This window comes from Arthrobacter senegalensis, assembly GCF_059091765.1.
In genome coordinates this window covers 228,479-285,481 of sequence record NZ_JBNHGZ010000001.1, presented here as the reverse complement: position 1 = coordinate 285,481, position 57,003 = coordinate 228,479, and the positions used below count along the sequence as shown (strand labels likewise).

The window sequence follows — 57,003 nt, the reverse complement described above, 5'->3', positions numbered from 1 at the left end:
AACGAGAAGTCCCAGCTGCAGAACCGCGAGGCCGGCATGCGCGTGCTCCGGGCGCGGCTGCTGGCCCACCAGCAGGAGCAGATCGACGCCGCGAACTCCGAGACGCGCAAGTCGCAGATCCGCACCATGGACCGGTCCGAGCGCATCCGTACGTACAACTTCCCGGAAAACCGGATTGCCGACCACCGCACCGGCTACAAGGCCTATAACCTGGACGCGGTGATGAACGGTGAACTGGAACCGGTGATCCAGTCCGCCATCCAGGCGGACGAGGAACACCGGCTGGCCGCCCTGGGCGAGGAAAACTAGCCGGCAGTGCCCGCCACGAACCTGGCCGACGCCCTGTCCGCCGCCGCCGCGCGGCTGGCCGAGGCCGGCGTCCCCTCGCCGCGGGTGGACGCCGAACTGCTCGCCGCCCACCTGCTGGGCGTTTCCCCGGGGCGAGTCCGCGCGCTGGCGCTGCTGGGAGCGGAAGCTCCGCCCGGGCTCGAGGACCTGGTGGCCGAGCGGGCCACCCGCATCCCGCTGCAGCACATCACCGGCCGCGCCTATTTCCGGCATCTCGAACTGCAGGTGGGACCGGGCGTGTTCGTCCCGCGGCCGGAAACCGAAACCGTTGCCCAGCACGCGATCGACCGCGCCCGCGCCCTGCCCGCGGCCAAAGTGGTGGACCTGGGCACCGGCTCCGGCGCGATCGCCGCCGCCGTGGCCAGCGAAGTTCCCACGGCCACCGTCTACGCGGTGGAACTGAGCGCCCTCGCCCACGCCTGGGCCGAACGGAACCTGGCGCCGCTGGGCGTCACCCTCCTGCGGGAGGACCTGCGCACCGCGCTGTCCGCGCACGACGGAACGTTCGACGTCGTCGTCTCCAATCCGCCGTACATCCCCGCCGAAGCGGTCCCGCGCGAGCCCGAAGTGGCCGAGCACGACCCGCAGATGGCGCTCTACGGCGGGGGAGCGGACGGCATGGAACTGCCGGCGGCGACGGCGGCGACGGCCGCGCGGCTGCTGAAGCCGGGCGGCCATTTCATCATGGAGCACGCCGAAGTCCAGGCCGCCGCCGTGCACTCCCTCCTGCGCTCGGCCGGATGCTGGGACCAGGTGGCCACCCGCTACGATCTGACCGGGCGCGAGCGGGCCACGTCGGCCCAACGGTTATGAGAATGGAACAATGAGTCTGTGAGCACTACGTATAACTGCGACGACGCCGCCGCCCGCAGCGAGGGACTGGCGGCAGCCCAGGCCGCCATCGCCGACCGGCAGTGCGTTGTCCTGCCGACCGATACCGTCTACGGGATCGCCGCCGACGCGTTCTCGCCGCAGGCCGTGGCCACCCTGCTGGCCGCCAAGGGACGCGGGCGCAAAATGCCCCCGCCGGTGCTGGTGCCGCGGCCGCAGACCATGGACGGGCTGGCCACCGACGTGAGCGACGAGGCCCGGGCCCTCGCCGACACCTTCTGGCCCGGCGGGCTGACCCTGATTTTCCGCGCGCAGCCGTCGCTGACCTGGGACCTGGGCGAGACCAAGGGCACCGTCGCCCTGCGCATGCCCGACGACGAACTGGCGCTGGAACTGCTGGCGGCCACCGGGCCGCTGGCCGTGTCCTCCGCGAACCGCACCGGGCAGCCGTCGGCGCAGACGGCCGCGCAGGCCAAGGAACAGTTGGCCGAGTCGGTGGAGGTCTACCTGGAAGACGGCTTCCGGCCCGTGGACGGCTCGACGGCGGTTCCCTCCACCATCGTCGACTGCACCTCCGCCACACTGCGGGTGGTCCGCGAGGGCACGATCAGCCTGGAGGCCCTGCGCACCGTCGTGCCGGGCATCCTGGGCCTGGGGGAGACCGTAGAGGCATGAGCCACGATTCCGCTCTTCCCCGCGGCAAGACCGCCAGCAGCGACCGGGCCCTGTGGCTCTGGTCGCAGATCCTGCTGGACTCCCTGGCCTGGGTCCTGGCCATCGTGCTGGCCGTCTTCCTGCGCTACGAGATGACGCTGAGCCTGACCAAGATTCCCGGCATCATCCTGCTCTGCGCGGTGGCCATCGCGGCCCAGATGGCCGTCGGGTCTGCGTTCGCCCTCTATAAGGGCCGCTACAGTTTCGGCAGCTTCCACGAGGCCAAGCTGCTGGTCATGGTGACCATCTCGGTGTCGTTGATCCTCAGCGTCGGACTGCTGTTGTTCGGCATCTCGCTGGGCATCGCGCGCGGCACCGGCCTGATCGCCTTCCCGTTCGCCTGCCTGTTCATGGCCGCCGTCCGCTACCTGAAGCGGATGTACGTGGAAAGCAAGGCCAAACCGGGCGACGAGGCGGAGCGGACGCTGATCTACGGCGCCGGTTTCGTCGGCAACAACATCGTGACCCGGATGAGCAACGACCCGGCCTCGCCCTGGCTGCCGGTGGGGCTGATCGACGACGATCCGGCCAAAAAGCACCTGCGCATCGCCTCAGTCCCCGTGCTGGGCCGGATGGAGGACCTGCCGGAGATAGCGCAGCGCACCGGGGCGACCGTGCTGCTGGTGGCGATCGCGGACATCGACTCCGCGCGGATGCGGCAGATCTCCGACAGCATCGCGGGCCGGAACATGCGGGTGCTGGTGGTGCCGCCGCTGAAGGAAATGCTCACCGGCCGCCAGGACTTTTCCTTCCGCGAGGTGGACATCGAGGACCTCATCGGGCGGCAGCCGGTGGATATCCACGTCGAAGAGATTGCCCACTACGTCACCGGCAAGCGCGTGCTGGTCACGGGCGCCGGCGGGTCCATCGGTTCCGAACTGTGCCGCCAGATCCACGCCTTCCAGCCGGCCGAGCTGATCATGCTGGACCGCGACGAGACCGGGCTGCAGGGCACGCAGATCTCGATCACCGGCAAGGGCCTGCTCACGGGCAGGGACACCGTGCTGGCCGACATCCGCGACCCCGCCGCCCTCGAGGCCATCTTCCTCGACCGGAAGCCGGAAGTGGTGTTCCACGCCGCGGCGCTCAAGCACGTGTCGCTGCTGGAGCAGTACCCGGAGGAGGCCTGGAAGACCAACGTGCTCGGTTCGCTGAACGTGCTGCGCGCGGCCCGCGCCGCGCACGTGGCGACCTTCGTCAACATCTCCACCGACAAGGCCGCCAACCCCACCACCGTGCTGGGCCATTCCAAGCGCGTGGCGGAGAAGCTGACGGCCTGGGTGGCGCAGCAGACCGGGCAGAAGTACGTCTCCGTCCGGTTCGGCAACGTGCTGGGCAGCCGCGGCTCGGTGCTGCCGCTGTTCAGCGAGCAGATCCGCAAGGGCGGTCCGGTCACGGTCACCGACGCCGCGGCCACCCGGTTCTTCATGACAATTCCGGAAGCCTGCCAGCTGGTGATCCAGGCCGGCGCGATCGGCAGCGGCGGGGAAGTGCTGATCCTCGACATGGGCGAACCGGTGAAGATCCTGGACGTCGCCGAGCGGATGATCGCGATGTCGGGCAAGGACGTGGAAATTGTCTTCACCGGCCTGCGCCCCGGCGAAAAGCTGCACGAGGACCTGATCGGGGAGGGCGAAAGCGATTCCCGTCCCCTGCACCCCAAAATCTCGCACGCCTCCATCGAGGGCCTGGACCCGAACCTGATGAGCCTGGCCGAGTGGAAGAGCCGGCAGGACCTGATCTCGGCCTCGACCGGGGCGATAAACGTGGTCCCGGCGGCAGCGGCCGCTGACGACGAACTCGACGACGTGGTCCCGGGGGCAGTGGCCGCCGACGACGTGGTCCCGCCGGCAGCATCCGCCGACGACGAACTCGAGGCCGGGCTCAAGGACGACGGGCGGGAGCGGGCGTCGTGACCGCAGCCGTGGTGGCCGTTGCCGCGGCCCTCCTGCTCAGCCTGTTGCTGCCGTTCGCGCTGATCCCGGTGCTGAAGCGGCTGGGCGTGCTCGACGTGCCGAACGAGCGGTCCTCGCACACCCGCGTCGTCGTCCGCGGCGTGGGCATCACGGTGGCGGCCGGGCTGCTGGCGGGGCTGCTGATCGCCGCGCTCGGAGGCGCCGTCGAGGCGCCGCAACTGCTGCTCGCGGTCGCCGGGGTGGCCGCCGCCGCCGCGCTGTTGGGCTGGATCGAAGACTTTCGGGGACTGTCCATCCGCGGCCGGGCCGCGCTGCAGCTGGGCATCGGACTCGGCGGCACCGCACTGGCCATCGGACTCACCGGCCAGACGTGGTGGTGGCTGCCGCTGGGCGCCCTCGCCCTGGCGGCCTACATCAATATCGCCAACTTCATGGACGGCATCAACGGGATTTCCGGGTTGCACGGCACGGCCGTCGGACTGATGTTCGCCGCTACCGGCGCCATCACCGGCCACGGCTGGCTGGTGGTCGGCGGGACCGTGGTGGCGGCCGCCTTTGTGGCGTTCCTGCCCTGGAACCTGGGCCGCGGGAACGTCTTCCTGGGCGACGTCGGCAGCTACCTGCTGGGGGCGGGCCTGGCCATGCTGGGCATCACCGCCTTTCTGGACGGCGTGCAGGCGGAGTACCTGCTGGGTCCGGTGGCCATCTACCTGGCCGACACGCTCGCCACGCTGCTGCGCCGGATCAGCGCGGGGGAGCGGTGGTACACGCCGCACCGGCAGCACGCCTACCAGCGGCTGACGGACGTGGGCTTCAGCCACGTGCAGTCGGCGCTGCTGGTCACCGGCTGTTCGCTGCTGACCGGTTTCTGCGGCTACCTGGCGGCCGAATCGGGCCTCGCGGGCAAGGCGGCAGCCATCGCCGCGTGCGCCGCCGCCGTTGTTTTTTACCTGCGGGCGCCGGTGCTCTTCAGCCGCCGCTCATCCAACGCCGCCAACCGGGCGGCGTAACGGCGGGGCCCGACTCGTCGGCAAGTTCTATCTCATGTAGAATAAACCCGGCCGTTCCGGCCCGCCCCGCACCGCGATCGAAAACGGACTACCAATGCGCGCTTCACGCCACGACGGCCACCCCGCCGCTGGCGCAGCTGTCGCTGCATCCGGTCCCACCCGGTCGCCGTGGCTGAAGATCCTGCGGTCCGCCCTGGTCGCCGGCGGTGCAACCGCCGGGCTGGTCATCGTGATGTCAACGGTGGCGGCGGGTGCGGCCGGTGCCCTGAGTGCCCTGCTCGGCGCGACGCTGGTGGTGCTGTTCTTCGCGATCAGCCTGCTGGTGGGCCACTACGTGGGGCGGTCCAATCCTTCCGGCGCCATCGGTGCCTTCATCGCCACCTACATCATCAAAGTAGTGGGCTTTGGGGCGGCTCTCTTCCTCATCGGCACCCCGATGTGGCTCGAGCGGACCTGGTTCTTTGTTGCGGCGGTGGCCACCGTGGTGGTCTGGCAGGCGGCCGAAGTGTTCGCCTTCTCGCGCACCCGGCACCAGTTGTACGCCGACCCCGAACCGGAGCCGGCGGACCGTCGGCAGCATTCGGAAGGGGAAATCGGACATGGCCTCTAAAGGCACATCCGGCCCCGCGCGGAGCGGTTCCGGGGACGATTCCACCTACCAGGGCGGCAACACCGTCCTCACCTATATCCTTGGCGGGATCATCGCCTGGGGTTTGGTAGGCTGGGGTTTGGACTATCTGTTGGATACCCGCTGGCTGATTTTCGTCGGCGCCGTTCTGGGCGCTGGAGGCGGATATTATCTGGCCCGCAAACACAACCTCACGCGCGGCGCCCGGCGCCGCCATGAGGATGGCGCGGGGGACCACACCTAAATGTCAGAAAACTTTATATGGTGGCCTGCCTCGATGGCGACCCACCCTGAAACGCCCAAAGATGGACACTGCAGAGAGGAAACGCGTTGATCGCGCTTGCGCTTCCGGCGGCCGCTGATGAAGGTGGCTTCGTCCCACCGAGCCTCGAAGATATGCATCTACCGGAGGTTCTCCCGTGGATGGCCCCGTACGGTGAGGGCTTCGGCAAGCAGATGCTGCTGGTCCTGCTGTCCGTCGCACTGATTTCCTGGTTCTTCGTGGCGGCCTCCCGCCGCCGCCAGCTTGTTCCCGGCAAGCTGCAGCACCTGGGCGAAATGAGCTACAACTTCGTCCGCAACTCGGTGGGCAAGGACATCATCGGTGAGCGCGACTTCAGGCCGTTCGTCCCGCTGCTGATGGCACTGTTCTTCTTCATCCTGGTGAACAACCTCTTCGGCTCCATTCCGCTGCTGCAGCTGCCGACCCCGTCGCACGTGGGCACGGCCTACGCCCTGGCCGGCGTCGTCTACATTACGTGGATCGTCCTGGGCATCAAGAAGCACGGCATCGCCTACTTCAAGCTCGCCGTCGTTCCGTCCGGCGTGCCGAAGGCGATCCTCCCGCTGGTCGTCCTCATCGAAATCATCTCCACCTTCCTGGTCCGCCCGGTCACGCACAGCCTGCGTCTCTTCGCCACCATGCTGGCCGGCCACCTGATCATCATGCTGGCTGCCGCCGGATCCGAATTCCTGATCATGGATGCCGACTTCTGGTTGAAGCCGCTGGGCATCCTGACGCTGGCCGGCGGCGTGGGCATGTACTTCTTCGAAATCCTGATCCAGGTCCTGCAGGCGTACGTGTTCGTCCTGCTGACCGCGATCTACATCCAAGGCTCCTTGGCCGAGGAACACTAAATTTCCCCGCTGGGGAAGAACCTGAACCAACAACCTGCCCATTGGGGCATCTTGAAAGGAAAATAATGGAAGGCAATATCAACCTCGTCGGTTACGGTCTCTCCGCTATCGGCGGTGCCATCGGTGTGGGCCTCGTGTTCGCTGCTTACATCAACGGCGTTGCCCGCCAGCCGGAGGCACAGCGCGTGCTGCAGCCGATCGCATTCCTGGGTCTCGCGCTGACTGAAGCTTTGGCCATTCTTGGTCTGGTGTTCGCGTTCGTCCTCTAACAGGGCAACGCGGACCATCCACACCGAGTAGATAGGACGGGTGAGATATGAATCAGGCTATGATCCTCGCCGCCGCGGAGGGTGCAAACCCTCTGATCCCTAACGTCTGGGAAATCGTCGTCACGCTGATCGGCTTCGCGATTCTCATGTACATCGTCGCCAAGTTCGTCGTTCCGGCGTTCGAGAAGACGTATGCGGAGCGCACCGAAGCCATCGAGGGCGGGATTGCCAAGGCGGAGGCCGCCCAGGCCGAAGCCAGCGCTGCGTTGGACGAGTACAAGCAGCAGTTGATGGACGCCCGCGCGGAAGCCAACCGCATCCGCGAGGACGCCCGCGCCGAAGGCGCCCAGATCCTGGCGGAGCTGAAGGAAAAGGCCCAGGCAGAGGCTGCACGCATCAGCGAGCAGGCCCAGGTCCAGATTGATGCAGAGCGTCAGGCAGCCGTGACATCGCTGCGCAGCGAAGTCGGCACCCTGGCCACCGAACTGGCCGGCAGGATTGTCGGCGAGTCGCTGAACGACGACGCACGCGCTGCCCGCGTCGTGGACCGCTTCCTCGCCGACCTTGAGTCTCAGAGTGCAGGTGCTGCTAAATAATGGCCGGTGTATCGAGCGAGTCACTGAAAGCGGCACAGCAGGAACTGGAGGCTAAGCTTCCCACCGCTTCGCTGTCCCTGGCAGAGGAACTCTTTGGGATCCTGGGCCTGCTGGACAGCAATGCCGGTCTGCGCCGTGCCCTGACCGATCCGGCGCGCGACAGCAGCGAGAAGGCCGACATGTTCGGCCGCCTCCTCGAGGGGAAGGTCTCGGCGGATGCCCGGGCCATCGCCACCTCGTTGGCTGCCGCGCGTTGGGCCTCTGCGCGCGACATCGGGGACGCCTTGGAGACCTTGGCGGCCACGACGGCTGTCGCAGTCGCAGAGGGCCAGGGTGTTGACGGACTCGAAGGTCTGGAGAGGGACCTGTTCGCGTTCAACCGCATTGTCGGGTCGGACCACGGCCTGCAGCGTGCCCTGCTGGAACCCCAGGCTTCGGACGAAGCCAAATCGGCGCTGGCGCTGAAGCTGGTGCCGGCCGCGGGCCCCGTGGCACAGCTGCTGATCCGGCAGGCGGTAACCGCCCCGCGCGGCATCAAGCCCACGGCCCTGGTAGAGCGGTTCATCCAGTTGGTGGCCAAGCGCCAGCAGCGTTGGATCGCGGAGGTCAGCGTTACCCGTCCGCTGACCAGCGAACAGATGAGCCGCCTGCAGGCCGGGCTCAACCGGTTGTACGGCCGGGAGCTGCGGATCCACTTCAACGTGGATCCACGGCTGGTTGGCGGCGTGCGGGTCATGGTCGGGGATGAGGTCGTGGATGCGTCAGTGATCTCCCGCCTGGCCGAGCTCCGCCGGAGTCTCGCGGTTTAGCCTCCTCGCGGAGACTGGGCCGGAAGCCTCACACAGACTGAAAAACACACCGGTCGTCGCGCACCACGCGATGATCATAAACACAGGAGAGCAGGGACTGCAGATGGCCGAATTGACCATCAACGCCGACGACGTCCGCAATGCGCTGAACGAGTTCGCGGCGTCCTATGAACCCGGAAGCGCCGAGCGGGTCGAAGTCGGCCACGTGACCACCGCCAGCGATGGCATCGCCCGTGTCGAGGGTCTTCCCTCGGCCATGGCGAACGAACTGCTGCGTTTCGAGAACGGCGTCCTGGGCCTGGCCCAGAACCTCGACACCCGCGAAATCGGCGTCGTAATCCTCGGTGAATTCACCGGCATCGAAGAAGGCATGGAAGTTCACCGCACCGGTGAGATCCTGTCCGTACCGGTCGGCGACGCCTTCCTCGGCCGTGTCGTGGACCCGCTGGGCCTGCCCATCGACGACAAGGGCCCGATCGAATCGCACGAGCGCCGCGCACTGGAGCTGCAGGCTCCCGGCGTTACCCAGCGCAAGTCCGTTCACGAGCCGCTGCAGACCGGCATGAAGGCCATCGACGCGATGATCCCAATCGGCCGCGGACAGCGCCAGCTGATCATCGGCGACCGCCAGACCGGCAAGACGGCCATCGCCGTCGACGCCATCTTGAACCAGAAGGCCAACTGGGAGTCCGGTGACGTCAACCGGCAGGTCCGCTGCATCTACGTGGCGATCGGCCAGAAGGCATCGACCATCGCCGCCGTCCGCCAGACCCTGGAGGACAAGGGTGCGCTGGAGTACACCACCATCGTGGCGTCCCCGGCCTCCGATCCCGCCGGCTTCAAGTACCTGGCGCCGTACGCCGGTTCGGCCATCGGCCAGCACTGGATGTACTCCGGCAAGCACGTTCTGATCATCTTTGATGATCTCTCCAAGCAGGCCGAAGCCTACCGCGCCGTGTCGCTGCTGCTGCGCCGCCCGCCGGGACGCGAAGCCTACCCGGGCGACGTGTTCTACCTGCACTCCCGCCTGCTGGAGCGTTGCGCCAAGCTCTCCGACGAGCTGGGCGCGGGTTCGATGACCGGCCTGCCGATCATCGAGACCAAGGCGAACGACGTCTCGGCCTACATTCCGACCAACGTCATCTCCATCACGGACGGCCAGATCTTCCTGCAGTCCGACCTGTTCAACGCCAACCAGCGTCCCGCCGTGGACGTCGGCGTGTCCGTCTCCCGCGTGGGCGGTGCGGCACAGGTCAAGGCCATGAAGAAGGTCTCCGGCACGCTGAAGCTGGACCTGGCCCAGTACCGGGACATGCAGGCGTTCGCCATGTTCGCCTCGGACCTCGATGCGGCGTCGCGCCAGCAGCTGACCCGCGGTGCGCGCCTCATGGAACTGCTGAAGCAGGGCCAGTACACGCCGTACCCGGTGGAAAACCAGGTCGTGTCCATCTGGGCCGGCACCAACGGCTACCTGGACGATGTTCCGGTCGAGGACGTCACCCGGTTCGAGACCGAGTTCCTCTCGCACCTGCGGCACCGCAGCTCGGTGCTGACGACGATCGCCCAGACGAATCTGCTCGAGGATTCGACCGTGGACGAGTTGAAGTCGCAGATCGTGGACTTCAAGCAGGGCTTCTTCGGGGAGGGCGACAGCCGTCTGGTCGGCGCCGGCCACGAAGAGTACGACCCCCTGGCCGAAGACGAAGTCGCCCAGGAACAGATCGTCAAGCAGAAGCGCTAATTCATCTTCGTTGGCCGGGCGGAACCACTTGAGGGTTCCGTCCGGCCGCCGAGGACGAGGAAAGGAAGAGTATGGGAGCCCAGATTCGGGTCTACCGCCAGAAGATCGCATCGACTTCGTCGCTGCGGAAGATCTTCAAGGCGATGGAGCTGATCGCCGCCTCACGCATTGGCAAGGCCCGCAGCCGCGTCGCGGCCTCGTTGCCGTACGCCAATGCGATCACCCGTGCCGTTTCTGCCGTGGCCTCGCAGTCCGAGATCGACCATCCGCTGACCACCGAGCCGGAGCAGATCCGCAGGGCCGCCGTGCTCGTGCTGACCTCCGACCGCGGTCTGGCGGGATCGTACTCCGCGTCGGTGCTGAAGCAGGCCCAGTCCCTGACCGAGCTGCTTCATGGAGAAGGCAAGGAAGTCCGCCACTACCTGGTCGGCCGTAAGGCGCAGGCCTACTTCGACTTCCGGAACATTCAGTACCAGCAGGTCTGGACGGGCGGAACGGACGCTCCTGAGTTCGCGACCGCCCGCGAGATCGGCGAGGCACTGCTCTCCGACTTCAACACGCCGTATGAGGACGGTGGCGTAGACGAGCTCCACATTGTCTACACCCGCTTCAAGTCCATGGTTACCCAGGAGCCCGCGGTCATCCGACTGCTGCCGCTGGAGGTCGTGGAAGAAGAGGCCACCGCAGAGACCGATCTGCTGCCGCTGTACGAGTACGAGCCGGAGCCCGAGCAGGTTTTGGACGCACTGCTGCCGCGCTACATCGAGTCGCGCATCTTCGCAGCCCTGCTCCAGGCCGCTGCCAGCGAGCTCGCTGCACGCCAGCGCGCGATGAAGTCGGCCAGCGACAACGCCACGGACCTGATCGAGAAGTACACCCGTCTGCGCAACAACGCGCGCCAGGCAGAGATTACGCAGGAACTCACCGAGATTGTCGGTGGCGCGGACGCCCTCGCGGCGTCCTGATAAGTCCCTGCAGCAACAGCACACATAACCACGCCATCGAAACTGAGAAGTGAGAAAGATGACTGCCCAAACCATCGAGCACGGAACCGGTTCCGTCGCTACGGGCGCTACCGGCCGTATCGCCCGTGTCATCGGCCCGGTTGTCGACGTCGAATTTCCGGCGGACGCAATCCCCGCAATGTACAACGCCCTCACCGCTGAGGTGACCCTCAACGGCGAGACCCGCACCATCACCTTCGAGACCTCGCAGCACCTGGGCGACAACCTGGTCCGCGCGATCTCGCTGCAGGCCACCGACGGCCTGGTCCGCGGCACCACGGTCCAGGACGCCGGCTCCCCGATCACCGTGCCCGTGGGCGACGGCGTCAAGGGCCACATCTTCAACGTCCTGGGCGAGCCGCTCGACGTCGAAGCGTCCCAGCTGGAAATCACCGAGCGCTGGCCGATCCACCGCAAGGCACCGAACTTCGCCGAGCTGGAAGGCTCCACCGAGATGCTGGAGACCGGCATCAAGGTGATCGACCTGCTGACCCCGTACATCAAGGGCGGCAAGATTGGCCTCTTCGGCGGCGCCGGCGTGGGCAAGACCGTGCTGATCCAGGAAATGATCACCCGTGTGGCCCGCAACTTCGGCGGCACGTCGGTGTTCGCCGGCGTTGGCGAGCGTACCCGCGAGGGCAACGACCTCTGGGTGGAAATGGAAGAAGCCGGCGTGCTCAAGGACACCGCGCTGGTGTTCGGCCAGATGGATGAGCCGCCGGGAACGCGTCTGCGCGTGGCCCTGTCCGCCCTGACCATGGCGGAGTACTTCCGCGATGTGCAGAAGCAGGACGTGCTGCTGTTCATCGACAACATCTTCCGCTTCACGCAGGCCGGTTCCGAGGTTTCCACGCTGCTGGGCCGCATGCCCTCGGCCGTGGGCTACCAGCCGAACCTGGCCGACGAGATGGGCGTGCTGCAGGAACGCATCACCTCCACCAAGGGCCACTCGATCACCTCGATGCAGGCGATCTACGTCCCCGCGGACGACTACACCGACCCGGCACCGGCGACGACCTTCGCCCACCTGGACGCCACCACGGAGCTGTCCCGTGAAATCGCCTCGCGCGGCCTGTACCCGGCCGTGGATCCGCTGACCTCGACGTCGCGCATCCTGGATCCGCAGTACATCGGGCAGGACCACTACAACACCGCGGTCCGCGTGAAGCAGATCCTGCAGAAGAACAAGGAACTGCAGGACATCATTGCCATCCTCGGCATTGACGAACTGGGCGAAGAGGACAAGATCGTCGTCGCCCGCGCCCGCCGCATCCAGCAGTTCCTGTCGCAGAACACCTACACCGCCAAGCAGTTCACCGGCGTCGAGGGTTCCACGGTCTCCATCAAGGACACCGTGGAAGGCTTCCGGGCCATCTGCGACGGCGAGCTCGACCACATCGCCGAGCAGGCCTTCTTCAACGTGGGCGGCCTGGACGACGTGGAGCGCCAGTGGGCCAAGATCCAGGAACAGACCGGGAAGTAAGGCCTGTGGCTAATATTTCTGCTGAACTGGAAGTTGAGATTGTTGCCGCCGACCACTTCGTGTGGTCCGGCCCGGCAACAATGGTCAGGGCGCGGACCAGCGACGGCGAGATCGGGATCCTGCCCGGGCACAGCCCGGTGCTGGCGGTCCTGGCCGCCGGCGAGCTGGTCATCGAGCCGGTCTCCGGTGAGCGCATCAACGTGAATGTCGACGGCGGGTTTTTCTCTGTCGACAGCAACCGGGTCGTCATCGTCGCAGACAACGCGACGGTGGGCGACGAGGCTACGGCGGGAACCCGCTAGCCGCCGGTGAACGGTCTCGACGTCACGTTCGCCATACTGGCCGCAGTCTTCCTGCTGCTGGTGTTGGCACTGGTCGCCTTCGGGGTGCGCCGCTACCAGCTGCGGCGCGCCCTTGGCACCTTCGACGCCTCCATCGCCATGCTGCCCGGCAGCTGGCAGATGGGGGTTTGTCGTTATACGGACACGCACCTGGAATGGCTGCGCCTGTTGTCGTTGAGCCCCAAACCGCGCTATCGGTTCCGGCGCAGTTCGCTGGAACTGCAGGGCTGGCGGCAGCCGACCGAAACCGAGCGGGCCAAGATCCAGCCCGGTGCGATCGTCGTGATGCTCACGCACGAAAAACAGGATCTGTCGATGGCCATGACCTTCGACGTCTATGCGGGTCTCTCGTCCTGGCTGGAAGCCGGGCCGGTGATCGGCATCGGCACCTGGCGCTGAGATCCCTCTGCGGCGCGGCTCTTCCAGGAGCCGCGCCGTCCGTCTTTAACCGGCCCAGCCGTTCGTAACCGGCGCAGTCCCGCCCCAACCGTAGGATGGTTTCCATGGAGAACGTGATCGTGGTGCATGGCCCCAGCTCGCTGAACGGGCGGGTGGAGGTTCCCGGCGCCAAGAACAGCGTCCTGAAGCTGATGGCCGCGGTGCTGTTGGCACAGGGCCGTTCCACGATCACGAATGTGCCGGACATCCAGGACGTCTGGATCATGTCGGAACTGCTGCGTCGGCTCGGCTGCGGGGTGGATTACGACGTGGACGCCGCCAGCGTCCACATCGACGTACCGGAGGCGCCGGCCCACCAGGCAGACTACGACCTGGTCCGCGCCATGCGGGCCTCCATTTCCGTGCTCGGCCCGCTCGTGGCACGTTGCCGGCAGGCGGAAGTGGCACTGCCCGGGGGAGACGCCATCGGCAGCCGCGGCCTGGACATGCACCGGGCCGGGCTGGAACAGATGGGCGCCCACATCAGCATCGACCACGGCTACCTGGTGGCCAAGGCGCCGCAGGGGCTGCACGGGACCCACCACCGCCTGCCGTATCCGTCGGTCGGCGCCACCGAAAACCTGATGATGGCCGCGACCCTGGCCCGGGGAGTGACGGTGATCGACAACGCGGCGCGGGAACCGGAGATCACCGACATCGCGGACCTGCTGGTCTCGATGGGTGCCCGGATCGAAGGGATCGGCTCGCCCACGCTGGTCATCACCGGCGTGGAGAGCCTGCAGCCCGTGCGCCACAGCACCGTGCCGGACCGGATCGTCGCCGGGACCTGGGCCTTCGCAGCTGCCGTCACCGGTGGAACGGTGGACGTGGCCAGGTCCAACCCCGGCCACCTGGCCGTGGTCCTGGACAAGCTGGAACAGGCCGGCTGCCGGATCACCAGCAGGGACGACGGATTCACGGTGGAAGGACCGGAGCGCCCGCGGCCGATCAACGTCTCCACGCTGCCGTACCCCGGCTTTCCCACGGACCTGCAGCCGTTCGTCGTCGCGCTGAATGCCGTGGCGGACGGGCACGGCATGGTGACGGAAAACGTCTTCGAAGCGCGCTGGGGTTTCACCTCCGAACTGGCCCGGCTGGGAGCGGTGGTGCGGCTGGACGGGCACCACGCGCTGATCAAGGGGGTGCCGCAGCTCTCCGGCGCACCGGTCGAGGCCAACGACATCCGGGCCGGCGCCGCGCTGGTGATCGCGGGGCTGGTGGCCGACGGCACCACCGAGATCCACGGCGTCGAGCACATTGACCGGGGATACGAGCGGTTCGACGAACGCCTGCGCGCACTGGGCGGAGACGTGGTCCGGCTGGGACCGCCGAAGCTTCCCGCCTGACGCCGCAGCGTCCGACGCCGGAATACACAGAACCCCTCCGAAGGCATCGGAGGGGTTCTGTGTGTGTGGCGGTGCCGTGGAGGGCCCGCCCTGCCAAGCCGAAGCTAGATGACAGTGACGCCGGTGGCCTGGGGGCCCTTGGCGCCCTGGCCGATCTCGAAGCTCACGCGCTGGTTTTCGTCGAGGGTCTTGAATCCGCCCGACTGGATTTCAGAGTAGTGAACGAAGACGTCGCCGTCGGCCTCATCCGGTGTGATGAAGCCGAAGCCCTTTTCCGCGTTAAACCACTTAACGGTCCCCTGTGCCATTTAAATCTCCTCATCGTGAAACAAAAACAAGCCGGCACACCTCGTACCAACCCGGTTACTCCGTGGAAGATCCAAACGACACGGCCTGGGGGCCGGACGCCGTGGAGCTTCACACTCGCAACACGTCTTGCGAGCATGAAAACCACACCTACACAAAGACTGAGTTAAGCATCACATAAGCCCCATGGGCGGTCAACGGTACAAAGAACAATTCAATCTTTTATTAAGCGAGAGTTCGGCGCGGGGTTAATTACCGCCAGGCGGGCGACGAGCGCGGCACCAGCGGCAGGAGAGCGCGCGCTGTTGCACGCCCGCCGGAGCGTCAGAACAGGCGGGAGTCGGCGTCGTCCACGCCGCGCATCTCGTCGTAATCGAGGGTCAGGCATTCAATGCCCCGGTCGGCGGCAAGCACGCGCGCCTGCGGCTTGATCTGCTGGGCCGCGAAAATGCCCTTGACCGGAGCCAGCAGGGGATCGCGGTTGAGCAGCTCCAGATAGCGGGTCAGCTGTTCCACGCCGTCGATGTCGCCGCGGCGCTTGAGCTCCACGGCCACGGTCCCGCCGTCGGCGTTGCGGGCCAGGATGTCCACCGGCCCGATCGCCGTCATGTATTCGCGCCGCACCAGGGTGTGGCCGGGGCCGAGGCGGTGGATCTGTTCGGCCAGCAGGCGCTGCAGGTCGGCCTCCACGCCGTCCTTGACCAGCCCAGGGTCCACGCCCAGGTCGTGGCTGTATTCGTGCAGGTGCTCGTGGATGCTGATCACCAGGCGGTCGTCGCTCTTGGCATGCTGGACGTGCCAGACTTCGCGGACGCCCGAGGAGGCGTCGTCGGCCTCCGGCTCCGCCACCCGGAGATTCGCCGGCGGGCTCATCCAGTTGAGCGGCTTGTAGGAACCGCCGTCGGAATGGATCAGGACGGAGCCGTCCGCCTTCACCATCAGCAGGCGGGTGGCCAGCGGCAGGTGGGCGCGGAGGCGGCCGATGTAGTCGACGGAGCAACGGGCAATGACAAGACGCACAGTAGGCCACTTTACCGGTGCCGGCTGCGTGGTCGGTCCGGTGCCGCGGCGGGCGGGCGCGGTTCGGCCGGGGCCGCGCCGGTGGGGCAGAATGGTGGCATGCCCCGTTCCAACCGCCCGCGCCGCCGCTCAGGGGCGGGCAGCAGCAAGTGGACGCGGGCCAACGAGCTGGACCTGGACCGCGCCCGGGCCGGCATTCCGGAGCGCCAGAACGCGCCCGACGGCGAATGGAACGTGCGGCGCATCACCCCGTCGAACGCCGCCAAGGAGTACACCTGCCCGGGCTGCAACCGGACGATCGGCCCGGGGATCGAGCACCTCGTCGCCTGGCAGGCCGACTCGCTGTTCGGCGGCGAGACGGCGCTGGCCGAGCGGCGGCACTGGCATCCGCGCTGCTGGCAGACCCGCAGTTTCCGCTACCGCTGACCCGGCCTCAGTTCCGGTCCTGCCGGACGATGAAGACGTCCTTCAGCAGCAGCATCACCGACGCCGCGGCCGGAATCGCCATCAGGGCGCCCAGCACACCCATCAGCGAACCGCCGGCAATCACGGCGATCACGGCAACGGCGCCGGGGACGGCCACCGCGCGCTGCATGATGCGCGGAGAGACGAAGTAGGCCTCGATCTGCAGGTAGGCAAAGTAGATGACGGCGAACAGCAACGCCGGCTGCCAGCCCACGGTCAGGGCAACCAGCGAGACGAACCCGCCGGCGATCACGGCCCCGATCAGCGGGATGAAGGCCAGCAGGCCGACGACGAAGGTCAGCAAGGCCGTGAACGGCACCTGCGCAATGGTCATGGCGATAAACGCCACCGCCGCGTTGATCAGGGCCACGCAGGCCTGGCCGATCACATAGCTGCCCACGCTGCCGGTGATTTCTTCGGACAGGCGCTGCACCTGTCGCCGCTTGGACCGCGGAGCGAGCCGGTAGGCCCACACCTTCAGCGCCGGGAGCGACGCCAGGAAGTACAGCGTGAGCACCAGCACGATCAGCGCCCCGAACGCACCCTGGAGCACGGCACTGCCGACGCCGAGAACGCCGCCGAAGATGCCCGTGACGTTCTCGGAACTGGCAAAGAACCGCTCCAGTTCGATGTCGATGCGTTCCCGGACCTGGAACTGCGCATCGATCGTCTGGAAGAAGGCCGAGTTCAGGATGTCCTCGACATAGCGCGGAGCGTTGGCCACGATCTGCGTGGTCTGGTTGACGATGGTCGGGATGAGCGTGGAGATGAACGCCGCGATCAGCCCGGCCAGGATCAGCACCACAATGATGACCCCGGCCGGACGCGGCAGCCCCTTGCTTTCCAGCCAGCGGACGATCGGATCGAGCCCCAGGGCAATGAAGAGCGCCGCCGCGATCCACGCCAGCAGCTCGCCGACGTTGGTCAGCACAAAGTAGAGCAGCAGCGCGAAACCGACGCCGACCGTGGCCATGAATCCGAAGTGGATCGGGTGCCGGGCGGGGGAGAACTCGGTGCCTGCGGCGCCGTCGCGGGCGGCGGCGGGGGAATCGTCCTCGGGCGGCATCTGGAAGCGGACGCGCGGCCGGGCGCGGGGCATCGAGGCGCCGAGGCGCCCGAGGGCGCCGAGCACGGCGTGCCGGCGAGCCGCCATGACCGGCGTCGAGGCCGGAGAGCCGGCCGTCGCGGCGGGATCCGTGGCCGGCGCGGCGGGATCCGGGGCCGGTGCCGCGAGGTCGGCGGGCTGGCCCTCGGCCGGCGATCCGTTGCCGGCGGCGGGCGTGGGAGCATCCCGGGGTTCGCTCACGCAGCATCCTCTCTTCCGCCTGCAGCCGCTGAAGCAGCGGGCGGGCGCACTTGTCACGCGCTAAGCAACAACGGCGCAGGATAGGGGCAATTCTGAGCGAAAGACTACCAGTCCGGTATGGTGTGGCAGCGGATGCCGACGGCAAAAAGGGCAAAAGGCGGTCCGCGGCGGACCACGCGGTCCGGCCGCGCACGGACGGCCGAGAGGGTTCGTTACCATAGGGTTATAAAGCATGACCGATGGCGGGCACCCCGGCCGGCCCTGGAGGCTTGGGCGTCCCTGCGGCCCTTCCCTCCTGCAGCGATCGACGATTGGTATTTTTGTGCGTTTTAAGATTTCAGTGGCCCTGATGGTGATCGGCCTGCTGGCCATCGCGCTGGGCATCGCCCAGCGGACCGTGTGGGCGCCGCCCGAGCGTGCCTCGGCCACCTACACGGCAGCCGATGCAACCGCACCCGTGACCGTCATCGAACCGGAAGTCTTCGGTGTCCACGAAGAAGAAGTGGACGTTTCGGTGGAGGCCGACGGCGAGTTCCTGCTGGCCATCGGCCGAGCGGGCGACGTCGAGGCCTGGGTCGGAGAGGCGGCGCACACCTCCCTGACAGGCATCGAGGACGGGCAACTGCAGGGGACCGTAACCGAGGGCGAGGCCAAGGTGCCGAACCCTGCGGGCTCCGACCTGTGGGTGAGCCAGCAGAAGGCCGAGGGCAGCCTTGAGCACCGGTGGCTGGCCCCGGCCGACGGCGAGTGGTCCATCCTGCTGGCCGCGGACGGCACCGAGCCGGCGCCGACGACGGTGACCGTCACCTGGCCGAACGACACCTCGGTGCCGTGGTCGCTGGCCCTGATGATCATCGGAGCCCTGCTGCTGGTGCTCGGCGTGGCGATGGCCGTGGTGTCCCGCCGCCCGAACCGGCCGGTCCCCGGCGGCGACTCCGACCCCCGGGGCGGCGGCGGCCGGCCGAACGCAGGCGGGCCGGAAACGGCACCGCTGGCTCAGCGGGGCGGCAGTGTTCCGGCCGGCCGTCCCGGCCAGGCCGGGCCCGGAGACGCGGGCCTGGAAAAGCCCGAACAGGGCGAGCGGTCACCGGGCCGCCGTTCCCTGATGGAACGCCCGAAGCTGGGCCTGCGCGCCGCCGCCGCTGCGGGAGCGGCCGTGGTGCTGGCCTCCGGCGCCGTGCTTCCCGCCCACGCCGCCTCTCCGGCCGCCCCGTCCCAGGGCGCAGGGGAAGCCGCCGGCCACCCGGTGGTGCTGGAGGGCCAACTGACCCGGATCATGGACTCGGTGGCGAAGGCGGTCTCCGACGCAGACTCGGCGCGGGATTCCGGCAAGCTGAAGCCGCGGGTCGCCGGTGCCGCCCTGACCGTCCGCGAGGCCAACTACAAGGTTCGGGCCGAAAACGGCGAGGCTGCGGCTCCCGTCCCGGTGGCTGCCGGGCCGATCCTGACCTCGATGGTCAGCACGAGTGCCGACTGGCCGCGGACGGTCGTGACGGTCACGGAGGGCGAGGACAATCCGGTGCCGCAGGTGATCGTGCTGGTGCAGCAGGATCCGCGCTCGAACTACCGGATGGTGGGCGCGCTCCAGATGCTGCCGGGCACCACGTTCCCGCAGGTCTCCACCGAGAGCGGCGGGACGCCGGCCGTGGCGCCGGACGCCGGGGAAGGCCTGCTGTACGCGCCGCAGGCGGCGGTGAAAATGGTCGCGGAGAACCTCGACGACGGCAAGCACAAGGACGCGATCGGTAAGAACACCTTCTCCGAGCAGATCCAGGCGTTCCAAAAAGACCAGGTGAAATCCAACAAGAACGCCGACATCTCCTTCAGCCGCAGCGTCGACGACGGCTCGCTGCGGGCGCTCCGCACCGCGGACGGCGGCGCCGTGGTGTTCGGCCACATGGAGTCGGTGATGAGCAGCGTGCCGGCCGAGGCCGGCGCCACCGTGGAACTCTCGCCCGAGTTCGCGGCGCTGGCAGGGGATGACTCCACCACCGAAGGCGTGGACGTGACCTACGGCGAGTCCGTCTTCCTGTACGTGCCGCCGGCCGGTTCCGACGACCGGCTCACCCTGGTGGGCGTCGCCCAGGGCCTGGTGGACGCCGAACTGAAGTAGCCCCGGCCGGCCGGGCCGCGACGCCGGCCCGGTCGGGCAAAATTCCGGGCGCCGACCGAGACGTATTAGTGTGATGTCATGACCACTCCAACTCCAGGACAGGGCCCCGCGCCGTCTTCCGTCAGCCTCCGCGGCGCCGTCGACCTGTCCGCGCTGAAAAAGCCGCAGCCGCCGGCGGGAGGCACGCCGGCCGCCGGCGCGCCGGCAGCGGGTGAAGGCGAAGCTCCGGGCTACATCGTCGAGGTCAACGAGCAGAGCTTCCAGCCGCTCGTCCAGCTGTCCGCACAGGTCCCCGTGATCGTGGAACTGACCGCGTCATGGAGCGACCTGGCGCAGCAGCTGGCCTCCGCCATGGCGGAGGTGGCGAACGAGTTCGCCGGCCGCTTTGTGCTGGCCCGGGTCGACGTCGATGCCAGTCCCGGCATCGCCCAGGCCTTCCAGCTGCAGAGCGTGCCGGCCGCCGTGGCGCTCCTGAAGGGGCAGCCGATCCCGCTGTTCCAGGGGGCGGCGACGGCCGACGAGCTGCGGCAGTTCGTCAACGAGCTGCTCAAGGTGGCACAGGCCAACGGCGTCACCGGCACCGCGCCCGGAGCGGGCGATGCCCCGGCCGAGGAAGAGAAGCCGCTGCCGCCGCTGCACCAGGAAGCGTTCGAGGCCATCGAGGCCGGGGACTTTGATCGCGCCGCCGCGGCATACCGGAAGGCGCTGGCCGAGCAGCCAGCGGACGACGAGGCGCGCACCGGCCTGTACCAGGTCCAGCTGCTGCAGCGGCTGCAGGGGGCCGATGCGGCCGGGCTGCGGGCCGCTGCGGCCGACCGGCCCGACGACCTGCAGGCCCAGCTGGCCGTTGCCGACCTGGACGTCTCGGGCGGCCATGTCGAGGACGCCTTCGCCCGCTTGGTGGGCTTCATCAGCCGCCACGCCGGGGATGAACGGGAGGCCGCCCGGGCCCGCCTCGTGGAACTGTTCGACGTGGTGGGCAGTACCGACCCGCGGGTGTCCAAGGCACGCCAGGCTCTGGCCAGGGCGCTCTTCTAAATGGCGCAGGCTGTAGCCGGCGGCCTGTTCGAGCCGCTGAAACTGCGCGGTCTGCAGCTCCTGCACCGCGGCTGGGTGGCGCCGATGTGCCAGTACTCGGTGCGGCGGGAGGACGCGCCCGGGACGCCGAACGACTGGCACCTGATGCATCTGGGCCAGTTCGCCGCCGGAGGGGCTGCGCTGATCCTCACCGAGGCGACAGCGGTTGACGCGGCCGGCCGGATCAGTCCCGAGGACACCGGCATCTGGACCGACGACCAGGCCCAGGCGTGGGGCAGGATCACGGAGTTCGTGCACCGCTATGGCTCGGCGGACACCAAAATCGGGATCCAGTTGGCCCATGCCGGGCGCAAGGCGTCGACCTACGCGCCCTTCGCCCCGAAGTCCGGCTCGGTGCCGCCCGCCGAGGGGGGCTGGCGGACCGTGGGCCCGACGGCTGCCGCCTTTGGCCGCTACGCGGCGCCGGACGCCCTGGACGAGGCCGGCATCCGGCGGGTCATCGCTGACTTCCGCGACGCGGCGGCACGTGCCGTCTGGGCCGGCTTCGACACAGTGGAGATCCACGGCGCCCACGGCTACCTGCTGCACCAGTTCCTCTCGCCGCTGGTCAATACCCGCACCGACGGCTGGGGCGGTACCGCGGCCGGGCGTGCCCGGCTGCTGCTGGAGGTGGTGGAGGCGGTCCGCGGCGTCATCCCGGACGCCATGCCGCTGCTGCTCCGCGTCTCCGCCTCCGACTGGTCGGACGGCGGGCTGGAACCGGAGGCCGTGGCCGACGTGGTGGAACAGGCCGCCGCCCGCGGCGTGGACCTGGTGGACGTCTCGAGCGGCGGCGCGGTGCACGGGGCGAACATCCCGCTGCGGCCGGGATACCAGGTGCCCTTCGCGGCCGCCATCCGGCGCCAGGCGGGCATCCCGACCGGCGCCGTCGGACTCATCACCACGGCCGCGCAGGCCGACTCGATCATCAGGGAAGGCTCGGCGGACGCGGTACTGCTCGCCCGGGCGGCGCTGCGGGACCCGCACTGGTGGCAGCGCGCCGCCGTCGAACTGGGCCACGAACTGGCGTGGGCGCCGCAATACGAGCGTGCCGCGGTGGCGGAGAAATATTAGTCCTTGCGGATGACGTCCCGGTGAACCCCCGGTTGTTAGCGTGGACACATGACTTCGCACCCATCACAACCTCCGGTCCAGCAGCCGGACGAGCAGAACAGCATAGCGGTACCGGTGCCGGGCGGCGCCGCCCCGCAGGGGTACCCGGCGCCCGGCCCTTCGGACGCTGCGCCGGCTGCCGCGCCCGACCAGGCCCCCGTTCCCGCCCAGGCACCCGTTCCCGCCCAGGGACCCGTTCCCGCCCAGGGACCCGTTCCCGCCCTCGCGGTGCGCGGTCTGGCCAAGCGCTTCGGCGACAAGATCGCCGTCAACGGCGTCAACCTGGACGTGCCCGCCGGGTCCTTCTACGGGCTGGTCGGGCCGAACGGGGCGGGCAAGACCACCTCGCTCTCCATGGCCACCGGGCTGCTGCGGCCGGATTACGGCCAGGTGTGGGTGCACGGCGTGGACGTCTGGGCCGAGCCGCTGACGGCCAAGCGCCTGATGGGCGTGTTGCCCGACGGCGTCCGGCTGTTCGACCGGCTGACCGGCGAACAGCTGGTCACCTACGCCGGGCTGCTGCGGGGCATGGACCGGGAGACCGTGGCCGCCCGCGTCCCGGACCTGCTGCGGGCCATGGACCTGACCAACGACGCCGGCACCCTGGTGGTGGACTATTCCGCCGGCATGACCAAGAAGATCGCCCTGGCCACCGCACTGATCCATGCGCCGAAGCTGTTGGTGCTGGATGAACCGTTCGAGGCGGTAGACCCGGTCTCCGCGGCGAACATCCGCGACATCCTCCACGACTACGTGGACTCCGGGGGCACGGTGATCGTGTCCAGCCACGTCATGGACCTGGTCCAGCGCATGTGCGACCACGTGGCGGTGATCGCCGGCGGCAACGTGCTGGCCGCCGGCACCGTGGACGAGGTCCGCGCCGGCGCGAGCCTGGAAGAGCGCTTCGTCCAGCTGGTCGGCGGACGGACCCAGGCGGAGGGGCTCGAGTGGTTGCGCACCTCGTAAGGCTGAAGCTGGCGCTGCTGCGCAACGGCTTCAAACGCAGCCCGTGGCAGCTGGTGGGGGTGATCCTCGGGGGCCTGTACGCGATCGGCATGCTGGCCCTGCTGATTTCCGGACTGTTCTTCCTCAGCTACACCGAGCCGGACATGGCCCGCATGGTGGTGGTGCTGGGCGGCTCCGCGGCCTTCCTAGGCTGGGCGCTGATCCCCATGATGGCCACCGGCGTGGACATGACGCTGGACCCGGCCCGGTTCGTGACCTACGCCGTGCCCATGCGCCAGCTGCTGCTCGGGCTCGCCATCGGCGGGCTGGTCGGCATCCCGGGCGTGGTGACGCTGGTCGCCGCGCTCGGGCATGCGGCCGCCTGGTGGCAGCACCCGGCCGCGCTCGTGGCCGCCGTCTTGTGCGCCCTGATCGCAACGCTGACGTGCGTGGTGCTCTCCCGCGTGACGACGTCGGCGTCCACGACGCTGGCCAGCTCGCGCCGGTTCAAGGACCTCAGCGGCGTCATCGGCATCATCCCGCTGGTGCTGCTGGGACCGATCATGGTCGGCATCGTCGAGGGGTTCCGCAGCTCGCAGGACTTCCTGCCGGCCCTGGCCGAGGGCCTGGCCTGGTCGCCGCTGGGAGCGGTCTGGGCCGTCCCCGGCGACCTGGCCCTGGGCAACTGGGGCCCGGCCGCCGCCCGGCTGCTCATCGCGGTGGCCTTCCTAGCCGTGCTGGCCTGGCTCTGGAAGCTCAGCCTGGCCCGTGCGCTGGTCACCCCGCCGTACAACGCCGTGTCCCGGAAGGCCGGCGGCAGGCTGGGCTGGTTCTCCCGGATGCCCGGAACCCCTGCCGGAGCCGTGGCGGCGCGCGCGCTCATCTACTGGTTCAAGGATCCCCGCTACGGGGCGTCCCTGGTTTCCATTCCGCTCATACCGGTGGCGGTCTTCTTCGGCCTCTCGCAGACCGGCGACTTCACCTTCATGCTGTGGATGGGCCCGATGATCGCCTTCCTGCTGTCCTTCGGCATTTCCGCGGACATCGCCTACGACAACACGGCGTTCGCGCTGCACGTCACCACCGGCGTGAGCGGACGCGCCGACCGGATCGGCCGGGCCGCGGCCTGCGCGGTGATCGCGCTGCCGGCCACCGTCGTGCTGACCGTCCTGCCGTTCGTGTTCATCGGCGGGTGGCACCTGCTCCCGCCCGTTGCCGGGGTGGCCCTCGGCGTGCTGCTGACCGGCCTGGGCCTGTCCAGCGTGGTCTCGGCCCGTTACACCTACAACGTGCCGCTGCCGGGGGAGAGCCCGTTCAAGACCCCGCCCGGCTCGACAGCCCGGATGATGCTGGTCCAGCTCGGCGGGCTCGGCGTGCTGGTGCTGCTCTCGCTGCCGGAACTGGTGCTGGCGCTGATCGGTGTCTTCACCGGCGACGCGCTGTGGGGCTGGCTGGCGCTGGCGGTCGGCCTCGTGCTCGGGGCGGTCCTGCTGGTGGTCGGCATCGAGCTGGGCGGCCGCTGGTATGACCGCCGGACGCCGGAACTCCTCCAGGCCGTGGCCAAAAACAAATAGCACACAAACCCAGCCGCGGCGGCGGGCGACGACGACGGGGGAGCCGGGCTCCGCCGTCGTCGTTCCTGTTTCAGGGGTTAAGATGGGTGGCATGAGTCTTCCCCCGGATCCTTTCGAAAACGACCCCCGCGCGCCGCAGACCCCGGGCGGGTCCACCGCGACGATCGAGCGTGAAGAACTCCGCGAAGAGCTTGAGCCCGGCGACCGGGAACGCTTCGCGCACTACGTCCGCAAGGAAAAGATCATGGAGTCGGCGCTGTCCGGCGAACCGGTGATCGCCCTCTGCGGCAAGGTGTGGGTGCCCGGCCGCGACCCGAACAAGTTCCCGGTATGCCCGGACTGCAAGGCCATCTACGAGGGCCTGCGCCCCGGCGGCGACGATTCCGGCAAGAAGAAGTAGTAACCTTCCCCACCCCACGAGCGCGGGCGCGTCCGGTGCCCGCCGCGCTTGCCCCTGCCTGCCAAGAAAGTCAGCCCTGGTTTTTTGATGCCCGAATCCACCGCCATCCGCGCGCCCGGCGCCATGTCTGCTGCCTACCGGCCGCTGACCATCGGTTTGCTGACGGTGATCACGCTGGCGGCGTTCGAGGCTGTGGCGGTGGCGACGGCGATGCCGGTGGTGGCGGCCGACCTGGAGGGCAAGTCCGCCTACGGGCTGGCGTTCTCCATGTTCCTGACCGCTTCGCTGCTGGCCAGCGTGGTGGCCGGAGTCTGGTGCGACGCGAAGGGCCCGCGCCCGGCCCTCGCCGCGGGGCTGGTGCTGATGGTCGCCGGGCTGGTCCTGTCCGGGGTGGCCGGGGAATTCTGGATCTTCACCGCGGGCCGCGCCGTGGCCGGGCTGGGCGGCGGGTTCGCAATCGTGGCCGTCTACGTGATCATCGGACAGGTCTATCCGCAGCGGCTGCAGCCGGTGGTCTTTGGCTGGCTGGCGGCGGCCTGGGTGGTGCCGTCGCTGGTGGGGCCGCTGGCCGCCGGCGTCGTCGCCCAGTACCTTTCCTGGCGCCTGGTGTTCTACGGCGTGGCGCCGATCTTCCTGCTGGCCGTGCTGGTCATCTGGCCGCAGACCGGCAGCGTGGGAGCCCCGGAGAACCCGACCACGGACAAGCGCGGCGGGCGCCTGCAGGCGATGCGGGGTCTGCTGCTGGCCGGCGGCGTGTTCCTGGCCCAGTGGGCCCTGTTCGAGGCGGTCGCCGGCGGGTCCGCCGGGAAGCTGGTGCTGATGTACGCGCTGGCGGCCGGCGGCGTGGTGCTGGCGCTGGCGGCGCTGCCCAAGCTGATGCCGCCGGGCACCTTGCGGCTGCGTCGAGGGCTGCCCAGCGTGATCGCCACCCGCGGACTGATCAACCTGGCATTCTTCGGCGCCGAGGCGTTCATCCCGCTGATGCTGGTGGCGGCGCACGGCATCTCGCCGGCCACCGCGGGCCTGGCCCTGACGGCCGGCGCGGTCGGCTGGAGCATCGGCTCCTGGCTGCAGGCACGCGTCGAGACCGCCCGGCACCGGATGCTGGTGATTGGATCCGGCATCCTGACCGCCTCCATGGGGCTGATGGCGCTGGTGTCCGCGCCGTCGGTGCCGCTCGCGGCGCTCATCGTCGTCTGGGCGCTGGCCGGGTTCTCGATGGGCATGGCCTTGTCCACCACGTCCGTGATGGTGCTGAAGCTGTCCGCCCCCCAGGAGCGCGGACGGAACTCCGCGTCGCTGCAGCTGGCCGACCAGCTGGGCGGCGTGGTGGGTACCGCCGGGGCTGGCGGATTGTTCGCGCTGCTGCGGGATCCGGACAACCCGGGCTCGGTGGGCGTCTACGTGGTCATTTGGCTGGTGCTGGCCGTGGTGGCGGCGGGCGGGATCGCCACCGGCTGGCGCAGCGCGGAACGGATTGGAAACGGAAAGGAACAACGGGAGGAGGCCGGCACATGAGCAACGACACACTATTCGGCGCCGGACCGGTGCTGCCGCCGGCTTACCCGGAACGGGCCGCCTGGGGCACCGCCCCCAAACTGCGCCAATGGCAGGCCGAGGCCCTGCAGAAGTACTTCGAGATGGCCCCGCAGGATTTCCTGGCCGTGGCTACCCCCGGCGCGGGCAAGACCACCTTCGCGCTGCGCGTGGCCACCGAACTGGTGGACCGGGGGATCGTCAACCGGATCACCGTCGTCGCCCCGACCGACCACCTCAAGCGCCAGTGGGCGGACGCCGCGGCGCGCGTTGGGCTGGCGATCGATCCCAACTTCAAGAACTCGGACGGTTCGCACGGCCGCGATTTCATCGGCGTCGCCGTTACCTACGCGCAGGTGGCCATGAAGCCGCTGTTGCACCGGGCCAAGACCGAGGCCGCCAAGACGCTGGTGATCCTCGACGAGATCCACCACGGCGGCGACGCCCTCAGCTGGGGCGACGGCATCCGAGAGGCGTTTGAACCCGCCGCCCGGCGCCTGGCGCTGACCGGCACCCCGTTCCGCTCGGATACGGCGGCGATCCCGTTCGTGGAGTATGCCGAGGACAAGGACGGCATCCGCCGCTCGCGGGCCGACTACACCTACGGCTACGGCAGCGCCCTGCGCGACCACGTGGTGCGCCCGGTCATGTTCATGGCGTACTCAGGGCAGATGCGCTGGCGCACCAGTGCGGGGGAGGAGTACGCCGCGTCGCTCGGCGAGGCCGCGGTCACCAAGGACATCACCGCGCAGGCCTGGCGCACGGCGCTGAACCCGCAGGGGCAATGGATCCCGTCGGTGCTTGCGGCCGCCGACAAGCGGCTGACCGAGGTCCGCCGGGCGGTGCCCGACGCCGGCGGCCTGGTGATCGCCACCGACCACGAGGACGCGCGGGCGTACGCCGGCCAGCTGAAGAAGATCACCGGGGAATCCGCCACCGTCATCCTTTCCGACGACGCCGGCGCCTCCGAAAAGATCGAGGCCTTTTCCGCCGGGGACAGCCGCTGGATGGTCGCCGTCCGCATGGTCTCCGAAGGCGTGGACGTGCCCCGCCTCTCGGTCGGGGTCTACGCCACCTCGACGGCCACCCCGCTGTTCTTCGCGCAGGCGGTGGGCCGCTTCGTGCGCGCCCGGAAGCGCGGCGAAACGGCGTCGGTGTTCCTTCCGTCGGTGCCGAACCTAATGGAATTGGCCAACCAGATGGAGCTGGAGCGCGACCACGCGCTGGACCGGCCGGACAAGGACAACGACGAGGGCTTCATTCCCGAAGAGGCCCTGATGGAGCAGGCCAACCGGGAAGAGTCGGCCTCGGATGCGCTGACCAAGCAGAAGTTTGAGGCGCTGGACTCCCAGGCGTCCTTCGACCGCGTGCTGTTCGACGGCGCCGAGTTCGGCACCGGGGGAGAGCTCGGCAGCGAAGAGGAACTGGACTTCCTGGGCATTCCGGGGCTGCTGGACGCGGAGCAGGTGGGCATGCTGCTGCGCCAGCGCCAGCAGGAACAGCAGTCGCGCAAACGCAAGCGTTCGGGCGGGGCCGCGGATCCCGAGCCGGCCCCGGCCGTGGTTGACCACCGGCAGCTGACCGAACTGCGCAACCAGCTGGCCAAGAACGTGTCCGCCTGGTCAGCGCGCTCCGGCATGCCGCACGGCGTGGTCCACTCCGAGCTGCGCCGGGTCTGCGGCGGCCCGCCGGTGGCCCAGGCCAACGAGGAGCAGTTGAACCGGCGCCTGAAGAAGCTCCAGGACTGGTTCATCGGCCGGAAGTAGCCGGCGGCCGGCCGGCTATTCGATGACGTCGATGCCGTAGTCGCTGAATTCGGCCAACGTCTTCTCGACGCGCCCGGCGTTGATTCCCGCCGACAGCGCCAGGTTCACGGCGGTGGCGTAGCCGGCCTGGGCGGCATCGAGGGCGGTCTGGCGGACGCAGTAGTCGGTCGCCAGCCCGGCCACCACCACCTCGTCCACCCCGTGCTCCTGCAGCCAGTCGTCCAGGCTGGGCATCTCGACCAGCTCTTCCTCCTCGTCGCCCTCACGTTCCCCGGTGGCCACCTCGTCCGCCGGTGCCAGCAGTCCGTCGAAGCCGGAGTAGCCGGCGTCGTACTGGCCCTTGCGGAAGTAGGCGTCGATCCGGTCGGTGTCCAGGTCGGGATGCAGGTCAGCCCCGCGGGTACCGGCGACGCAGTGCCGCGGCCAGCTGTCCACGAAGTCCGGCTCGTCGGAGAAGTGGCTGCCCGGATCCACGTGCCAGTCCTGGGTCGCGACCACGACGTCGTATTCGTCCGGCCGGGTCTCCAGGTGCTCGCTGATGTCGGCGGCAGTTTTCGCTCCGCCGTCGACGGCCAAGGCGCCTCCCTCGCAGAAGTCGTTCTGGACGTCGACGATGATCAGTGCGCGTGTCATGGCTGCTCCTCGAATTCGGTGGGAATGGCGGCCTCGCCGCGCTGCAGCCGGTTCACGGCGCCGGGCAGCTCGGCCATGGAAGCGGTGTGGCGTTCGGCGGCGCGGCGGACGCCCTCGGCGCCGGTCCAGCCGTCCGCCAGCTTGCCGTTCGTGACAAACTGCTGCAGCAGCGGGCGGTCGTTGCCGTCGTCGAAGGGCGGGTGGCCGATGCCGACCACCTCGGCCGTGGCCGACCCGTGCCCGTCCAGCCGGCGCAGCGCGTATTTGCGTCCGCCGACGGAAATCTTGTTCTTCGACGCCTTCGCCACCGACACCTGCTCGCCGTTGCTGCCCTCGCGGCTGACCAGTTTGTAGACCATGCTGGCGGTCGGGGCCCCGGATCCGGTGACCAGCGCGGTGCCGACGCCGTAGGAATCCACCGGAGCCGAGGCGAGGGCCGCGATCGCGTATTCGTCCAGGTCCGAGGTGACGGTGATGCGGGTGTGGTGGTTGCCCAGGTCGTCCAGCAGCTGGCGCACCCACTGGGCCTGGGCGATCAGGTCGCCGGAATCCAGCCGCACGCCGCCCAGCTCCGGACCCGCCAGGTCCACCGCCGTACGGACGGCGGTTTCGACGTCGTACGTGTCCGCCAGCAGGGTGGTACCCACGCCCAGCGAGGCCAGCTGCGCCTCGAAGGCCTGCTGCTCGGTGTCGTGCAGCAAGGTGAAGGAATGGGCGGCGGTGCCCACCGTCTTGACGCCGTACCGGTAGCCGGCTTCCAGGTTGGAGGTGCTGGAGAAGCCGCCGATCACCGCAGCCCGGGCGGCAGCCACCGCCGACTCCTCGTGCGTGCGGCGGGACCCCATCTCGATGCAGGGCCGGCTGCCGGCGGCCCCGGTCATCCGCGAGGCGGCCGAGGCGATGGCGCTGTCGTGGTTCAGCACGGACAGGATGAAGGTCTCCAGCACGCAGGCCTCGGCGAAGCTCGACTCCACCACCAGGATCGGCGAATACGGGAAGTAGGCCTCGCCCTCCGCATAGCCGTAGATGTCGCCGGAGAATCGGAAATCGGCCAGCCAGTCGATGGTGCGCGCGTCGACCACGCCGGTGCGGGCCAGGAAGTCCAGCTGGTGCTCGGAGAACGTGAAGTGTTCCAGGCCTTCGAGGATCCGGCCGGTTCCGGCCACCACGCCGTACCGGCGGCCTTCCGGCAGCCGCCGGGCGAACGCCTCGAAGACCGAACGCCGGTGCGCCGCGCCGGAGTGCAGGGCGGCCTGGAGCATGGTCAGCTCGTAATGGTCGGTGTACAGGGAGGTGCTGGGGTGCGCCCAGCCGGCTGCGATGTTCACATCCCCGACTCTAATCCTGTTTCGCCCTCCGGGCAGTTCCGCGCCGCCGTCGCCCTCCGGGCAGTTCCGCGCCGTCGTCGGGCCGGAAGGCAGTTCCGTGCCGCCGTCGCCGTCCGCGCAGTTCCGTGCCGCCGTCGCCGTCCGGGCAGTTCCGTGCCGCCGTCGGGCCGGAAGGGCGCGCCCTGCCTACAATGGAAGCCATGACCGTGAGCATCCTTCCCTCCTGCACAACCGTGCTGGACTCGGATATCGAGACGTCCCGCCGCGCGGAATCCGCCGAACTTACGGCCAAGGACACCCCGTGGGTCGTGATCGTGTGGAACGATCCGGTCAACCTGATGAGCTACGTCAGCTATGTCTTCCAAAGCTACTTCGGCTATTCGGAAACCAAGGCCCGCAAGCTGATGCTTGAGGTGCACCAGCAGGGGAAGTCGGTGGTGGCCACGGGCAGCCGCGAGCAGGCCGAGCGGGACACCGTGGCGATGCATTCGTTCGGCCTGTGGGCCACGTACCAGAAGGCGGACCAGGCGTAGATGGCCAAGGCATTCAAGCACACGCGCAAGGGAATCACCGGGTTCCTGGAACCCGCCGAGCGGGACCTGATCCGGAAGCTGTTCGCGGACGTCGTCGCCATGCTGGAAGTCGACCGGCAGGACGAGGATCCGCTCGCGGCGATCGTCGGCCTGGACATGGATGCCGCCAAGCCCCGGGACCCCGCGCTGCTCCGGTTGCTGCCGGATGCTGTGGAGCACGACGACGGCGAGGCCCTGGAGTTCCGCAAGCTCACCGAACGCTCGCTGCGGGAGGACAAGCTCGGGGCGCTGCGCGCCAGCGCGCTGCTGCTCGAACAGACGCCGCTGCACCTGACCGACGATCAGGCCCGGCTGTTCGCCCGGGCCGTGAACGACGTCCGCCTGGTGCTGGCCGAGCGGCTGGAGCTGCGCACAGACGAGGACGCCCAGGCCCTGCATGAGATCGACGACTGGTCCCAGGCCGAGGACCTCGAGACCTATCTGGCGCTGGTCTACAACTTCATGACCTGGCTTCAGGAGACCCTGATGCAGGCGTTGCTGGACGGGCTGGACCACCCGTCGGGCCGGCACCGCTGAGCGACGCCCCGGCTGCCCGGCACCGCTGAGCACGCCCCGGCGGGCCCGGCACCGCTGAGCCATGCTGCGTCGGGCCGGCACCGCTGAGCCACGCCCCCCGCGCGCCCCTAGACACGTGAACCCGAGGCCCCGAGATCGCGGGGCCACGCCCTGCGGCGGCCCGGCCACGGCCGCCGGGGATGGGCCGCAACCTTTCCGGGTCCGCGCCCAGACGGCGCCCCGGTCGGGAGGCCGCCGTCGGCGGGGAAACACTGTGAGATGGCTAACAGAAGCCGCGCAGAAGTTCGCTCAACCGGCCGCCAACGTCTTATCCTCTAGTGAACATGAGCCCGGAAAGGCAGTGAAACTGAAGATGTTGATCCAACCCGCAGCTCCGATCGGCATCTTTGATTCCGGGGTGGGTGGGCTGACCGTGGCTCGCGCAGTGATAGACCAGCTGCCCAACGAATCCATCTTGTATGTCGGCGACACCGCAAACGGCCCCTACGGACCGCTACCGATCGCCGAGGTCCGCGCGAACGCGCTGGGCGTGATGGATGAACTCGTGGACGCCGGCGTGAAGCTCCTCGTGATCGCCTGCAACTCCGCCTCGGCCGCCGTCCTGCGCGACGCCCGGGAGCGCTACACTGCCCGCTACGGCATCCCGGTGATCGAGGTGATCCAGCCGGCCGTCCGCCGCGCGGTCGCCTCCACGCGGAGCGGCAGGATCGGCGTGATCGGCACCTCGGCCACCGTCGGTTCCCGCGCCTACGAGGACACCTTCGCCGCCGCGCCGCACCTCGACGTGACCTCCGTGGCCTGCCCCCGGTTCGTGGAATACGTTGAGGCCGGCGTGACGGCCGGCCAGGAGCTGCTGTCCACCGCCGAGGAGTACCTGGAGCCGCTCAAGCGTGCCGACGTGGACACGCTGGTGCTCGGCTGCACGCACTATCCGCTGCTGACCGGCGTGATCTCCTACGTCATGGGCGACGGCGTGACGCTGGTTTCCAGCGCGGAAGAGACCGCCAAGGATGTTTACCGGTCTTTGGTGTCCCACGATCTGCTGCGTCCGGAAGGGACGCCGGGCCGGCACCACTTCATTGCCACGGGCGACGCCGCATCCTTCGAGGTGCTGGCGCGCCGGTTCCTGGGGCCGGAAGTGATCGCCGTGGAGCATGTGGAGCACGTGGCGGCGCAGTATCCCACCGGGAGCATGGCCAGGATCACCCCGGAGATGGTTGCCGCCGCGCGCGCCGGGGCGCAGGCGGGCCCGAAGGTTTCGCCGTTTGCCGGTGCATCGGGGCAGTACAACCCGGGGGAGCGGGCATGAACCTGACCATCATCGGCTGCAGCGGCTCGTTTCCCGGACCGCAGTCCCCGGCGTCGTGCTATCTGGTCAGCGCCCACGACGGCGAGCGAACCTGGCGCATCCTGCTCGACCTGGGCAACGGCGCCCTGGGCACCGCCCAGCGCTACATGGCGTTGGAGGATATCGACGCCGTCTTCCTGAGCCACCTGCACCCGGACCATTGCATGGACCTGTGCGGCCTGCATGTGGCGGTGCGCTGGAATCCCGACGGCTGGACTAAGGGCCGCATCACCGTGTGGGGGCCGGCCGCCACGGCGGACCGCATGGCCACCGCCTACGGGCTGGAATTGGATCCGGGCATGAAAGAGGAGTTCGACTTCCACGTTTGGGCGGAACGGGAACCGGTGAAGCTGGGCCCGTTCACCATCACGCCGTATCCGGTGCGCCACCCTGTCGATGAGGCCTACGCGATCCGGGTCGAGGCTACGGAGCCCACGTCCGAGGGGCCGGTCACGCGGGTGCTGGCCTACTCCGGTGACACCGACAGCTGTCCCGCACTGGTCGAAGCGGCGTTCGGCGCGGACATGTTCCTGTGCGAGGCGGCCTTCCACGAGGGACGCGACGACGCCGTCGACGGCGTGCACCTCACCGGAAAGCGGGCCGGTGCCGCTGCCACCGAGGCGCAGGTCCGGCGGCTGCTGCTGACCCACCTGCCCGTCTGGAACGACTCCGTGCGTACCGTCGAGGAGGCCCGCGAAACCTACGTCGGCGATCTCGCGGTCGCGGTAGCCGGCGTCAGCTACGTCGTTTAAGCGGCAGCGGGGCGGTGGCGGCGACGTCTTCCGGGCGGCCCTTGGACGGAGTCGGGCGCCGGCGTCTAGGCGGCCACGGCCCGGTGGCGGCTACGTCTTCCGGGCTGCGGCGGCTGCGAGCTCCGGCCCCCGAGCGACCGCGGCCGCTGCGAGCCGATAGGGTGGACTCATGATTGATGTTGATCCAGGTTCCGCCATGCCCGCTGCCGCCGCCCGCGCCGACGGCCGGACGCCCGAGCAGTTGCGTCCGATCAGCATCACTCGCGGCTGGTCCAACCAGGCTGAAGGATCGGCGCTGATCGAGTTCGGCAACACCCGCGTGCTTTGCACCGCATCGGTGACCGCGGGCGTGCCCCGCTGGCTGAAGGGCGAAGGACGCGGCTGGGTGACGGCCGAATACGCGATGCTTCCCCGTGCCACCAACACCCGTTCCGACCGCGAATCTGTCAAAGGCAAGATCGGCGGCCGCACGCACGAAATTTCCCGGCTGATCGGTCGCTCGCTCCGCTCGGTAATCGACACCAAGGCGCTGGGGGAGAACACCATCGTCTTGGACTGCGACGTGCTCCAGGCCGACGGCGGCACGCGCACCGCGGCCATCACCGGCGCCTTCGTGGCCCTTGCCGACGCCTTGCACTGGGCTAAAGAACAGAAGTTGATCGCCCGTTCGGCCCGCCCGCTCACCGACACCGTCGCGGCCGTGAGCGTCGGCATTATCGACGGCGTGCCGATGCTGGACCTGCCCTACGTCGAAGACGTGCGCGCCGAAACGGACATGAACGTGGTGGTCACCGGATCCGGACAGTTCGTGGAAGTCCAGGGCACCGCCGAGGGCGCGCCGTTCGACCGTGCGGAACTCGACGCGCTGCTGGACCTGGCTCTTGCCGGCACCGCCCAGTTGGCCCAGATCCAGCGGGACACGCTGGCGGAGACGCTGGGAGAAGTCATCCGTGGCTGACACCGCGGCCGCAGGCGCCGAGCCCGGCGGAGCGCCGGACGCCGGGCAGGAGATCGAGCCCCGGCTGGTCTTGGCCACCCGCAACCAGGGAAAGCTGCGCGAATTGCGAGACCTGCTGCGCGGCCAGATACCGGGGCTGGACGTGGACACCCAGGTGATCGACGCTGCCACCGCAGGGGTCCCGGACGTTGCCGAAACCGGACTCACCTTCGCGGAGAACTCCCTGTTGAAAGCACGCGCAGTGGCCGAAGCCACCGGACTGGTGGCGGTGGCCGACGACTCGGGCCTGGCGGTTGACGTACTCGGCGGGGCGCCCGGCATCTTCTCGGCCCGCTGGGCCGGAAAACACGGCGACGACGAAGCGAACCTGCGCCTGCTGTTGAACCAGCTGTCCGACATCGCGCCCGAGCACCGCGGGGCCGCGTTCGTCTGCGCAGCAAGCGTCGTGTCGGCGCGTCTCGAAGCCGTCGAGGAGGGCCGTCTGGCGGGCACCCTGCTGGCCGAACCGCGCGGCTCCGGCGGATTTGGCTACGACCCCATCCTGCAGCCGGCGGGGATGGACCGCAGTTGTGCCGAACTGCGGCCGGAGGAAAAGAATGCCATCAGCCACCGCGGCCAGGCGTTCCGCGCGCTGCTGCCTCACATAGTGGCGGCACTCGGCTAGGAATCGGAGAGGCCGTGCCGCAGCGCAGTCGGGGACCCGCCGCAGCGGTGGACCCGCCGCAGCGGAGGGGCCACTGTCGGCGGCTTGCGGCGCCCCCACACCTGCGGACTGACCGCTTTCTGCGGAGGATTTCTGCATCGCCCGAAACTGTCAGTGGCGGCGGATAGCCTGTTTTCAGTAGCAGTTCAGCACCATCGTTGGCCGCCGGGTAGTGGGTTTGCCGGCGGCGTCCGCGGATCCGTCCAGGATTCGTGACCGTTCATAGTCGAAGCCATGCAGCACGCATGCTGAAGATTGAGACGCTGAGATGTTTGATCCGGCCATACCCGAACCACCCGCCTCAGCAGCGCTAGCGCCCAGATCGTCTGCCACAGCGCCGAGTGCCGCAGCCACCTCTGCCGCAGCCGCGGACGCCGCAGCATCGCCTGTTGCAGGACCACTTGCCGGAGCCCCGTCTGTCACAGCCCCGCCCGCCCAAGCATCAGAAGCAGGACCACCTGCCACAGCCCCGTCTGCCGGCAGCGGTTTGTTGCGGGGCGCCGGGCCGACGGCGGGTCCGATGCGGTCTGCCGCTGTTCGGGCTGCGGCCGTTGCCCTCGAGGGCATCGACGTGGGTGCGTCGGAGCGGGAGTTGGTGGAGGAGCTGACGGCGTTGGAGGGTTTGAAGGCTGCCGCGGCGGCCGCGCAGGCCAGGGTGCAGGTCGCGTTGGAGGACTCGGTGCGTGCCCGCCGTGCCTGCGCCGGGATACCGAAAGACCGGCAGGGCGCCGGGGTGGCCGCCCAGATCGGGTTGGCCCGGCGCGAGTCCCCGCACCGTGCCGCGGTCCTGCTGAACCTCTCCCGGACCCTGGTCACACAGATGCCGCACACCCTGGCCGCCCTCGCCGCGGGGGACCTGAACGAATACCGGGCCGAGATCCTGGCCCAGGAGACCGGCTGCCTGTCCCCGGAGCACCGGGCCCGGGTGGACCGGGAACTGGCCGGGAACCGGGACCGGCTGCACGGGTTGGGGAACCGGGCGCTGCGCGCCGAAGCCAAGCGCCTGGCCTACCGGCTCGATCCCCGCTCGGTGGTGGGCCGGGCGGCGAAGGCCGAAGCGGACCGGCATGTGTCCTCCCGGCCCGAGCCGGACACGATGGTCTCGGTCCGGACCCTGCTGCCGGTCATCCAGGGGGTGGCGGTGATGGCCGCCCTGCACCGGGAAGCGGACCGGCTGCGCAGCACGGGGGACCCCCGGTCGCGGGGCCAGATGATGGCCGATACCGTGTTCGAACGGGTCACCGGCCGCAGCACCGCCGACCCGGCCCGGCTGGAAATCCAGTTGGTGATGACCGACCGTGCCCTGCTGCGGGGTGAGGCCGAGCCGGTTTGGCTGACCGGGCACGGCATCGTCCCGGCCGGTTACGCCCGCAACCTCACCCGCCCGCCGCAACCGCCGGCATCGGCGCCAGCACTGGCAGCAACCGGCGGCAGCCCGCGGGGCGGGGCCGGGCAGAAGGCGCCGCCGGCCGGGACCGAGCCGGGCTGGAAGACCGCCCGCGAGCAGGCCCAACGCACCAAGGTATTGAAACAGGCCACCGTGGAGGACGTCTGGGTCCGCCGCCTCTACACCGCGCCGGGGACCGGGCAACTGCTGGGGATGGACTCGGCCGCACGAAAATTCCCCGACGGGATGCGCCGGATGATCCACGCCCGCGACGCCGTCTGCGCAAGGCCCTGGTGCGACGCCCCGATCCGGCACATCGACCACATCGTGCCCTGGACGCAAGGCGGTGAAACGACCATGGCCAACGGCCAGGGACTGTGCGAACAATGCAACCAGTCAAAGGAAGCCGAAGGCTGGTCCAGCCGCACCCTCGACGGACCCCACCACACGGTGGAAACCACCACCCCCACCGGACACACCTACACATCCACCCCGCCACCACTGCCAGGCACACTCGCTGCAGGTGGTGCCTTCAGATCCGTGATCGCCGCCGAAGCGGCTCTAGGGGAGTCGACAGTGCGGGCACGGCGCCGTCGGCGCTTCCGACTGATGTGTAGGCGCAGCTCCCCAGATCCAGCAATAAGGGCAACTAAGTTATAGCTGCGCGGATTGCTCGCGAACTGCACCTCTTCGGGTGTCCGGACCGTCCAGACCCGACGCCCGGTTCGGTCTTGACGGGGGCGGTAAGGCAGACTTGTACACGATGAGCATGCTGATCCCTTACCTGATGTCCGGTCCCCGCCCTGCCCAGTCCGCAGATGATACCTCTGCCCTCACCGGGGTGGCCGAGTGGGCCGTAGGGCTGATGGAAGGCATCGGGGCACCAGGCGCGGGTCTGGCGATCGCGCTGGAAAATCTTTTCCCGCCGCTGCCCAGTGAAGTGGTGCTCCCGCTGGCAGGCTTCACGGCCAGCCGTGGCAGCTTCAGCCTTATCGAGGCGCTGGTATGGACCACGCTGGGCTCGATTATCGGCGCGTGGGCGCTTTACGGGTTGGGCGCTTGGCTGGGCCGAGGGCGCATGCGCGCCATCGCCGACAAGCTTCCGCTGATCGACTTGGAAGACGTGGACAGGGTGGAAGCCTGGTTCAACCGCCACGGCTACAAGGCAGTCTTCTTTGGCCGCATGATCCCGATCTTCCGCAGCCTGATTTCCATCCCCGCCGGCATCGAGCGCATGCCGATGGGCAAGTTCCTCTCGCTGACCGCAGCCGGGAGCCTGATCTGGAACAGCATCTTTGTGCTGGCCGGCTTCTACTTGGGGGAGAACTGGCACATCGTGGAGGAGTATGCCGGCGTCTTCCAGAAGATCGTGATTGTCGTCGTCGTTGTTGCGGGTCTGTACTGGTTGACCACCAGGATCCGCAAGATCAGGAACCGGCGGGCGTAGGTAGCTGCTAAGGGCTGGTCCTCCCATCGGTCAGCTTTGCCGCCGGCCCTGTAGACCTTCCGTTCCGCCGCCAGTTCCTCCGCACCACGAATCCTGCTCTAGCCCCCACCGGCCCTTACGGCGACGGACGCCACGCCGCTGACACCCCGCTGCCTTTACACCTTGACGGGCCCCCGGCCGCCACCGTGCTGCCCTCACGCCGTTGACGGGCCGCCGGCCGCCAGGCATCGCCCTCACACCCCTTGACGGCAGTCCGCCGCCACCGTGATCCCTCACATCCTTGACGGGGCCTGCGCCGCCACCGTGATGCCCGCGGGCCCAAGTGCGCCGCCGCCGTATTGACGGGAACTGCCTGGCGTCCGCACCCCGGAGCCCGCGTACGAGCTCCGGGCCGGCTCGGCCTAGGCGTTCAGTCGCCCCATCCTCCTCCAGTTGACAACAGCTCCACCTGTTGTATGGTTAGCTACACAAGTAATGAACCCCTGCACCGAAAGGCGGTGCAAGGGGCCGGGAAAAGGAGCGGCAGTGATCGATGACTCAAAGCCGATCTTCCTCCAGATCGCCGAACGCGTTGAGAACGACATCGTGGACGGGGCGCTGGCCGAGGAAGGCCAGGTGCCGTCCACCAACGAGTTCGCCGCCTTCTACCGGATCAATCCCGCCACCGCGGCCAAAGGCGTCAACCGCTTGGTCGATGACGGGATTCTGTACAAAAAGCGGGGGATCGGCATGTTCGTAGCCGCCGGAGCCCGCTCCCGCTTACTGGCCCGCCGGCGTGACGACTTCTACCGCGAGTACGTTCAGCCGATGGCCCGGGAAGCACGAAAACTGGGTATCAGCACCGATCAGCTGACCGCAATGCTCCACCGCACCGAGTCCACCAGCGACATGACAGAGGGAAGCGTGTCCCCATGAGCTACCAGAACACACCCGCCATCGAACTGAGGCAGGTGAGCAAGTCCTACCGCGATGCCAAGGCACTGGACAACGTCAGCCTGCGTCTGGAGGGCAACCGGATCTACGGTCTGCTGGGTCGAAACGGCGCCGGCAAGACCACCCTGATGTCGGTGCTCACTGGCCAAGGCTTCCAGAGCAGCGGTGAAGCCCTGGTCTTCGGGCAGCACCCGTATGAAAACGACGCCGTGCTGTCGCGGATCTGTTTCATCCGGGAATCACAGAAGTACCCGGACGATTTCACCCCCCGGCAGGCGTTCAAGTCCGCAGCCCTGTTCTTTCGGAACTGGGACCAGGCCTACGCAGACCGGTTGGTCGAGGATTTTCAGCTCCCGCCCAAACGGCGGATCAAGAAGCTCTCCCGCGGCCAGCTCTCCGCCGTCGGCGTGATCATCGGGCTGGCGTCCCGCGCGGAGATAACATTCTTCGACGAGCCGTATCTGGGGCTCGACGCCGTGGCCCGCCAGATCTTCTATGACCGGCTGGTCGAGGACTTCGCTCACCATCAGCGCACCATCATCCTTTCCTCGCACTTGATCGACGAGGTGGCGAACCTGCTGGAGCACGTCGTGCTGATCGACCGCGGCCGGATCATCATGGACGACGACGCCGAAGCGATCCGCGGGACGGCCTTCACCGTGTCCGGCAGCGCCGCAGCAGTCAGGTCCTTCGCGGCGGGGCGGGAAGTGTTGCACCGCGAATCGCTGGGCTCACTGGCCTCGTGGACCATCGACGGCAGGCTCTCGGATGGCGAACGCGCCGAGGCTGCGGAACTCGGTGTGGAGTTGGCGCCGGTGTCGCTCCAACAACTGGTCGTGCGGAAGACCACTGCTGCAACCGATGCCGTCGCCGATGCCGACTCCGAGCTGGAGGTCTTGAAATGAACCGCGTCATCAACGTAGCGCGCATGCAGTTGATCAATAAGTGGACCTTCCTGGGCATCCCCGCCGTAATCCTGCTGGCCTCCTTTCTGGTGACCCTGGCCATCTGGGCGATGATTCCTGCCGACGGCGGGACGCTGTATTCCGGAACCGCGCAGGCGGTGATGTGGTACTTCCTGGCGCTGGGCATTCAGTCGCTGACACTGACGTTCCCGTTCTCGCAGGCGATGAGCGTGAGCCGCCGTACCTTTTACCTCGGCACCGTCGGCCTGTTCGCCGTGGTCGCCCTTGCCGTCAGTGTCCTGTACTACCTGCTGGGCCTGCTGGAAATTGCCACCGGCGGCTGGGGCTTCAACGGCAGGATGTATGCCCTGGGCTGGATCGCCGACAGCAGCCCGATGGTGCAGATCCTGTTCTACTTCATCGCCATGGTGGCGTTGTTCATGATCGGTTTCTGGTTCGCTACCATCTACAAGCGCTGGCAGGCGACCGGGATGTTAATCACATGGGTCGCGATCGCCGTGGTCCTGATCGGGCTGCTGGGCCTTATCGCCTGGCAGGGCTGGTGGCCGGCCGTCGGCGGGTGGCTGGTGGCCCAGACCCCGCTGAGCACCTCCGGCTGGACGGCGCTGTTCTGCGCGGCCCTGGCGGCCGGGTCCTACCTGACCCTCCGCCGGGCCACCCCCTGACCATGCCTTGACCCGCCCGCAGGACGGCGGCCCCAGCACGCGCGCCGGGGCCGCCGTCGGGGCGTGTTGCGGGCGCAGAACCGTCCGTGCCGTCGCTTAGGGTTGAACGCGTGGCAGTTGACTTCACGGCGATCGATTTCGAGACGGCAAACGGGTTCCGGGGCTCCCCATGCTCCGTCGGCTTGAGCAAGGTCCGTGACGGCCGGATCGTCGAGGAAGCCTCCTGGCTGATGCGGCCGCCGGAGGGCTTCGACCACTTCGACCGGCGCAACGTCCAGATCCACGGCATCACCGCGGGCATGGTGGCGGGAAAGCCGCGTTTCGGCGAGATCTTCGCCGACCTGGCAGCCTTCATCGGCTCCGACGTGCTGGTCGCCCACAACGCCGCCTTCGACATGGGCGTGATCCGATCGGCTCTGGAGGTCTCGGAACTCTCCGGGCCGGCCTACGACTACGCCTGCACCGTCATCCTGTCGCGGCGCAGCTATTCGCTGGTGTCCTATTCCCTGCCGTTCGTCGCCGAGGCCGCAGGCGTGCCGCTGCACAACCACCACGACGCCGTGGCGGACGCGCGGGCCTGCGCCGGCATCATGATCGACATCGCCGGGCGCAACTCGGCCGGCAGCATTCCCGAGCTGCTGACCGCCCTGCAGTTGCGCGCCTCGCGCCTGGAGGCCTACCTCCACGGCAGCGCGGCGGTGTCCAAACCCACCCGAACCGCGCTCGAGCGGCAGGCGCTGGGTGCGGCCGGCGGCGCCGCACCGTCGTCGGCCTGGACCTACTGGCCGGACGAGGGGGAGAACCCCGAGCCCAACCATGCGGCCGACGACTCCCACCCGCTGTACGGCCAGACCGTGGTGTTCACCGGCAATCTGGGCCTGTCGCGGCAGGAGGCGAAGAACCGGGCGGCGGAGCTGGGGGCCCGGCCGGCCAGCAACGTCACCCGGAAGACCACCGTGCTCGTCGTCGGCGACGGTTTCGTCGCCTCCGACCTCAAGAGCGGCCGCGTCACGGCCAAGGCACACAAGGTGCTGCAGCTGCACAGCAGGGGCCAGCAGATCGAGGTGCTGTCCGAAGGCGAGTTCTTGCAGATGATCGGGGGACGCTGGCCCGCACACAGCGCCTGACCCGCCGCCGTCGAAAGCCGCCGGCGTCGACCCGCCGCCGGAGTCAGAGCCGGAGGCCTACCCCGGTGAGTTCCTCGGACAGGTCGATCAGCCGCGAGGCGGCGTTGCGCTCGCGGGCGTGCCGCCGGGGCGCGACGACGGCGGGGCGTCCGGTCAGCTGAAACGGCCCGTCCGGTCCCCAGTAGTCGCCGTTGCGGACCTCCTCGGCGGCTGCCGCGTGCACCAGCGGCCGGGCGCCGGCGTCCTTGCCCTGCGCCACCAGCCCGAAAAGCACCCGTTGCCAGCCCGCCGCCGGACGCGACAGCTGCAGGCCCGGCCGGTCCGGGGTGAAGTATCTGCGCGCGTACCCGGGATGGGCCACCACGGAAGCGACCGGCGAGCCCACCGCGTGAAGCCGGTTCGCCAGCTCGAATCCGAAACTCATCACCGCCAGCTTGGACAGCGCGTAGGACCGGTAGCTGGAGTACCGGGCCGGCAAAGCGGCCCGGCGGAAGTCCGGCCGGACCCAGCGATGGCTGATGCTGCCCACATGCACCACGCGGCCTCGGCTGCGGCGCAGTACAGGCATCAGCCCGGCGACGAGCGCGAAGTGGCCCAGGTGGTTGGTGCCGAACTGCAGTTCGAAGCCGTCGGCGGTGAACTGCAGTTCCCGGGAACCGATTACCCCGGCGTTGGCCAGCAGGGCATCGATCCGCCCCCGCTCGGCAAGTTCGCCTGCCGCTTGCCGGACCGAGGCCAGATTGGCAAGATCCAGCTCCTGGAAGTGCACGTCCGCGCCGGGCACAGTGCGGCGGACGGCTTCCATGGCTGCCCGGGCGCGTGCCGCATCACGGGCAGCCATGACCACCGTGGCTCCCGCCGCGGCCAGCTGTTCACTGGCGAAGTAGCCGAGGCCGGCGCTGGCACCGGTCACGAGGATCGTCTTCCCGTCCTGGCGGGGCAGCGCAGGGGCAGCGCGGTCGTGGTCCACGGGCTCAGCCCTGGGTTTGCGCCAGGAAGCGCTCCGCCATGCCGAGGATGACGTCGGGGGCCTCCAGTGCGCCCAGCCATTCGGCGGGGAGCGCCGCTTCGCCGTAATGGGCGCCCAGGAGGTTCCCGGCGAGGCTGCCGGCCGAGTCGCTGTCGCCGTCGTGATTAATGGCCGCGGCGACCGCCCGGCGGAAGTGGTGCTCCGGCGTCGTGCTGTCCGCCGTCGCCAAGACGGCGTAGAGGGCGATGGCCAGGGCTTCCTCGGCCACCCGGCCCAGGCCCAGCGTGGCGGTCAGCACGGCCGGCTGCACGGGGCCGCCTGCCGACAGCTCGATGGCGGCGCGCAGCCTCCCTGCCAACTCGGCGGCGGCCGGGTCCTGCTCGGTGCGGGCCAGCAGGGCCACGGCGGCGCCGGGCAGCGTGGCCTGTTCGTGCACCAGCAGCCGGATCAGCGTGGCGAACGTTGCCGCGCTCTGGTGGGCCGTCGGATGGCCGTGGGTGAGCGCGGAGCCGTCCGTGGCCAGCCGCTGGACTGTCTGGTCGTCGACGAACGGCAGCAGCCCGAACGGAGCCGACCGGACCACTGTGCCGCAGTCCTTCGAGTCCCGGTTGACCGGGCGCGCCCGCGTTCCCATTTCCCCGGTGGCCAGGCCGGACAGGCAGTCGGCGTCGGGGGCGCGGCGGGCGTGCAGCACCCCCTGTTCGTCGATCCAGCGCGGCTGGGGCTCCGGCGCGTTGTCCGGAAAGCGGCCCTCCTGGGTGGCGTACCAGCGCAGGTAAGCCAGCCAGAGGCAGGCGGCTTCGTCGGCGGCGGTACCGGCATTGGCCCATTCCAGCACCTCGGTCAGCCCGTCGAGGGTATAAAGCGTCAGCTGCGTGTCGTCGGAGAAGTGGCCGGGCTCCGCCAGTTGGGAGAAGTCCCGCAGCCCGTCCGCCCCGAAGCGTCCGGCGATCGCGTCGAAGGAGTCGAATTCGACGCCGGCCCCCAGCTGGTCCGCCAGGGCGCCCCCGAGCAGGCAGCCGCGCACCCGCGAGGCGAAGTCCGGCACCGCGTGGGCCGGCATCTCCGGCTGGGTAATGGGCGGCGGCGCGGCGGCGGGAACCGGTGTGGGCTGGGCAGCGTCGGGAGCGGGCCGCATGGTGCCGGGAGGAGGCGGCGCGCTGCCGGCGAAGTCCGGCGCGTCGGCGGAGGGGGAACCGGGGAGCGGGGCGTCGTTAGTCACGACTACCAGCTTAGGCGCGGGACCGGACCTTTCGCCGGGCATCCTTCCCGGGCAGCACCCAGCTTTTTCACAGACCCCGATGCCAGAGTGGAGTAGTTTTGAGTAATCCGCCGGCTGCTGGCCGGCCCTGCAGAAGGACAGTATCCATGGCAGCAGCCCACCCCGCGTCACCGGCTCCGGCCGTCCACGCCGCCCCGCCCCGGCTAGGCGAGGGGCGCAGCTATTCGGCCCGCATCGGCGCCGAAGCGGCAGGTTCGTTCCTGCTCTTTTTCGGTGCCCTGGGGATCGGCATGTTCAATCCGCAGGGCGGCTTCAGCGTCCCCTTCGGCTTCGGCCTGGCGGTCGTTGCCGGCATGCTTGCGTTCGGCCACGTCTCCGGCGGCCACTTCAACCCGGCCATCACGCTGGGCAGCGCGCTCGCGGGCCGGACCTCCTGGAAGTCGGTGCCGCCCTACGTCCTGGCGCAGCTGGCCGGCACCTCGCTGGCCGCCGTCGTGCTCTGGGTGATCATGGGCAGCCACCCGGTCAGCGCCCAGTCGGCCGGCGTGTTCACATCCATCTCCAACGGTTACGCCGGCGGCGACGAACTGGGCTTCTCGATGGCGGGGGTTTTCCTGGCCGAAACCGTCGCCACCGGGCTGCTCGTGGCGGTCTACCTCGGTGCCACCTCGTCCCTGGACCGGCTCCGCAGCGCCCCGTACGCGGTGGGGCTTGCGTTCGGCGTGCTGACCGCCGTGATGCTCCCGATTTCCAACGCCGGACTGAACCCGGCCCGCTCCACGGCCGCGGTGTATTTCGCGGACGGCAGCCCGCTGGGCGAACTGTGGCTGTTCTGGGCGGCCCCGCTGCTCGGTGCGGTGATCGCCGGGCTGCTCTACCGCAGTGCCGAACTGGTGCCGGGGCCGCGCAAGGCAACCAACGACGGCGATGCACCGGCTGCATCTTCCGGCAAGCCTGTGGAGGGGAAGACTGGCGCTGGCGGCGGCGTTTCGGCCGGCACGGTGCCCGCCGGAGGCGCGGCCGCCGGATCCGCGGCCGGCTCGGTGCCCGCCGGGTCCGCCGCCGGACGTGAGGTTCCCGACGTCGCGGTGGAGGACCACCCGGACGAGCCGGCGCCCGCGGACGATCAGGGCGCCGCCGAAGCCCGCGACTTCTTTGACCGCAAGCCGAACCGGACACGCCCGGACGGCGAATAACCACAAGGCCCCGCGCAACGGCACGTCCCGATTTTGGGACGTGCCGTTGCGCTTGTCCGAAACTGTCCCAGCCGCCGGATAGTTTGGAAATATGAGGTTACTGCACACGTCCGACTGGCACCTGGGCCGTTCTTTCCACGGCGTCGGGATGCTGCAGGCGCAGCACGCATTCGTGGAGCAACTCCTGCAGACAGTGCGCGAGGAGGGCATCGACGTGGTGCTCATCGCGGGCGATGTGTACGACCGCGCGCTTCCCGGTGTAGATGTGGTCAACCTCTTTTCCGATGCCTTGTCGCGCATCCGCGGTGCCGGGGCAACGGTGATCATGACCAGCGGCAACCACGATTCGGCCACCCGGTTGGGCTTCGGCTCCGGCATCCTGGCCCACGGCGGGGTCCATATCCGCGCCCGGCTGGACCAGCTTGCGGGCCCGGTGGAGCTGGACCTGGACGGCGCGACCCTTGCCGTGTACGGGATCCCGTACCTCGAGCCGCGGCTGTGCGCGGAGGAGCTGGGCGCGGAGGCTCCCAGCCACACCGCCGTCACGCGGTCGGCGCTGGACCTCGTCCGTGCCGACCTTGAGCAGAGGAGGGCCGGCGGCGCCGTGCATTCCCTGGTCATGGCGCATACCTTTGCCAGCGGCGGCGTCACCTCGGACAGCGAACGGGACCTGAGCATCGGGGGAGTGGGAGCGGTCCCGCTGGATTTGTTCGACGGCCTCGACTATGTGGCGCTGGGCCACCTGCACGGGCGCCAGACGCTGAGCGAAACGGTGCGCTATTCCGGCTCACCGCTGCCTTATTCGTTCTCCGAGGCCGGACACGAGAAGGGCGGCATCATCCTCGAATTCACCGCGGACGGGCTCGCGTCGGTGGAAAACGTCAGCTGGCCCTCCCCGCGCAGGCTCGCCGTGCTCAAGGGGACCATGCAGGACCTGCTCGAATCGGCGGACCACGCCTGGGCGCAGGACGCCTATTGCCAAATCACGGTCACCGACGACGAACGCCCGGCGAAGGCGATGGAACGGCTGCGGGCGCGCTTTCCCGACACGCTGGTGCTCAACTTTGAACCCGCCTCCGGGCCGCGCCGGGACACCATGAGCTACAGCCAGCGCATCGCGAAGGCCCAGGACGACCTGGAGGTCTGCTGCGGCTTCCTGGACCACGTCCGCTCCCGGCCGGCCGACGAAGCCGAACGCGCACTGTTGGCCGACGCGTTGGCCGCCGTGCAGGCAGCGGAGGCCGCGGCATGAGGGTCCACCGGCTTCAAATGCAGGCCTTCGGGCCGTTCGCTGCGCGGGAAACCATTGACTTCGACGAGCTGGGAGAGCAGGGGCTGTTCCTGCTCAACGGGCCGACCGGGGCCGGCAAGACCAGCATCCTGGACGCCATCTGTTTTGCGCTGTACGGGTCCGTTCCCGGCGCACGCCAGCAGGGGAAGCGGCTGCGCAGCGACCACGCCGAACCCGGGATAGAGCCGGAAGTCGTGTGCGAATTCTCCGCCCGCGGCAGACGGTTCGAAGTGACCCGCAACCCGCAGTGGGAAAGGCCCTCGTCCCGGGCCAGGTCCGGATCGGTGACGGAGCAGGCGCGCACGCTGCTGCGCGAGAAGATCAACGGGGCCTGGGTCCAGAAAAGCGGCCGCAACGACGAGGCCGCGGCCGAGCTGCTGGCCGTCCTGGGCATGAGCCTGGAACAGTTCACCAAGGTAGTCCTGTTGCCCCAAGGCGACTTTGCGGCGTTCCTGCGCGCCGACGCCAGGGAACGCCGGCCGTTGCTGCAGCGCCTGTTCGCGACCGACCGCTACGAGGCGGTGGAGCAGGTCCTGGCGGACGAAGCGGCCAAGGCCCGCTCGGACTACCTGGCCGCGGTGGCAGGATCCGACCACCTGCTCGCGCGGGCAACAGAGGAAGCAGCCCGGCATCTGGCCGCCGAGGACATGCCGGACCAGTCATTGCCTGCCGCGGACCTGCTCGCCGCGCTTGAGTCCTCGATGGCGTCCGCGGCCGGCTCCGTCCGCGACGTGGCCGAGCGCGGACAAGATGAGCTGGGCCGGCTGCGGGAGGCGATCGCCCGGCACGAGCGGGCGCTGGCCGACCACGCGGAATTGGCGGCGCTGGAGAAACTGGCAGCCGAGCACCGCAACGGCGCCGACGGCCACGCAGCGCTGACCGAAACCCTGGCATCGCACCGGGCCGCGGAACTGCTGGCGTCGCCCATCCGGCACCGGGATCAGGCGGCACTCGCTGTGGAACGGGCCGGGAAAGAGTTTTTGGACCGGATCGACGAGGCCGAAGCCCATCCGCTCTTCCTAACATTCGTTTCCCGCCGCCCCGACCCCGATGCCGCGGGACAGGCGCTCCTCGAGGAGGCGGCGGCACAGCTCTCCGCCGAGCTCGGACGAATCCGCGCCCTGCTGCCGGAAGAGCAGCGGTTGCAGGCTGCGGCTGCCGACGTGCGGCGGTTGGAACAGCACGCGGGCCGATTGGCCAAGGACATCGGTGCCGCGGAAACAACCCGGGAACGGCTGGCTGAAGTCGGCCGCGGGCTGCAGGAGGAATTGGCCACGCTGGCGGCAGCCTCCGACGACGTCGGTCTGCTCACAGAGCGGCTGGAACAGGCCCGACAGCTTCGGGACACCGTGGCCGACTACGGCGCCTGCCTGGCTAAGACCGACGAGGCCCGCCGGAACCGCGATGCGGCGCACGCCAGGCAACTTCGGCGCAAGGAAGCCTGGTTGTCGCTGTTGGAACAGCGACTCGATCAGGCCGCAGCGGAGCTCGCCGCCAACCTTGCAGAGGGAGACCCCTGTCCGGTGTGTGGCGGAACGGAACATCCGCAACCGGCCGCGGCCACCGGCGGGCACCTGGTCACCCGCGAACAGGAAACAGCAGCCCGGGAGGACCACGCGGCGGCGGAAGCCACGTACTCCCAGGCCCGCGAGGCGTGCGCGGCACTGGAACAGCAACTCTCGGCCCTGGCCTCCCGCGGCGGCGCGACCGACGCCGCCGAAGCGGCCGCCGCCGTCGTCGCCGCCTGTGCCCGTTTGGACGAGGCCGTCGGGGTGCGGGAACGGCGCACAAAACTGCAGGAACGGGCGGCCGCCACGACCGAGCAGCTCGACGAGAACGGCCGGCAGCTGTCGGCTCTGGCCGTGGCCAAGGCCTCCGCCGATTCCGACCTCAAGGCCGGGAGGGAACGCGTGCAGGAACTTGAGCAGAAGCTGCGCGAGGCCCGTCCGGACGGAGGCAGCCTGCACGAACACGCGGCCTCGCTGTCCCGCCTCGACCAACTGCTGGCCGCGGCTTTGGACGTCCTGGGACAGCACCGCCACTGCGGCAACGCGTTGGAGCAGGCCGAAGCCGATCTGGCCTCGGCCATCGGGCAGTCCAGCTTCGCCTCCGAAGACGAAATCCGGGTGTCCCTGCTGGCACCGGCACAGCTGCAGGAACTGCAGCGGCGCCACACCGCCTACACCGAAGCAGGCCAGCGGGTGCAGGTGCTGGAGTCCTCCGAAGCCGTCGTCCGTGCCCGCACCGCCCTCGAGAAGGGCGAAACACTGCCGGGGACCGCGGAACTGGACGCGGCACGCGGGGAAGCCGCGGTTTTGGACGGGTTGGTGCAGGAGCACCACGTGCGGCACGGGGTGCTGACTGCGTCGCAGCAACAACTTGCCAGCTACCGCCGGCGTTTCGACGAGGAACAAGTCCGCTTGGCCCCGATCGCGGAACGGCACGAGCTCCTGCAATCGGTGGCGGACACGGTCAGGGGACTGGGCGAGAACGAACGCAAGATGACGCTCACCACCTACGTCCTGGCCGCGCGGCTGGAGCAGATTGCGGCGGCGGCTTCCGAACGCCTCATCGCCATGACCGACGGGCGGTACACCCTGGTCCACGACGACTCGAAGTCCGGCAACAAGAAGTCGGGCCTGGGATTGCACGTCAGCGACGAATGGACGGGGCAGCGGCGCGACACCTCCACCCTGTCCGGCGGCGAATCCTTCATGGCCTCGCTTGCGCTGGCACTCGGCCTGGCCGACGTAGTGCAGGCAGAGGCAGGCGGCGTGGACATCGAGACGCTGTTCGTCGATGAGGGATTCGGCAGCCTGGATGAGCAGGCGTTGGAGGAGGTCATGGATGCGTTGGAGGGACTGCGCGACGGGGGCCGGGTCATCGGCCTGGTCAGCCACGTAGCGGAGATGAAGCAGCGCATCGGCGCCCAGCTCCAAGTCACGAAGGGGCGCCACGGCTCCTCCGTCCGCACCGTGCTCACCGGGGCCGCCTGACCACCGGTATGATAGTTATGTTATCCGGGTTGTGCGCATCGGGAGGCGGGACGATGCGCGGTTCGAACCAACGGAAAAACCGATGACTGCTTCTGATTCCGGCGCGCCCGCCCAGCAACAAGCCCCCGGCAACGACACCTCCGGCCGCCGACGTCGCAAGACCCGAAACCCCTTCGGCCGCTACGCGCGGCTGGCGCGGATGGCCGGAGCCTCTTTTCTGGCCATCGGATTCCTTGCCCGGCTGCCGCTGGCGATGCTCACGGTCGGCGCCCTGACACTGGTCACCGTCAGCACCGGATCCTACGCCTCCGGCGGTTTCGCCGCAGGCGCCGTAGGCATCGGCTCGGCCGCCGGTGCGCCGCTCTTCGGTTATCTTGCCGACCGGGTCGGTCAGCGGCCCGTGCTGCTCGTGGCGGCTGCCGCACACACCTGCGCGATTGCCGTGCTGCTGACCTGCGTCTACATCGGAGGCAGTGGAGCCGGCCCCGTGGCGGTGCTTGCGGCGTCCTTCGCCGTCGGGGCCACCTGTCCGCAGGTCGGCCCGTTGGCCAGGGTGCGCTGGATGGCGATGACACGCAAGGACAAGCCGGTATTGGATACGGCGCTGTCCTACGAGAGCACCGCCGACGAACTGACGTTCGTGCTCGGACCGGCCCTGGTCGGGCTGCTCGCGGCGCTGATTGCCCCGTGGCTGCCCTTCGTGCTGGCCGCCGCCCTGACCGTGACGATGGTGACTGCCTTTGCCGTCCACCCCACCTACCGTGCGGTCGTCCCGGTGACGCCCGGGCTGGTCAAGGCGCATCCCGGAGCCGCCGCGGCTGCCTCGCCGGTGCGGATCAACTGGCCGCTGGTCGCCATCCCCGTGCTGGGGATGGTGGCCATGGGCGTGTTCTTCGGCGCAACCCAGAACGCCCTGAGTGCCTTCGGCGGCAGCTTCGGCGCGGCCGATACCGCGGGCCTGCTGTATGCGCTGCTGGGCCTGACGTCGGCCTTCGGTGCCCTGTCCGTGGCCTACTGGCCCGCACGGTGGAAGCATTCCAGCCGCTGGGTCGTGTGCGCGGCGGCGATGACGGCGTTCTGCGTCCTGCTGCTGCTGCCCGCCGAAGTGCTGCCGATGATTTTCGTGCTGCTGGTGGTCGGCGTGCCCGTCGGACCCACCATGGTCACCATCTACGGCATCGGAAGCCTGGTCGCTCCGGATGAGCGGCTCGGCACGGTGATGACGCTGCTCGCCAGCGGCGTCGTCCTCGGCTCTGCCATTGGTTCGGCGGTAGCCGGGGCGCTGGCCGAGAACCTGGGACACTCCGGTGCGTTCCTGGTGTCGATTGCCGCCTCAGCCATGCTGCTGGTGCTGGGCCTGGTCGCTGCCGCCGTCGTCCGGCGCCGCGGGGACGCCTGACCGCCGCCCGCCTGCTGCCGCTGCCGTCCGCCGCTGGGCGCGGCCGGGCTCAGCGCAGCTCCGCCTCGATGACTGCGGCCGAGCGCTTCAACGCCTCCGCAATTTGCTCATCCGGAGTGTCGGTCCGGATGTAGACCACGGCCACGGCAGCCGGGAGCTGCCCCGGGACGGTGACCGGCACGGCGACCGACGAGACGCCGGGGATGACCTCGTCATGGCTGATGGCATACCCGGCGGCCTTGGCGAGCCGGGCCTCCGGACGGATCGGCTGGCCCGGAGCATGCTGCTCCCACTGGTCCCGGGTCAGGGCCGATTGGATGGCGATGCCCGGGGCTCCCGCGGCAAAGGAATGCCGGGTGCCCGGACGCTGCACCAGTGCCGTCGTATGCCGCGGCTCCACGGTCAGCAGCGTCACGCAGTCGTGCTGGTCCCAGACCGCGACAAAGGCCGTCATCATCAGGTCGTTGGCCAGTGCTGTCAGCTCCGGCAGCGCCGCCGACTGCAGGTCCCGCGAAACACCCCGGGCCAGCGCGGCCAGGCCGGGCCCCGCCTGCACCCTGCCAGCCGAATCGCGCATCAGCAGCGAATGGTCCTCGAGCGTGCGCAGGATCCGGTAGGCGACCGAGCGGTGTACCCCCAACGCCTCGGACAACTCGGCGATCGTCATCGGCGACGGCGCCTCCGCCAGGATCTCCAGGGCCCTGATGCCGCGCGACAGGGTCTGCGAGTGCGCCGGGGCGGGTTTGATGGGGGTCTGGCTCATCGGTACATCCTCTGGAAAGTCCTGCACGGGAAATGCGGCGGGAACCGGTCACAGTGCTTGTGCCGGCCCTCACAGGTCCCATTGTTCTATATCGGGACAAAGCGTCCAACTATAGAACGCAGCGCCGTGCTTGGCAGCTTCTTTGGAGTGAGGGGCGCTCACGGGCTCCGGTCGTTCCCGCAGGAGAGCGCCGTCGTGGCGCACCCCGGCAGCGTTTGGGCGTTATGGAAATGATATGGCGGCGCTATGTGTGGCCCGTCACTGTCCGGTAATATGGCTCCAGTCACATTACCGACCGTTCGGTAACCGTTCTGTGAATTCAACGGAGAAAATATGTCAACGTCAGAAGAGCTGGCAGGCAACCTCAGCCCAGCAGCCCGCCGTGAAGAGCGCAAGGTGCTCGCGGGCACCTTGGTCGGTACCACCATCGAGTGGTACGACTTCTTCATTTACGCGCAAGCCGCCGGCCTGGTGCTGGCTACGTTGTACTTCGCGCCGCTGTCCCGGGAGAGCGCCGGCCTGGCGCAGATCGTTTCCTGGGCCTCGCTGGGTATCAGCTTCCTGTTCCGCCCGCTTGGCGCCATCGTCGCCGGCCACTTGGGCGACCGTTTGGGCCGGAAGATGATGCTGGTCTTCACGCTGGTGCTAATGGGCGCCGCGACATTCCTGATCGGCGTGCTGCCGACCTATGGGGACATCGGGATCACGGCCCCGATCCTGTTGGTGTTCCTGCGCATCCTGCAGGGATTCTCGGCCGGCGGCGAATGGGGCGGCGCCGCGCTGATGTCCGTGGAGCACGCGCCGGTCAACAAGCGCGGCTTCTTCGGTGCCTACCCGCAAATCGGTGTTCCCATCGGCATGATCCTTGCCACCGGTGTGATGTGGCTGATGACCACTATCCTCAGCGAGGATGCCTTCCTTGCGTGGGGCTGGCGCGTACCGTTCCTGTTCTCGGTCGTGCTGATCCTGGTCGGCTACTTCATCCGTCGCTCCGTGTCCGAGTCCCCGGTCTTCAAGGAGATGCAGGAGCGCAAGAAGGAATCGGCCGCTCCGCTGGGCCAGCTGTTCAAGCACAACTGGAAAGAGGTCATCCTCACCGCGCTGATCTTCATTGCCAACAATGCCGCCGGATACCTGCTGATCGCGTTCTTCGCTTCCTACGCCACCAAGCCGGCGGACGCCGGAGGCCTGGGGATGGACCGCCCGTCGGTCCTGCTGGCCACCACGCTTGCTGCTTTCGGCTGGTTGATCTTCACCATGTACGGCGGAATCCTCTCCGACAAGATCGGCCGCATCCGCACCTTCCAGATTGGCTACGTGTGGGTCCTGCTGTGGCAGATTCCCATGTTTATGCTCATCGACACCGCGAGCATTCTGCTGATGGGCATTGCGATGTTCGTGCTGACCATCGGCCTGGGCCTGTCCTACGGCCCGCAGTCGGCCCTCTATGCCGAAATGTTCCCGGCCAACGTCCGATACTCCGGCGTTTCCATCGGCTACGCCATTGGTGCCATCCTCGGCGGTGCCTTCGCTCCGTTGATCGCCGAGTTGTTGTTGGGCCGGACCGGAAGCACGATCTCCATCGGGATCTACATCATGGTGCTGTGCGTCATCTCGCTCGTGGCGGTCTCCGTGGTCAAGGAGACCAAGGGCAAGAACCTGCGCGTGGAGGAAGCACACCAGGAGTACCTGCAGCAGCACCCCGAAGCGCGCGAGAACCGCTAAGTCGCGCCAGTCACCAGAGGCCACCAACTAAGGCCTCCGCGGGACTGCAGAGACGGACCGCCGCCGGCAGGGATGCCGGCGGCGGTCCGCTGTTCTTTAACCTGGCGGCGGCAGCCGCTACCGGGGCAGCGCTGCCATGACCTCGTCGTCGCTGACCTGGCCAAAGTATTGGTAGGCCTCGCCTACGGCTCTGAAATTGCGTGGCTGGCGCAGGCAGATCACGGCATCGGCCAGTTTCTGGAGCTCGGCACAGGCCTGCGGCGGGCCCACCGGCACCGCGACGACGATCTCGCGGGGGTCGCTCTGCCGTACGGCGTTGATCGCAGCCTTCATGGTGGCGCCGGTGGCCAACCCGTCATCGCAGAGGATCGTGGTCCGGCCGCGCACCTCTGCCGTCCGGCCCTGGAGATACGCTTCCTGCCGCCGCTTCAGTTCGGCCCGTTCCCTGTCCTGGACCTCCTGCAGCCGCTGTTCGCTGTAATTGCGGCGGCGCAGTTCTGCCACTATCGGTTCCACCATGACGACGGCGGTGTGCCCGCCATGGGCGGCCAAGGCACCGAAGGCGACCTCCGGCTGGCCCGGAATGCCTAGTTTGCGGACGATGAGCGCGTCGAAGTCGGCGGCCAGTTCTTTCGCCAACACCGCGCCCACCGGGACGCCGCCGCGCGCCAGGCCGAGCACGGTGACGTCGTCGCGGCCGCGGTATGCTGCCAGTTCGGCCGCCAGTTGCCGGGCGGCATCGGGTCGATCGGCGAAAGGGGCAGGTGCTCCGCTCAACAGTCCCACAATTTCAGTATCCTCTTGCGTTTCCCGGCTCGCGAGGGGGAGCGAACGCCCGCCGCGGCGGCGAAACGTGACGTGGCGGGCGTTCGGCCGGCCCAACGAAGCGGCTATTGCTCGACAGCCTGATAGACCGCTTAACCTGCATGGGTAGTTCTCCCCATCGCGGGTCGAATGCCCGCGGGATATGCTCGTGACAACGGTGGGGCTCGGAACGGGGGCCCGCATCGCGTCGGCTGGACTTGGGTCCGGCCGTGGAAGAGCCGGACCCGCAGGATTCCCCCAACGCCTGCCGCTCCGGCTCTTTCGTTTAACGCGACTGTCGCCGCAGGCGCGCGGTTTGGCAGCGGAGCCGTCCCGGCGTATGAATGGTAGGTGACCCAAGCCTCCGACCCCGCTCCCGAGAACCGATCAGCGCCCCGACCGGCCGGCCCCGACGGCACCGAGGCCGGCTTCGTCCCCGACCCCGGCCGGTGGCGGATCCTGGCCGTGCTGCTGGTGGCCATCTTCATGTCGCTGGTGAGCGTGAGCATCGTCAACGTGGTGCTGCCGTCCATCCAAACCGGACTGGGCGCGTCGGACTCGGACCTCCAGTGGGTGCTCTCCGGCTATGCGCTGACTTTTGGGGTGGTGCTGGTGGCCGCCGGACGGGCGGGCGATATTCTGGGCCGCGGCCCGCTGTTCATCGCCGGCGTCGCGCTCTTCACGCTCTCCTCGGTGGCCGCCGGACTCGCTCCGGATCCGCTCAGCCTGAACATCACCCGCTTCGTGCAGGGCCTGGGGTCGGGGCTGCTGAATCCTCAGGCCGTGGGGATGATCCAGCAGTATTTCCGCGGTGCGGAACGCGGCCGTGCCTACGGGGCACTCGGCAGCGTGATTGGCGTGTCGGTGGCCGTCGGGCCCCTGTTGGGCGGAACGATCATTGAGTTCGCCGGTGTCCAGGACGGGTGGCGCTGGACCTTCCTCGTGAATGTACCGGTCGGGATCCTGGCCATCGTGCTGGCGCTGATGTGGTTCAAACCGCGGCACACTGCCGTTGACCCTCCAGGGGAAGCAGACCGCGAAGGCGCCCCCGGCCTGCCCCGGGTAGCCAAGCCCGAACGCGACCTCGATCCCGTCGGGGCCGTGCTGCTGGGCCTGTCGGTGCTGGCGCTGCTGCTGCCCTTCGTCGAACGCGGGGCCGGTGCATGGATCTGGCTGCTGCTTCCCGGCGGCGCGGGACTGCTGGCGCTGTGGGCGTGGTGGGAACATACTTACAGCCACCGCGGGCGCAGCCCGATGGTCGACCTGCGGATCTTCCGCACCCACAGCTTCTCCGCCGGCTCGCTGATCGCCGGCCTGTACTTCATGGGCGTGACCAGCGTGTGGGTGCTGGTGGCGCTCTACATCCAGCAGGGGCTGGGCGGCAGCGCTCTGGAGGCGGGGTTGATCGGGCTGCCTGCCGCGCTGCTCGGCGCCTATTCGTCGCACTGGTCCGGCAAGCGGGTGCTGGAGCGTGGGCGGCAAATGATCGTCGCCGGGATCCTCTGCGCGTTGCTGGGGCTGGCGTCGACCATCGCCGTCATCCAACTGGAGGCAGCCGGGTTGCTCAGCATCTGGTGGATGCTGCTGACGCTGTCGTTCATCGGCATGGCGCAGGGCCTCATTATCACCCCCAACCAGACGCTGACTTTGGCCGACGTGTCGTTGGAGTACGCGGGGAGCGCCGGGGGAGTGCTGCAGACGGCCCAGCGCATCGGCACCGCCGTGGGCATCGCGGTCATCACCGCCGTCGCCTTTTCCGTCCAGGCCCGGTCAGGCTGGACCGAGGCGATCACCGCCGGACTGGCCGTCACCGCCGCGTCCGTTTTCGCCACGCTCGTCATCGCCGGAACCGACGCCCGCCGCGCCTCCCGCAGGTCCAGGCCGCGGCGGGGCTGAGCCGGTCAGCTCAGCCGGACCTCGACCTGCCCCTCGCGGACGCGTGTTTCGTAGGCTGGCTGCTCGGAGCTGGCGGGGCCCCTGACGATGCTGCCGTCTGCCAGGCGGAAGCGGCTGCCGTGCCAGGGGCAGGTGATGCACCCGTCGTCGACCTGTCCTTCTGCCAGCGGCCCGCCCATGTGGCTGCAGACGCTGTCCAGCGCCCGGACGGTGCCATCGCTGCGAAACAGGACCAGCGACACGTCGCCGGCGTGCGCCAGCTGCGGCCGGCCCTCGGCCAGTTCGCTCTCCGCCAGGACGGGGGTCCACTCGACGGGACCTTTCCGCCACGCCGTGTGGTTGACGTTGACGCCGCGGGCGTAGCTCAGGTGGCCGCCCAGGTAGCCGCCGGACATCACCAGCCCGAAGCCGCCCAGCGCGAGCACCTTGGCCAGCCCCCGGCGCTCGCCGCGGCGGGCCAGGAAGGAAGCGGCGAAGCACACCAACGCAGCCGAGTTGGATGCGGCGTGCACGATGCCGAGCCGGCGGTCCTCGCCCTGCGTGTCCGACCAGTCGTTGAGCCCGGCCCACGCCGTGGGTACGGCCGTGAGAATTCCGGCGGCCACCAGGAGGTCGGCCGCGGGCTCGGCACGGCGGCCGCCCACCGTGTCCAGCAGCGTGGACATGGTCCAGGCACCGATGGGAAAGTCGGTCAACAGCGGATGCAGCGGGTGGCCCACGAAGCTGCCGCTGAGGACGTTCCTGATCGGCCGGGGTCTGACGATCCTGCCCACCAGCCCGGCCACCGGTTCGGCGACCTTGTCCAGAGCCTCGGTACGTTCTATCCGTGCAACGACGGTACGCAGAATACTCACGCCGTTTCCCCCATCCCCTAGAACGGTCGGCATCCCGGACCGCCCCGTCGGCCGGGCGCCGGCACCGCGTGTAGGTGCCAGTGTGGCATCCGGCGGCGGGGCGGGCAAGGCCACAGACGCCGCTGGGCGGCTTCCCTGCGGAAGCCGCCCAGCGGCGTCGTCATGCGGTCGAAGACCGGGACTAGACCTGGTTGCCGATCTTAAAGCCCTTCGACGCCTGGCCGCGGAAGGTGCCGTCCTCGTCGTCCGCCCGGGTGAAGGAGAACCCGTCGGCGCCGATGGTCACCTCCATCTCGGAGTTGTCGGTGCGCTCGATGACCTCCTGCGGGTTGCCGTCGA

General features: G+C 68.9%; 54 protein-coding genes and 1 pseudogene (2 of these 55 only partly in view). 44 read left to right on the top strand and 11 right to left on the bottom strand.

Going from position 1 to position 57,003, the window contains the following annotated elements; genetic code table 11:
* The 17 genes and pseudogenes from prfA to murA form a co-directional block, all read left to right on the top strand.
* Positions 1–309, top strand: partial view of a peptide chain release factor 1 gene (prfA, locus tag AC5RVG_RS01325; RefSeq protein WP_494000132.1) — the 3' end only. 771 nt of this gene lie to the left of the window's left edge; 309 of the gene's 1,080 nt are visible here — the last part of the coding sequence; the start codon falls outside the window, past its left edge; the stop codon is at positions 307–309.
* A 6-nt stretch (positions 310–315) separates the two neighbouring features.
* Positions 316–1,161, top strand: coding sequence for a peptide chain release factor N(5)-glutamine methyltransferase (gene prmC, locus AC5RVG_RS01320; protein WP_494012431.1), 846 nt, complete (start codon positions 316–318; stop codon positions 1,159–1,161).
* Between the two features lie 18 nt (positions 1,162–1,179).
* Positions 1,180–1,839, top strand: a pseudogene (locus AC5RVG_RS01315) (L-threonylcarbamoyladenylate synthase); the annotation flags it as partial.
* Positions 1,840–1,850: 11 nt separating this feature from the next.
* Entirely contained in the window at positions 1,851–3,809 is a 1,959-nt protein-coding gene (locus AC5RVG_RS01310) for a polysaccharide biosynthesis protein (RefSeq protein WP_494012430.1), read from the top strand.
* On the top strand, positions 3,806–4,819 hold the full coding sequence (locus AC5RVG_RS01305; protein WP_494012429.1) for an MraY family glycosyltransferase: 1,014 nt from the start codon (positions 3,806–3,808) through the stop codon (positions 4,817–4,819). The genes AC5RVG_RS01310 and AC5RVG_RS01305 overlap by 4 nt, the downstream gene beginning before the upstream one ends.
* 94 nt (positions 4,820–4,913) lie before the next feature.
* On the top strand, positions 4,914–5,429 hold the full coding sequence (locus AC5RVG_RS01300) for a Cg1360 family ATP-synthase-associated protein (protein ID WP_494012428.1): 516 nt from the start codon (positions 4,914–4,916) through the stop codon (positions 5,427–5,429).
* On the top strand, positions 5,419–5,691 hold the full coding sequence (locus AC5RVG_RS01295; RefSeq protein ID WP_494012427.1) for a hypothetical protein: 273 nt from the start codon (positions 5,419–5,421) through the stop codon (positions 5,689–5,691). Before AC5RVG_RS01300 ends, AC5RVG_RS01295 begins: the two co-directional genes overlap by 11 nt.
* An 86-nt stretch (positions 5,692–5,777) precedes the next feature.
* Positions 5,778–6,584: a F0F1 ATP synthase subunit A gene (gene atpB / locus AC5RVG_RS01290; protein WP_494012426.1), complete on the top strand. Its 807-nt coding sequence runs from the start codon at positions 5,778–5,780 to the stop codon at positions 6,582–6,584.
* A gap of 65 nt (positions 6,585–6,649) precedes the next feature.
* Positions 6,650–6,853: an ATP synthase F0 subunit C gene (gene atpE / locus AC5RVG_RS01285; RefSeq protein WP_074701684.1), complete on the top strand. Its 204-nt coding sequence runs from the start codon at positions 6,650–6,652 to the stop codon at positions 6,851–6,853.
* A 47-nt stretch (positions 6,854–6,900) separates the two neighbouring features.
* The gene (locus AC5RVG_RS01280; RefSeq protein WP_494012425.1) at positions 6,901–7,449 is read left to right on the top strand and encodes a F0F1 ATP synthase subunit B; all 549 of its coding nucleotides are present in this window, start codon (positions 6,901–6,903) and stop codon (positions 7,447–7,449) included.
* On the top strand, positions 7,449–8,258 hold the full coding sequence (locus AC5RVG_RS01275) for a F0F1 ATP synthase subunit delta (protein WP_494012424.1): 810 nt from the start codon (positions 7,449–7,451) through the stop codon (positions 8,256–8,258). Before AC5RVG_RS01280 ends, AC5RVG_RS01275 begins: the two co-directional genes overlap by 1 nt.
* A gap of 103 nt (positions 8,259–8,361) precedes the next feature.
* Entirely contained in the window at positions 8,362–9,999 is a 1,638-nt protein-coding gene (gene atpA / locus AC5RVG_RS01270; RefSeq protein WP_494000121.1) for a F0F1 ATP synthase subunit alpha, read from the top strand.
* Positions 10,000–10,070: 71 nt separating this feature from the next.
* Positions 10,071–10,964, top strand: a complete 894-nt coding sequence (locus AC5RVG_RS01265) for a F0F1 ATP synthase subunit gamma (RefSeq protein WP_493979721.1) — start codon at positions 10,071–10,073, stop codon at positions 10,962–10,964.
* A 58-nt stretch (positions 10,965–11,022) separates the two neighbouring features.
* Positions 11,023–12,486, top strand: coding sequence for a F0F1 ATP synthase subunit beta (atpD, locus tag AC5RVG_RS01260; RefSeq protein ID WP_494012423.1), 1,464 nt, complete (start codon positions 11,023–11,025; stop codon positions 12,484–12,486).
* A 5-nt stretch (positions 12,487–12,491) separates the two neighbouring features.
* Complete coding sequence (locus tag AC5RVG_RS01255) at positions 12,492–12,788, top strand: F0F1 ATP synthase subunit epsilon (protein ID WP_494000118.1); 297 nt, start codon at positions 12,492–12,494, stop codon at positions 12,786–12,788.
* A 6-nt stretch (positions 12,789–12,794) separates the two neighbouring features.
* Positions 12,795–13,226, top strand: a complete 432-nt coding sequence (locus AC5RVG_RS01250; protein ID WP_493989254.1) for a DUF2550 domain-containing protein — start codon at positions 12,795–12,797, stop codon at positions 13,224–13,226.
* A 104-nt stretch (positions 13,227–13,330) separates the two neighbouring features.
* On the top strand, positions 13,331–14,611 hold the full coding sequence (gene murA / locus AC5RVG_RS01245) for a UDP-N-acetylglucosamine 1-carboxyvinyltransferase (RefSeq protein ID WP_494012422.1): 1,281 nt from the start codon (positions 13,331–13,333) through the stop codon (positions 14,609–14,611).
* Between the two features lie 104 nt (positions 14,612–14,715).
* Here the strand turns inward: murA and AC5RVG_RS01240 are convergent, their stop codons facing one another.
* Positions 14,716–14,919: a cold-shock protein gene (locus AC5RVG_RS01240; RefSeq protein WP_136787594.1), complete on the bottom strand. Its 204-nt coding sequence runs from the start codon at positions 14,917–14,919 to the stop codon at positions 14,716–14,718.
* Between the two features lie 322 nt (positions 14,920–15,241).
* Positions 15,242–15,937: an endonuclease NucS gene (gene nucS / locus AC5RVG_RS01235; RefSeq protein WP_494000115.1), complete on the bottom strand. Its 696-nt coding sequence runs from the start codon at positions 15,935–15,937 to the stop codon at positions 15,242–15,244.
* 99 nt (positions 15,938–16,036) lie between these two features.
* Between nucS and AC5RVG_RS01230 the strand changes: the two genes are divergently transcribed.
* Positions 16,037–16,363 carry an Rv1322 family protein gene (locus AC5RVG_RS01230; protein WP_494000114.1) on the top strand — a complete coding sequence of 109 codons (327 nt, stop codon included), beginning with the start codon at positions 16,037–16,039 and terminating at the stop codon, positions 16,361–16,363.
* Between the two features lie 7 nt (positions 16,364–16,370).
* On the opposite strand, the gene AC5RVG_RS01225 is transcribed toward AC5RVG_RS01230, so the two are convergent.
* Positions 16,371–17,708 (bottom strand): AI-2E family transporter, encoded by a 1,338-nt coding sequence (locus AC5RVG_RS01225; protein WP_494012421.1) that lies wholly within the window; start codon positions 17,706–17,708, stop codon positions 16,371–16,373.
* 322 nt (positions 17,709–18,030) lie between these two features.
* Here AC5RVG_RS01225 and AC5RVG_RS01220 point away from each other — a divergent pair, with 322 nt between their 5' ends.
* The 8 genes from AC5RVG_RS01220 (at position 18,031) to AC5RVG_RS01185 (ending at position 28,232) form a co-directional block, all read left to right on the top strand.
* Positions 18,031–19,821, top strand: a complete 1,791-nt coding sequence (locus AC5RVG_RS01220; RefSeq protein WP_494012420.1) for a DUF8094 domain-containing protein — start codon at positions 18,031–18,033, stop codon at positions 19,819–19,821.
* A 78-nt stretch (positions 19,822–19,899) separates the two neighbouring features.
* Complete coding sequence (locus AC5RVG_RS01215; protein WP_494012419.1) at positions 19,900–20,859, top strand: tetratricopeptide repeat protein; 960 nt, start codon at positions 19,900–19,902, stop codon at positions 20,857–20,859.
* On the top strand, positions 20,860–21,972 hold the full coding sequence (locus tag AC5RVG_RS01210) for an NADH:flavin oxidoreductase/NADH oxidase (RefSeq protein WP_494012418.1): 1,113 nt from the start codon (positions 20,860–20,862) through the stop codon (positions 21,970–21,972).
* Positions 21,973–22,020: 48 nt separating this feature from the next.
* Complete coding sequence (locus AC5RVG_RS01205) at positions 22,021–22,977, top strand: ABC transporter ATP-binding protein (protein ID WP_494012417.1); 957 nt, start codon at positions 22,021–22,023, stop codon at positions 22,975–22,977.
* Positions 22,959–24,530, top strand: a complete 1,572-nt coding sequence (locus AC5RVG_RS01200) for a transporter (RefSeq protein ID WP_494012416.1) — start codon at positions 22,959–22,961, stop codon at positions 24,528–24,530. Before AC5RVG_RS01205 ends, AC5RVG_RS01200 begins: the two co-directional genes overlap by 19 nt.
* 91 nt (positions 24,531–24,621) lie before the next feature.
* Positions 24,622–24,930 carry a DUF3039 domain-containing protein gene (locus AC5RVG_RS01195; RefSeq protein ID WP_493979734.1) on the top strand — a complete coding sequence of 103 codons (309 nt, stop codon included), beginning with the start codon at positions 24,622–24,624 and terminating at the stop codon, positions 24,928–24,930.
* An 87-nt stretch (positions 24,931–25,017) separates the two neighbouring features.
* Positions 25,018–26,448 (top strand): MFS transporter, encoded by a 1,431-nt coding sequence (locus AC5RVG_RS01190; RefSeq protein ID WP_494012415.1) that lies wholly within the window; start codon positions 25,018–25,020, stop codon positions 26,446–26,448.
* Positions 26,445–28,232 (top strand): DEAD/DEAH box helicase, encoded by a 1,788-nt coding sequence (locus AC5RVG_RS01185; protein WP_494012414.1) that lies wholly within the window; start codon positions 26,445–26,447, stop codon positions 28,230–28,232. The genes AC5RVG_RS01190 and AC5RVG_RS01185 overlap by 4 nt, the downstream gene beginning before the upstream one ends.
* 15 nt (positions 28,233–28,247) lie before the next feature.
* Here the strand turns inward: AC5RVG_RS01185 and AC5RVG_RS01180 are convergent, their stop codons facing one another.
* A complete protein-coding gene (locus tag AC5RVG_RS01180) occupies positions 28,248–28,865 on the bottom strand; it encodes an isochorismatase family protein (protein WP_494000105.1) in 618 nt (205 codons plus the stop codon).
* Complete coding sequence (locus tag AC5RVG_RS01175; RefSeq protein WP_494012413.1) at positions 28,862–30,193, bottom strand: nicotinate phosphoribosyltransferase; 1,332 nt, start codon at positions 30,191–30,193, stop codon at positions 28,862–28,864. Before AC5RVG_RS01175 ends, AC5RVG_RS01180 begins: the two co-directional genes overlap by 4 nt.
* A gap of 200 nt (positions 30,194–30,393) precedes the next feature.
* On the opposite strand from AC5RVG_RS01175, the gene clpS reads away from it, so the two are divergent.
* The 12 genes from clpS to AC5RVG_RS01115 all read left to right on the top strand — a co-directional run bounded on the left by clpS (position 30,394) and on the right by AC5RVG_RS01115 (position 41,548).
* Positions 30,394–30,726 (top strand): ATP-dependent Clp protease adapter ClpS, encoded by a 333-nt coding sequence (gene clpS / locus AC5RVG_RS01170; RefSeq protein ID WP_493979739.1) that lies wholly within the window; start codon positions 30,394–30,396, stop codon positions 30,724–30,726.
* On the top strand, positions 30,727–31,302 hold the full coding sequence (locus AC5RVG_RS01165) for a DUF2017 domain-containing protein (RefSeq protein WP_494012412.1): 576 nt from the start codon (positions 30,727–30,729) through the stop codon (positions 31,300–31,302).
* 352 nt (positions 31,303–31,654) lie between these two features.
* The gene (murI, locus tag AC5RVG_RS01160) at positions 31,655–32,611 is read left to right on the top strand and encodes a glutamate racemase (protein ID WP_494001275.1); all 957 of its coding nucleotides are present in this window, start codon (positions 31,655–31,657) and stop codon (positions 32,609–32,611) included.
* The gene (locus AC5RVG_RS01155) at positions 32,608–33,402 is read left to right on the top strand and encodes an MBL fold metallo-hydrolase (RefSeq protein ID WP_494012411.1); all 795 of its coding nucleotides are present in this window, start codon (positions 32,608–32,610) and stop codon (positions 33,400–33,402) included. Before murI ends, AC5RVG_RS01155 begins: the two co-directional genes overlap by 4 nt.
* Before the next feature lie 169 nt (positions 33,403–33,571).
* Complete coding sequence (rph, locus tag AC5RVG_RS01150) at positions 33,572–34,360, top strand: ribonuclease PH (RefSeq protein WP_493979743.1); 789 nt, start codon at positions 33,572–33,574, stop codon at positions 34,358–34,360.
* Between the two features lie 52 nt (positions 34,361–34,412).
* The gene (rdgB, locus tag AC5RVG_RS01145) at positions 34,413–35,024 is read left to right on the top strand and encodes an RdgB/HAM1 family non-canonical purine NTP pyrophosphatase (protein ID WP_494001274.1); all 612 of its coding nucleotides are present in this window, start codon (positions 34,413–34,415) and stop codon (positions 35,022–35,024) included.
* A gap of 559 nt (positions 35,025–35,583) precedes the next feature.
* A complete protein-coding gene (locus AC5RVG_RS01140; protein WP_494012410.1) occupies positions 35,584–37,110 on the top strand; it encodes an HNH endonuclease in 1,527 nt (508 codons plus the stop codon).
* 109 nt (positions 37,111–37,219) lie between these two features.
* Positions 37,220–37,897: a DedA family protein gene (locus tag AC5RVG_RS01135; protein WP_494012989.1), complete on the top strand. Its 678-nt coding sequence runs from the start codon at positions 37,220–37,222 to the stop codon at positions 37,895–37,897.
* 525 nt (positions 37,898–38,422) lie between these two features.
* On the top strand, positions 38,423–38,812 hold the full coding sequence (locus AC5RVG_RS01130) for a GntR family transcriptional regulator (protein ID WP_494000099.1): 390 nt from the start codon (positions 38,423–38,425) through the stop codon (positions 38,810–38,812).
* Positions 38,809–39,735 carry an ABC transporter ATP-binding protein gene (locus AC5RVG_RS01125; RefSeq protein ID WP_494000098.1) on the top strand — a complete coding sequence of 309 codons (927 nt, stop codon included), beginning with the start codon at positions 38,809–38,811 and terminating at the stop codon, positions 39,733–39,735. The genes AC5RVG_RS01130 and AC5RVG_RS01125 overlap by 4 nt, the downstream gene beginning before the upstream one ends.
* Positions 39,732–40,421: a hypothetical protein gene (locus AC5RVG_RS01120; RefSeq protein WP_494012409.1), complete on the top strand. Its 690-nt coding sequence runs from the start codon at positions 39,732–39,734 to the stop codon at positions 40,419–40,421. Before AC5RVG_RS01125 ends, AC5RVG_RS01120 begins: the two co-directional genes overlap by 4 nt.
* Before the next feature lie 110 nt (positions 40,422–40,531).
* The gene (locus AC5RVG_RS01115) at positions 40,532–41,548 is read left to right on the top strand and encodes a 3'-5' exonuclease (protein WP_494012408.1); all 1,017 of its coding nucleotides are present in this window, start codon (positions 40,532–40,534) and stop codon (positions 41,546–41,548) included.
* A gap of 43 nt (positions 41,549–41,591) precedes the next feature.
* On the opposite strand, the gene AC5RVG_RS01110 is transcribed toward AC5RVG_RS01115, so the two are convergent.
* The gene (locus AC5RVG_RS01110) at positions 41,592–42,518 is read right to left on the bottom strand and encodes an SDR family NAD(P)-dependent oxidoreductase (protein WP_494012407.1); all 927 of its coding nucleotides are present in this window, start codon (positions 42,516–42,518) and stop codon (positions 41,592–41,594) included.
* A 4-nt stretch (positions 42,519–42,522) separates the two neighbouring features.
* A complete protein-coding gene (locus AC5RVG_RS01105; RefSeq protein WP_494012988.1) occupies positions 42,523–43,581 on the bottom strand; it encodes an ADP-ribosylglycohydrolase family protein in 1,059 nt (352 codons plus the stop codon).
* Between the two features lie 305 nt (positions 43,582–43,886).
* Here AC5RVG_RS01105 and AC5RVG_RS01100 point away from each other — a divergent pair, with 305 nt between their 5' ends.
* The 4 genes from AC5RVG_RS01100 to AC5RVG_RS01085 all read left to right on the top strand — a co-directional run bounded on the left by AC5RVG_RS01100 (position 43,887) and on the right by AC5RVG_RS01085 (position 50,622).
* Positions 43,887–44,936 (top strand): MIP/aquaporin family protein, encoded by a 1,050-nt coding sequence (locus AC5RVG_RS01100; protein ID WP_494012406.1) that lies wholly within the window; start codon positions 43,887–43,889, stop codon positions 44,934–44,936.
* Between the two features lie 91 nt (positions 44,937–45,027).
* Positions 45,028–46,188 (top strand): exonuclease SbcCD subunit D, encoded by a 1,161-nt coding sequence (locus AC5RVG_RS01095; RefSeq protein WP_494012405.1) that lies wholly within the window; start codon positions 45,028–45,030, stop codon positions 46,186–46,188.
* A complete protein-coding gene (locus AC5RVG_RS01090; RefSeq protein WP_494012404.1) occupies positions 46,185–49,223 on the top strand; it encodes an AAA family ATPase in 3,039 nt (1,012 codons plus the stop codon). Before AC5RVG_RS01095 ends, AC5RVG_RS01090 begins: the two co-directional genes overlap by 4 nt.
* A gap of 82 nt (positions 49,224–49,305) precedes the next feature.
* Complete coding sequence (locus AC5RVG_RS01085) at positions 49,306–50,622, top strand: MFS transporter (protein ID WP_494000090.1); 1,317 nt, start codon at positions 49,306–49,308, stop codon at positions 50,620–50,622.
* A gap of 49 nt (positions 50,623–50,671) precedes the next feature.
* Here AC5RVG_RS01085 and AC5RVG_RS01080 read toward each other — a convergent pair whose 3' ends face one another.
* Positions 50,672–51,385 (bottom strand): IclR family transcriptional regulator, encoded by a 714-nt coding sequence (locus AC5RVG_RS01080; RefSeq protein ID WP_494012403.1) that lies wholly within the window; start codon positions 51,383–51,385, stop codon positions 50,672–50,674.
* 333 nt (positions 51,386–51,718) lie between these two features.
* On the opposite strand from AC5RVG_RS01080, the gene AC5RVG_RS01075 reads away from it, so the two are divergent.
* Positions 51,719–53,110 carry an MFS transporter gene (locus tag AC5RVG_RS01075; protein WP_494012402.1) on the top strand — a complete coding sequence of 464 codons (1,392 nt, stop codon included), beginning with the start codon at positions 51,719–51,721 and terminating at the stop codon, positions 53,108–53,110.
* Positions 53,111–53,227: 117 nt separating this feature from the next.
* Here AC5RVG_RS01075 and AC5RVG_RS01070 read toward each other — a convergent pair whose 3' ends face one another.
* Complete coding sequence (locus AC5RVG_RS01070) at positions 53,228–53,887, bottom strand: phosphoribosyltransferase (RefSeq protein WP_494012401.1); 660 nt, start codon at positions 53,885–53,887, stop codon at positions 53,228–53,230.
* A 378-nt stretch (positions 53,888–54,265) separates the two neighbouring features.
* On the opposite strand from AC5RVG_RS01070, the gene AC5RVG_RS01065 reads away from it, so the two are divergent.
* On the top strand, positions 54,266–55,810 hold the full coding sequence (locus AC5RVG_RS01065; RefSeq protein ID WP_494012400.1) for an MFS transporter: 1,545 nt from the start codon (positions 54,266–54,268) through the stop codon (positions 55,808–55,810).
* A 5-nt stretch (positions 55,811–55,815) separates the two neighbouring features.
* Here AC5RVG_RS01065 and AC5RVG_RS01060 read toward each other — a convergent pair whose 3' ends face one another.
* Positions 55,816–56,664 carry a Rieske (2Fe-2S) protein gene (locus AC5RVG_RS01060; RefSeq protein ID WP_494012399.1) on the bottom strand — a complete coding sequence of 283 codons (849 nt, stop codon included), beginning with the start codon at positions 56,662–56,664 and terminating at the stop codon, positions 55,816–55,818.
* A gap of 181 nt (positions 56,665–56,845) precedes the next feature.
* A protein-coding gene (gene hpaD, locus AC5RVG_RS01055) for a 3,4-dihydroxyphenylacetate 2,3-dioxygenase (RefSeq protein WP_494000084.1) crosses the window boundary here: on the bottom strand, positions 56,846–57,003 show its end. 940 nt of this gene lie beyond the right edge of the window; the window shows 158 of its 1,098 coding nt (coding positions 941–1,098); the start codon falls outside the window, past its right edge — the gene reads right to left on this strand; its stop codon occupies positions 56,846–56,848.

Bases quoted from the DNA above. Each gene is read 5' to 3' on its own strand.
- AC5RVG_RS01310 (WP_494012430.1), top strand. From the start codon at position 1,851: ATGAGCCACGATTCCGCTCTTCCCCGCGGCAAGACCGCCAGCAGCGAC.
- AC5RVG_RS01300 (WP_494012428.1), top strand. From the start codon at position 4,914: ATGCGCGCTTCACGCCACGACGGCCACCCCGCCGCTGGCGCAGCTGTC.
- AC5RVG_RS01295 (WP_494012427.1), top strand. From the start codon at position 5,419: ATGGCCTCTAAAGGCACATCCGGCCCCGCGCGGAGCGGTTCCGGGGAC.
- atpE (WP_074701684.1), top strand. From the start codon at position 6,650: ATGGAAGGCAATATCAACCTCGTCGGTTACGGTCTCTCCGCTATCGGC.
- AC5RVG_RS01280 (WP_494012425.1), top strand. From the start codon at position 6,901: ATGAATCAGGCTATGATCCTCGCCGCCGCGGAGGGTGCAAACCCTCTG.
- AC5RVG_RS01275 (WP_494012424.1), top strand. From the start codon at position 7,449: ATGGCCGGTGTATCGAGCGAGTCACTGAAAGCGGCACAGCAGGAACTG.
- atpA (WP_494000121.1), top strand. From the start codon at position 8,362: ATGGCCGAATTGACCATCAACGCCGACGACGTCCGCAATGCGCTGAAC.
- AC5RVG_RS01265 (WP_493979721.1), top strand. From the start codon at position 10,071: ATGGGAGCCCAGATTCGGGTCTACCGCCAGAAGATCGCATCGACTTCG.
- atpD (WP_494012423.1), top strand. From the start codon at position 11,023: ATGACTGCCCAAACCATCGAGCACGGAACCGGTTCCGTCGCTACGGGC.
- murA (WP_494012422.1), top strand. From the start codon at position 13,331: ATGGAGAACGTGATCGTGGTGCATGGCCCCAGCTCGCTGAACGGGCGG.
- AC5RVG_RS01240 (WP_136787594.1), bottom strand. From the start codon at position 14,919: ATGGCACAGGGGACCGTTAAGTGGTTTAACGCGGAAAAGGGCTTCGGC.
- AC5RVG_RS01230 (WP_494000114.1), top strand. From the start codon at position 16,037: ATGCCCCGTTCCAACCGCCCGCGCCGCCGCTCAGGGGCGGGCAGCAGC.
- AC5RVG_RS01215 (WP_494012419.1), top strand. From the start codon at position 19,900: ATGACCACTCCAACTCCAGGACAGGGCCCCGCGCCGTCTTCCGTCAGC.
- AC5RVG_RS01210 (WP_494012418.1), top strand. From the start codon at position 20,860: ATGGCGCAGGCTGTAGCCGGCGGCCTGTTCGAGCCGCTGAAACTGCGC.
- AC5RVG_RS01205 (WP_494012417.1), top strand. From the start codon at position 22,021: ATGACTTCGCACCCATCACAACCTCCGGTCCAGCAGCCGGACGAGCAG.
- AC5RVG_RS01195 (WP_493979734.1), top strand. From the start codon at position 24,622: ATGAGTCTTCCCCCGGATCCTTTCGAAAACGACCCCCGCGCGCCGCAG.
- AC5RVG_RS01190 (WP_494012415.1), top strand. From the start codon at position 25,018: ATGCCCGAATCCACCGCCATCCGCGCGCCCGGCGCCATGTCTGCTGCC.
- AC5RVG_RS01185 (WP_494012414.1), top strand. From the start codon at position 26,445: ATGAGCAACGACACACTATTCGGCGCCGGACCGGTGCTGCCGCCGGCT.
- AC5RVG_RS01180 (WP_494000105.1), bottom strand. From the start codon at position 28,865: ATGACACGCGCACTGATCATCGTCGACGTCCAGAACGACTTCTGCGAG.
- clpS (WP_493979739.1), top strand. From the start codon at position 30,394: ATGACCGTGAGCATCCTTCCCTCCTGCACAACCGTGCTGGACTCGGAT.
- AC5RVG_RS01165 (WP_494012412.1), top strand. From the start codon at position 30,727: ATGGCCAAGGCATTCAAGCACACGCGCAAGGGAATCACCGGGTTCCTG.
- murI (WP_494001275.1), top strand. From the start codon at position 31,655: ATGTTGATCCAACCCGCAGCTCCGATCGGCATCTTTGATTCCGGGGTG.
- AC5RVG_RS01155 (WP_494012411.1), top strand. From the start codon at position 32,608: ATGAACCTGACCATCATCGGCTGCAGCGGCTCGTTTCCCGGACCGCAG.
- rph (WP_493979743.1), top strand. From the start codon at position 33,572: ATGATTGATGTTGATCCAGGTTCCGCCATGCCCGCTGCCGCCGCCCGC.
- AC5RVG_RS01140 (WP_494012410.1), top strand. From the start codon at position 35,584: ATGCGGTCTGCCGCTGTTCGGGCTGCGGCCGTTGCCCTCGAGGGCATC.
- AC5RVG_RS01135 (WP_494012989.1), top strand. From the start codon at position 37,220: ATGCTGATCCCTTACCTGATGTCCGGTCCCCGCCCTGCCCAGTCCGCA.
- AC5RVG_RS01125 (WP_494000098.1), top strand. From the start codon at position 38,809: ATGAGCTACCAGAACACACCCGCCATCGAACTGAGGCAGGTGAGCAAG.
- AC5RVG_RS01120 (WP_494012409.1), top strand. From the start codon at position 39,732: ATGAACCGCGTCATCAACGTAGCGCGCATGCAGTTGATCAATAAGTGG.
- AC5RVG_RS01105 (WP_494012988.1), bottom strand. From the start codon at position 43,581: ATGCCGGCCCACGCGGTGCCGGACTTCGCCTCGCGGGTGCGCGGCTGC.
- AC5RVG_RS01100 (WP_494012406.1), top strand. From the start codon at position 43,887: ATGGCAGCAGCCCACCCCGCGTCACCGGCTCCGGCCGTCCACGCCGCC.
- AC5RVG_RS01095 (WP_494012405.1), top strand. From the start codon at position 45,028: ATGAGGTTACTGCACACGTCCGACTGGCACCTGGGCCGTTCTTTCCAC.
- AC5RVG_RS01090 (WP_494012404.1), top strand. From the start codon at position 46,185: ATGAGGGTCCACCGGCTTCAAATGCAGGCCTTCGGGCCGTTCGCTGCG.
- AC5RVG_RS01085 (WP_494000090.1), top strand. From the start codon at position 49,306: ATGACTGCTTCTGATTCCGGCGCGCCCGCCCAGCAACAAGCCCCCGGC.
- AC5RVG_RS01080 (WP_494012403.1), bottom strand. From the start codon at position 51,385: ATGAGCCAGACCCCCATCAAACCCGCCCCGGCGCACTCGCAGACCCTG.
- AC5RVG_RS01075 (WP_494012402.1), top strand. From the start codon at position 51,719: ATGTCAACGTCAGAAGAGCTGGCAGGCAACCTCAGCCCAGCAGCCCGC.